At 39.4% G+C, this 57,671-nt stretch carries 50 protein-coding genes, 1 tRNA gene and 3 pseudogenes (2 of these 54 running past the window's edge); 35 read left to right on the top strand and 19 right to left on the bottom strand.

From position 1 onward, the window contains the following. From NMK36_RS12895 to NMK36_RS12885, 3 genes are all read left to right on the top strand, one after another. On the top strand, positions 1 to 756 hold the 3' portion of the coding sequence (locus NMK36_RS12895) for a heme o synthase (protein ID WP_072721310.1). 210 nt of this gene lie to the left of the window's left edge; only the last 756 of its 966 coding nucleotides appear in the window; its start codon lies off the left edge, out of view; the stop codon is at positions 754 to 756. 221 nt (positions 757 to 977) lie between these two features. Beyond that, positions 978 to 1,823, top strand: coding sequence for a M48 family metallopeptidase (locus NMK36_RS12890; protein WP_254173899.1), 846 nt, complete (start codon positions 978 to 980; stop codon positions 1,821 to 1,823). 31 nt (positions 1,824 to 1,854) lie between these two features. Beyond that, entirely contained in the window at positions 1,855 to 2,400 is a 546-nt protein-coding gene (locus NMK36_RS12885) for a DUF456 domain-containing protein (protein WP_254173898.1), read from the top strand. Between the two features lie 71 nt (positions 2,401 to 2,471). Here NMK36_RS12885 and NMK36_RS12880 read toward each other — a convergent pair whose 3' ends face one another. Further along, on the bottom strand, positions 2,472 to 3,242 hold the full coding sequence (locus tag NMK36_RS12880; RefSeq protein WP_083580151.1) for an LmeA family phospholipid-binding protein: 771 nt from the start codon (positions 3,240 to 3,242) through the stop codon (positions 2,472 to 2,474). Positions 3,243 to 3,393: 151 nt separating this feature from the next. Between NMK36_RS12880 and NMK36_RS12875 the strand changes: the two genes are divergently transcribed. Both NMK36_RS12875 and NMK36_RS12870 read left to right on the top strand, forming a co-directional pair. After that, positions 3,394 to 4,188 carry a pseudouridine synthase gene (locus tag NMK36_RS12875; RefSeq protein ID WP_072721313.1) on the top strand — a complete coding sequence of 265 codons (795 nt, stop codon included), beginning with the start codon at positions 3,394 to 3,396 and terminating at the stop codon, positions 4,186 to 4,188. Positions 4,189 to 4,194: 6 nt separating this feature from the next. Continuing rightward, the gene (locus tag NMK36_RS12870) at positions 4,195 to 5,097 is read left to right on the top strand and encodes a helix-turn-helix domain-containing protein (RefSeq protein WP_072722304.1); all 903 of its coding nucleotides are present in this window, start codon (positions 4,195 to 4,197) and stop codon (positions 5,095 to 5,097) included. A 37-nt stretch (positions 5,098 to 5,134) separates the two neighbouring features. Here the strand turns inward: NMK36_RS12870 and malQ are convergent, their stop codons facing one another. Continuing rightward, a complete protein-coding gene (gene malQ / locus NMK36_RS12865; RefSeq protein ID WP_072721314.1) occupies positions 5,135 to 6,646 on the bottom strand; it encodes a 4-alpha-glucanotransferase in 1,512 nt (503 codons plus the stop codon). Positions 6,647 to 7,175: 529 nt separating this feature from the next. Here malQ and NMK36_RS12860 point away from each other — a divergent pair. From NMK36_RS12860 to NMK36_RS12840, 5 genes are all read left to right on the top strand, one after another. Next, the gene (locus NMK36_RS12860; protein ID WP_072721318.1) at positions 7,176 to 7,811 is read left to right on the top strand and encodes a TMEM165/GDT1 family protein; all 636 of its coding nucleotides are present in this window, start codon (positions 7,176 to 7,178) and stop codon (positions 7,809 to 7,811) included. Between the two features lie 72 nt (positions 7,812 to 7,883). Next, positions 7,884 to 9,350: a 9,9'-di-cis-zeta-carotene desaturase gene (gene zds / locus NMK36_RS12855; protein WP_072721320.1), complete on the top strand. Its 1,467-nt coding sequence runs from the start codon at positions 7,884 to 7,886 to the stop codon at positions 9,348 to 9,350. 122 nt (positions 9,351 to 9,472) lie between these two features. Then, the gene (locus NMK36_RS12850) at positions 9,473 to 9,925 is read left to right on the top strand and encodes an SRPBCC family protein (protein WP_072721321.1); all 453 of its coding nucleotides are present in this window, start codon (positions 9,473 to 9,475) and stop codon (positions 9,923 to 9,925) included. 283 nt (positions 9,926 to 10,208) lie between these two features. Next, positions 10,209 to 10,646 carry a DUF4079 domain-containing protein gene (locus NMK36_RS12845; RefSeq protein ID WP_072721323.1) on the top strand — a complete coding sequence of 146 codons (438 nt, stop codon included), beginning with the start codon at positions 10,209 to 10,211 and terminating at the stop codon, positions 10,644 to 10,646. A 337-nt stretch (positions 10,647 to 10,983) separates the two neighbouring features. Further along, the gene (locus NMK36_RS12840; protein WP_254173897.1) at positions 10,984 to 15,252 is read left to right on the top strand and encodes a response regulator; all 4,269 of its coding nucleotides are present in this window, start codon (positions 10,984 to 10,986) and stop codon (positions 15,250 to 15,252) included. 84 nt (positions 15,253 to 15,336) lie between these two features. Here NMK36_RS12840 and cysE read toward each other — a convergent pair whose 3' ends face one another. Beyond that, a complete protein-coding gene (cysE, locus tag NMK36_RS12835) occupies positions 15,337 to 16,152 on the bottom strand; it encodes a serine O-acetyltransferase (protein ID WP_254173896.1) in 816 nt (271 codons plus the stop codon). Between the two features lie 611 nt (positions 16,153 to 16,763). On the opposite strand from cysE, the gene mrdA reads away from it, so the two are divergent. Then, a complete protein-coding gene (gene mrdA / locus NMK36_RS12830) occupies positions 16,764 to 18,605 on the top strand; it encodes a penicillin-binding protein 2 (RefSeq protein WP_254175185.1) in 1,842 nt (613 codons plus the stop codon). Between the two features lie 116 nt (positions 18,606 to 18,721). Here mrdA and gcvT read toward each other — a convergent pair whose 3' ends face one another. Next, positions 18,722 to 19,843, bottom strand: a complete 1,122-nt coding sequence (gene gcvT / locus NMK36_RS12825; protein ID WP_254173895.1) for a glycine cleavage system aminomethyltransferase GcvT — start codon at positions 19,841 to 19,843, stop codon at positions 18,722 to 18,724. A gap of 229 nt (positions 19,844 to 20,072) precedes the next feature. Between gcvT and rseP the strand changes: the two genes are divergently transcribed. The 3 genes from rseP to rpsN are packed head-to-tail and all read left to right on the top strand — an operon-like array spanning position 20,073 to position 22,209. Further along, positions 20,073 to 21,176: an RIP metalloprotease RseP gene (gene rseP, locus NMK36_RS12820; RefSeq protein ID WP_072721331.1), complete on the top strand. Its 1,104-nt coding sequence runs from the start codon at positions 20,073 to 20,075 to the stop codon at positions 21,174 to 21,176. Between the two features lie 9 nt (positions 21,177 to 21,185). Continuing rightward, complete coding sequence (gene nth / locus NMK36_RS12815) at positions 21,186 to 21,869, top strand: endonuclease III (RefSeq protein ID WP_072721333.1); 684 nt, start codon at positions 21,186 to 21,188, stop codon at positions 21,867 to 21,869. A gap of 37 nt (positions 21,870 to 21,906) precedes the next feature. Further along, a complete protein-coding gene (rpsN, locus tag NMK36_RS12810; RefSeq protein ID WP_072721335.1) occupies positions 21,907 to 22,209 on the top strand; it encodes a 30S ribosomal protein S14 in 303 nt (100 codons plus the stop codon). Positions 22,210 to 22,279: 70 nt separating this feature from the next. On the opposite strand, the pseudogene NMK36_RS12805 reads toward rpsN, so the two are convergent. Further along, positions 22,280 to 22,606 (bottom strand): annotated as a pseudogene (locus NMK36_RS12805) (hypothetical protein); the annotation flags it as partial. Between the two features lie 49 nt (positions 22,607 to 22,655). After that, a complete protein-coding gene (locus NMK36_RS12800; RefSeq protein WP_254173894.1) occupies positions 22,656 to 23,075 on the bottom strand; it encodes a hypothetical protein in 420 nt (139 codons plus the stop codon). Positions 23,076 to 23,130: 55 nt separating this feature from the next. On the opposite strand from NMK36_RS12800, the gene aat reads away from it, so the two are divergent. From aat to NMK36_RS12785, 3 genes are all read left to right on the top strand, one after another. After that, positions 23,131 to 23,706: a leucyl/phenylalanyl-tRNA--protein transferase gene (gene aat, locus NMK36_RS12795; protein ID WP_190524925.1), complete on the top strand. Its 576-nt coding sequence runs from the start codon at positions 23,131 to 23,133 to the stop codon at positions 23,704 to 23,706. 303 nt (positions 23,707 to 24,009) lie between these two features. Further along, complete coding sequence (locus NMK36_RS12790) at positions 24,010 to 24,477, top strand: NUDIX domain-containing protein (RefSeq protein WP_190524927.1); 468 nt, start codon at positions 24,010 to 24,012, stop codon at positions 24,475 to 24,477. Positions 24,478 to 24,504: 27 nt separating this feature from the next. Continuing rightward, complete coding sequence (locus NMK36_RS12785; protein WP_190524929.1) at positions 24,505 to 25,404, top strand: alpha/beta fold hydrolase; 900 nt, start codon at positions 24,505 to 24,507, stop codon at positions 25,402 to 25,404. On the opposite strand, the gene NMK36_RS12780 is transcribed toward NMK36_RS12785, so the two are convergent. Further along, positions 25,307 to 26,053 carry a pantothenate kinase gene (locus NMK36_RS12780; protein ID WP_254173893.1) on the bottom strand — a complete coding sequence of 249 codons (747 nt, stop codon included), beginning with the start codon at positions 26,051 to 26,053 and terminating at the stop codon, positions 25,307 to 25,309. The two genes, NMK36_RS12785 and NMK36_RS12780, sit on opposite strands and share 98 nt — an antisense overlap. A gap of 231 nt (positions 26,054 to 26,284) precedes the next feature. On the opposite strand from NMK36_RS12780, the gene NMK36_RS12775 reads away from it, so the two are divergent. From NMK36_RS12775 to NMK36_RS12765, 3 genes are read left to right on the top strand one after another with little or no spacing between them, the layout of a single operon-like run. Continuing rightward, a complete protein-coding gene (locus tag NMK36_RS12775) occupies positions 26,285 to 28,318 on the top strand; it encodes a GAF domain-containing protein (protein ID WP_254173892.1) in 2,034 nt (677 codons plus the stop codon). Positions 28,319 to 28,356: 38 nt separating this feature from the next. Then, positions 28,357 to 31,119, top strand: coding sequence for a hybrid sensor histidine kinase/response regulator (locus NMK36_RS12770; RefSeq protein WP_254173891.1), 2,763 nt, complete (start codon positions 28,357 to 28,359; stop codon positions 31,117 to 31,119). Positions 31,120 to 31,133: 14 nt separating this feature from the next. After that, on the top strand, positions 31,134 to 32,312 hold the full coding sequence (locus NMK36_RS12765; RefSeq protein WP_254173890.1) for a hybrid sensor histidine kinase/response regulator: 1,179 nt from the start codon (positions 31,134 to 31,136) through the stop codon (positions 32,310 to 32,312). 85 nt (positions 32,313 to 32,397) lie between these two features. Here NMK36_RS12765 and NMK36_RS12760 read toward each other — a convergent pair whose 3' ends face one another. Beyond that, positions 32,398 to 33,993: a DUF2079 domain-containing protein gene (locus tag NMK36_RS12760; protein WP_245824343.1), complete on the bottom strand. Its 1,596-nt coding sequence runs from the start codon at positions 33,991 to 33,993 to the stop codon at positions 32,398 to 32,400. Positions 33,994 to 34,166: 173 nt separating this feature from the next. Here NMK36_RS12760 and NMK36_RS12755 point away from each other — a divergent pair, with 173 nt between their 5' ends. Then, positions 34,167 to 35,351 (top strand): 1-deoxy-D-xylulose-5-phosphate reductoisomerase, encoded by a 1,185-nt coding sequence (locus NMK36_RS12755; RefSeq protein WP_254173889.1) that lies wholly within the window; start codon positions 34,167 to 34,169, stop codon positions 35,349 to 35,351. A 139-nt stretch (positions 35,352 to 35,490) separates the two neighbouring features. Here the strand turns inward: NMK36_RS12755 and NMK36_RS12750 are convergent, their stop codons facing one another. The 3 genes from NMK36_RS12750 to NMK36_RS12740 form a co-directional block, all read right to left on the bottom strand. After that, positions 35,491 to 36,072 (bottom strand): Uma2 family endonuclease, encoded by a 582-nt coding sequence (locus NMK36_RS12750; protein ID WP_254173888.1) that lies wholly within the window; start codon positions 36,070 to 36,072, stop codon positions 35,491 to 35,493. A 155-nt stretch (positions 36,073 to 36,227) separates the two neighbouring features. Continuing rightward, entirely contained in the window at positions 36,228 to 36,812 is a 585-nt protein-coding gene (locus tag NMK36_RS12745; protein WP_254173887.1) for a Uma2 family endonuclease, read from the bottom strand. Positions 36,813 to 36,923: 111 nt separating this feature from the next. After that, positions 36,924 to 37,094, bottom strand: coding sequence for a hypothetical protein (locus NMK36_RS12740; RefSeq protein ID WP_186440443.1), 171 nt, complete (start codon positions 37,092 to 37,094; stop codon positions 36,924 to 36,926). A gap of 275 nt (positions 37,095 to 37,369) precedes the next feature. Between NMK36_RS12740 and NMK36_RS12735 the strand changes: the two genes are divergently transcribed. The 5 genes from NMK36_RS12735 (at position 37,370) to NMK36_RS12715 (ending at position 41,353) form a co-directional block, all read left to right on the top strand. After that, on the top strand, positions 37,370 to 38,230 hold the full coding sequence (locus NMK36_RS12735; protein ID WP_072721355.1) for an SDR family oxidoreductase: 861 nt from the start codon (positions 37,370 to 37,372) through the stop codon (positions 38,228 to 38,230). A 350-nt stretch (positions 38,231 to 38,580) separates the two neighbouring features. Next, a complete protein-coding gene (locus NMK36_RS12730) occupies positions 38,581 to 39,075 on the top strand; it encodes a hypothetical protein (RefSeq protein WP_072721356.1) in 495 nt (164 codons plus the stop codon). Between the two features lie 63 nt (positions 39,076 to 39,138). Further along, positions 39,139 to 39,423 (top strand): translation initiation factor, encoded by a 285-nt coding sequence (locus NMK36_RS12725; RefSeq protein WP_072721358.1) that lies wholly within the window; start codon positions 39,139 to 39,141, stop codon positions 39,421 to 39,423. A gap of 254 nt (positions 39,424 to 39,677) precedes the next feature. Further along, positions 39,678 to 40,340, top strand: a complete 663-nt coding sequence (gene pnuC, locus NMK36_RS12720) for a nicotinamide riboside transporter PnuC (RefSeq protein ID WP_254173886.1) — start codon at positions 39,678 to 39,680, stop codon at positions 40,338 to 40,340. A 26-nt stretch (positions 40,341 to 40,366) separates the two neighbouring features. After that, positions 40,367 to 41,353 (top strand): AAA family ATPase, encoded by a 987-nt coding sequence (locus NMK36_RS12715; protein WP_254173885.1) that lies wholly within the window; start codon positions 40,367 to 40,369, stop codon positions 41,351 to 41,353. Between the two features lie 426 nt (positions 41,354 to 41,779). On the opposite strand, the gene NMK36_RS12710 is transcribed toward NMK36_RS12715, so the two are convergent. Genes NMK36_RS12710 through NMK36_RS12700 form a run of 3 tightly spaced genes read right to left on the bottom strand, consistent with a single transcriptional unit; the run spans position 41,780 to position 43,675 of the window. Next, positions 41,780 to 42,601, bottom strand: a complete 822-nt coding sequence (locus NMK36_RS12710; protein WP_254173884.1) for an inositol monophosphatase family protein — start codon at positions 42,599 to 42,601, stop codon at positions 41,780 to 41,782. 32 nt (positions 42,602 to 42,633) lie between these two features. Continuing rightward, positions 42,634 to 43,377 (bottom strand): thermonuclease family protein, encoded by a 744-nt coding sequence (locus NMK36_RS12705; protein ID WP_254173883.1) that lies wholly within the window; start codon positions 43,375 to 43,377, stop codon positions 42,634 to 42,636. Next, positions 43,307 to 43,675 carry a 2Fe-2S iron-sulfur cluster-binding protein gene (locus tag NMK36_RS12700; protein WP_072721363.1) on the bottom strand — a complete coding sequence of 123 codons (369 nt, stop codon included), beginning with the start codon at positions 43,673 to 43,675 and terminating at the stop codon, positions 43,307 to 43,309. The genes NMK36_RS12705 and NMK36_RS12700 overlap by 71 nt, the downstream gene beginning before the upstream one ends. Before the next feature lie 85 nt (positions 43,676 to 43,760). On the opposite strand from NMK36_RS12700, the gene NMK36_RS12695 reads away from it, so the two are divergent. Further along, positions 43,761 to 43,847 (top strand) — tRNA-Ser (locus tag NMK36_RS12695). 73 nt (positions 43,848 to 43,920) lie between these two features. Here NMK36_RS12695 and NMK36_RS12690 read toward each other — a convergent pair. Beyond that, entirely contained in the window at positions 43,921 to 44,661 is a 741-nt protein-coding gene (locus NMK36_RS12690) for a peptidylprolyl isomerase (protein WP_367997182.1), read from the bottom strand. Between the two features lie 653 nt (positions 44,662 to 45,314). Here NMK36_RS12690 and NMK36_RS12685 point away from each other — a divergent pair. From NMK36_RS12685 to NMK36_RS12655, 7 genes and pseudogenes are all read left to right on the top strand, one after another. Next, positions 45,315 to 45,602 (top strand): hypothetical protein, encoded by a 288-nt coding sequence (locus tag NMK36_RS12685; protein WP_254173882.1) that lies wholly within the window; start codon positions 45,315 to 45,317, stop codon positions 45,600 to 45,602. 476 nt (positions 45,603 to 46,078) lie between these two features. Then, positions 46,079 to 46,405 carry a TonB-dependent receptor gene (locus tag NMK36_RS12680; RefSeq protein WP_254173881.1) on the top strand — a complete coding sequence of 109 codons (327 nt, stop codon included), beginning with the start codon at positions 46,079 to 46,081 and terminating at the stop codon, positions 46,403 to 46,405. 38 nt (positions 46,406 to 46,443) lie between these two features. Then, positions 46,444 to 47,700, top strand: coding sequence for a GNAT family N-acetyltransferase (locus tag NMK36_RS12675; protein ID WP_254173880.1), 1,257 nt, complete (start codon positions 46,444 to 46,446; stop codon positions 47,698 to 47,700). 44 nt (positions 47,701 to 47,744) lie between these two features. Continuing rightward, complete coding sequence (locus tag NMK36_RS12670) at positions 47,745 to 48,857, top strand: IS630 family transposase (RefSeq protein ID WP_254172743.1); 1,113 nt, start codon at positions 47,745 to 47,747, stop codon at positions 48,855 to 48,857. A gap of 80 nt (positions 48,858 to 48,937) precedes the next feature. Next, positions 48,938 to 49,075, top strand: a complete 138-nt coding sequence (locus NMK36_RS12665; RefSeq protein WP_254173879.1) for a tetratricopeptide repeat protein — start codon at positions 48,938 to 48,940, stop codon at positions 49,073 to 49,075. Positions 49,076 to 49,215: 140 nt separating this feature from the next. Then, entirely contained in the window at positions 49,216 to 49,539 is a 324-nt protein-coding gene (locus NMK36_RS12660) for a hypothetical protein (RefSeq protein ID WP_254173878.1), read from the top strand. A 209-nt stretch (positions 49,540 to 49,748) separates the two neighbouring features. Next, positions 49,749 to 50,492, top strand: a pseudogene (locus tag NMK36_RS12655) (transposase); the annotation flags it as partial. A 41-nt stretch (positions 50,493 to 50,533) separates the two neighbouring features. Here the strand turns inward: NMK36_RS12655 and NMK36_RS12650 are convergent. After that, positions 50,534 to 51,591 (bottom strand): IS630 family transposase gene (locus NMK36_RS12650; protein ID WP_254172945.1). Its coding sequence is split into 2 segments (ribosomal slippage): positions 50,534 to 51,196 and positions 51,199 to 51,591, totalling 1,056 coding nucleotides; the frame shifts between segments, so codons are not numbered across the junction. A 78-nt stretch (positions 51,592 to 51,669) separates the two neighbouring features. On the opposite strand from NMK36_RS12650, the pseudogene NMK36_RS12645 reads away from it, so the two are divergent. Then, positions 51,670 to 52,419 (top strand): annotated as a pseudogene (locus NMK36_RS12645) (transposase); the annotation flags it as partial. A 312-nt stretch (positions 52,420 to 52,731) separates the two neighbouring features. Here NMK36_RS12645 and NMK36_RS12640 read toward each other — a convergent pair. The 3 genes from NMK36_RS12640 to NMK36_RS12630 form a co-directional block, all read right to left on the bottom strand. After that, positions 52,732 to 53,121 (bottom strand): HetP family heterocyst commitment protein, encoded by a 390-nt coding sequence (locus NMK36_RS12640; protein ID WP_254173877.1) that lies wholly within the window; start codon positions 53,119 to 53,121, stop codon positions 52,732 to 52,734. A 30-nt stretch (positions 53,122 to 53,151) separates the two neighbouring features. Further along, positions 53,152 to 54,831, bottom strand: coding sequence for an HlyD family efflux transporter periplasmic adaptor subunit (locus NMK36_RS12635; protein WP_072721373.1), 1,680 nt, complete (start codon positions 54,829 to 54,831; stop codon positions 53,152 to 53,154). Between the two features lie 362 nt (positions 54,832 to 55,193). Continuing rightward, a protein-coding gene (locus NMK36_RS12630) for an ABC transporter transmembrane domain-containing protein (RefSeq protein ID WP_254173876.1) crosses the window boundary here: on the bottom strand, positions 55,194 to 57,671 show its 3' portion. 612 nt of this gene lie beyond the right edge of the window; only the last 2,478 of its 3,090 coding nucleotides appear in the window; its start codon lies off the right edge, out of view; it ends in the stop codon at positions 55,194 to 55,196.

Below are 57,671 nucleotides of genomic sequence, written 5' to 3'. Positions count from 1 at the left end.
AATACCATTAACTGTTTGTATGACCGAGATATTGATTACATTATGGAACGGACTCGTTGGCGTCCGCTTCCATCGGGTCGGGTTAAACCCGTAGATGCTTTGATTTTTGCCATCGCTCTTGCTATTGCTTCCTTTACGTTACTCACCGTTTTTGCGAATTTGTTAACGGCGTTATTAGCGTTATCAGGAATTGTTTTTTATGTCCTGATCTACACCCATTGGTTAAAACGTCATAGCGTTCAAAATATTGTGATTGGAGGGGCGGCTGGAGCAATTCCTCCATTAGTGGGATGGGCTGCTGTTACGGGAGATTTAAGTTGGTCTGCTTGGCTTTTATTTGCCATTATTTTTCTATGGACACCGCCTCATTTTTGGGCGTTAGCCATGATGATTCGAGATGAATATAAGGAAGTCGGAGTTCCGATGTTACCTGTGATTGAAGGGGATGAAATTACTGCTCAACAAATCTGGATTTATAGCTTAATTTTGGTTCCTTCTACCTTATTGTTGGTTTATCCCTTGCATACGAGTGGTTTTGTTTATGCTGCGATCGCCTTAATTTTAGGCGGTATTTTCTTACAAAAAGCATGGCAATTATTACAATCTCCCTCGGAACGAAATACGGCTCGTTCATTGTTTAAATATTCCATTCTCTATTTAATGCTGTTGTGTGCCGGAATGGTGGTTGATAGTTTACCCGTGACCCAAAATATGGTGATGGCGGTCAGTGAATCTTTGCCTTTAGGATTCCTGTAAAATTCCCTAACCCCTAAAACTAGAAATTGCCCGCACCCTGCGGGCTTTCAATTTTTTAAATCAAATTTTTATTAACCTAAATTTTTCAAATATGTATCTATCTTTTGATATATTTTTAATAAAAAATCATCCAAATTATCTCTATTATTCAAAATAATAATTATGCAGCCAAATTCCTTAAAAATGTGCTATTATCCCAGATAAGTGTTGAGATATTTTCCGTGCAAAGACTTTTATTGCGTCTGTTTATCGGAATTTTATTTGCTCTATTTGGGTTAGTTAGTTATTGCACCAATGTTGAGAAAAACCCCATCACGGGGGAAGTTCAACGAGTTAGTCTTTCTCCGAGGCAAGAAGTTGTTTTAGGACTCAAATCCAGAGGACAACTGGCGCAGCAATATGGGGGTTTATATCCCGATCCCAGGTTACAAAATTATGTTGATGAAGTGGGATTACGGGTGGTAAAACAATCAGCCGCATCCCAAGCATCCTATCCCTTTGATTTTCATCTATTGCGTGATCCCAAAACCATTAATGCTTTTGCGTTACCAGGGGGACAAATCTTTATAACTCTGGCTTTGTTTAATCGTCTGAACTCAGAAGCCCAACTCGCAGGAGTCTTTGGCCATGAAGTGGGCCATGTCATTGCCCGACATGGTTCAGAACATCTGGCCCGACAACAGTTAGGGGTCGCGTTAGTCAATGCGGTGGGAATTACAGCCAGTGATAACCCCCAGGATGCTCAACAAGCCGCGATTTTAGCGCAGGCGGTGAATCAATTAGTCAATCTGCGCTATGGTCGAGAAGATGAATTAGAAAGCGATCGCTTAGGATTTCAATTCATGACCCAAGCGGGTTACAACCCCAAGGGATTAGTCGAATTAATGCAGATTTTAGCATCGGCTCGTTCCGGGGGAAACCCTCCAGAATTTCTCAGCACCCATCCTAACCCCGGTAATCGGGTCGAACGACTCCAAGCTATAATTGCTGAAACTTATCCTAATGGGATTCCGGCTAATTTAGATGAAGGACAAGAACGCTTTGCTCAAATTGTGGGTTCTCGCTGATGTCCTTTAAATTTTGATCAGGTGAAGAGATATGAATTATTGGATTCTTTACTGGGTTGTAATTGCAGTAATGGTGGTTGGGGTAATTGGAACCGTTGTGCCTTTATTACCCGGAACCAGTTTAATTTTAGGGGCAATTTTAGTGTGGGGAATTGCTACCAAATTCACGGGCATTGTTTGGCCGATGGTGGCGATATTTGTTATTTTAATTTTAAGTACAATTATTGAATATTTAGCCACTTATTGGGGTGTTCAGCAGTCCGGGGCGAGTAAATGGGCACAGTTTGGGGCAATTATTGGATTAGTCTTGGGAGTATTAGGACTATTACCTGCTTTACCTGTGGGAGGGCCAATTTTGGGGCTTTTATTGGGGCCAATTTTAGGGGCTTTTATTGGGGAATTTCTCTATCAACGGGATCTCAAATTCAGTGAACGAATTAAGCCATCTTTCAAAGCGAGTATTGGGGTTTTCATTGGTTCAATTTTAGGCAATGTTATTGAACTGGTGTTATCAATTATTGCAGTAATTATTTTTGTGGTGACAACTTGGCCGTTAGTTTCGACATTGCAACCGTAAATAGGCAATGGGGAATGGGCAATGGGCAATAATAATGAGTAGAGCCTATGCGGAAATTTCAGCTATGGTAATTAGGGATTAACTTTGAGCGTTGCGTTTATCTCAAGCTTGCCAGGGGATAAAACTAAGTCTTGAATTGTAATATCTGATCCCAAATCAATGGTATGATGACTAAATTGAAACTCCGTATTCAGGGTGTGAATTTTAACTTGAGGTTGGACAAACCTGAGTTCATGGGAACTGGCAAGTTCTAATCCGGTTTTTAATTGAAACGGTAATAATTCACCGGAGTCGAAAAGCAGCTTGGCTGTTAAAACTAAATGATCGGTTTCTAGTGCCATTTGGGTATCTTGAATCTGTAGAACCGAGTTAACCCAAGAGTGAGCTTGTTCTGATTGGAGAGCACAGGAATCCATCACTGGGTTTCCCGTCATGGATCTTAACAAAGACAAAACAAACTCGTTTAATGCCTCTGTCAACATCGGGGACTTTAGAGAGGCATTGAGATCAGATTCATTTAATTGAAGATTTCCGGTGACAAAAAAAGCCTCTAAGAGGTGGAGAGATTGACCTTTTAACACTTGAGCTAAGTTAAACCGAATTTCTGAACCCTGTAACTGTACCTGAGTTAGATGTAGCCCTTGGTAAATGGCCTTCTCAGCCGAGACAGAGACTTGAGGAATATGGCCTGATAGTAAAGAACGATTACTCCCCTTGATACTCAATTCTAAGCGATCAATGGTGTCAACTTGCGATCGCAACCAAAGCTGAACTGCCGTTGACAGTAGAGTTCCAATCAACGGTTTACGCGACGCTTGCATCAATCCCATAGCGATTCCCATTCTTGCATCCCCATTATTTCACAGCGAATTCAGATTAATAGTAGGATTAATTGCGGATTACTGTAATATTTGTACATAGTCTTTAGACTTGTGGCACAATTGAGCGTGGTTTTATCACCTTTAGAGCAGTCTACGACGTTCACAAATCAGCATGGATGAAAGGCTACAAAAAATTATGGCTCAATGGGGTATTGCCTCGCGGCGTCATGCGGAAGAAATGATCCAAGCAGGACGGGTGCGAGTCAATGGCAATATTGCTCATCTGGGACAAAAAGCCAATCCAAACCATGATGATATTGAGGTAGATGGGAAACCCATTTACCCTTCCTATCGACCTGTGCCCATCTATTTACTGCTCAATAAACCTTTAGGAGTTGTATCTACTTGTTTAGACCCGAACGGACGACCTTCCGTTTTGGATCTACTTCCCCGTAAAATGCGGGTGGGTGAAGGCATTCATCCGGTTGGGCGGTTGGATATAGATTCTACAGGAGCATTATTGCTGACCAACGATGGAGAATTAACATTTCGTTTAACTCATCCTCGTCATTTTATTCCTAAAACTTATCAAGTCTGGGTTGCTGGAAATCCACCGGATTCAGCATTACAGGCTTGGCGTCAGGGTGTCATGTTAGCAGGAAGAAAAACCCTCCCTGCTCAAGTCCGGTGTATCCAACAAATTCCAGGCCATAAGGCGTTATTAGAAGTGATTTTATACGAAGGTAGAAATCGGCAAATTCGCCGAGTGGCGGAGCAATTGGGCTATCCCGTTGTCAAACTACACCGGACTGCTATTGGTTCAATTCAACTCCACCCCCCTGAACAGCCTGCATTGCCTGAAGGTCAGTATCGTGCTCTGAGTGCATCTGAAATTGAGTTTTTACGAAATCCCACTTCCTCACCATTGGTTAGTGTGCCCATTCACCCTGTAGACAACAAGGAGTAAATGATTATGAAAACTGATTTATTTGTCTTACCGTTTAAAGTCACTAAAAATCCTCGCCAAACGTTTAATTCCTATGACTCTGAATTGGTTCAGAGATTATTAGAAATCGGAGAACAACTACGCGACACTCGTTTGGCTCATTCTTTATCTTTAGATATGGTGGCGGCTTACACCCGAATTCGTTCTCATTTATTACAATCTTTAGAAGAAGGTAGGATAGAGCAGCTACCCGAACCGGTTTATACTCAAGGTTTAATTCGTCGCTATGCTGATGCTTTGGGTTTGAATGGAGAAGAACTCGCGAACTTTTTCCTTCCTGAACCTCCGCAAATGGGAGTAAAATCTAAACTTAGTTTCTTAAGCCTGCCTCAATTAAGACCCACCCATCTTTACCTAACTTATATCCTCTTAATTATTTGTGCCATTAATGGGGTTTCCTATCTCAATAAAACCGCTAATTTTGCAGGTGTATCGGGTGAACAGACTGGCAAAAATCCAACGGAAACTAATCCTCAACTTCGTCAGGCAATGGTTCAAACTCCGACTCAACCCACCAGTCGTTTAGTATCTGCTTCTCCTTCTACAACAACCTCGACGGTAAAACCTGTTGAGAAAGTATCCGAAACAAAACCCTCTGTTACAGCGACAGATGAAAAGGCTGTAGAAGTCGGAATTGTTGTCAAAGATCAATCTTGGGTTTTGATTGAAGTTGATGGCAAAACGGAATTTGAAGGGATGTTAGAGGGGGGAACTCAACGGAGTTGGAAAGCCAAAGATAAAGTTGTTGTTGTAGCTGGAAACGCCGGAGGTGTTCTAGTTACGGTCAATAATGGAGAAGCTAAACGTCTCGGCGAACCCGGTCGTGTAGAAGAAGCCGTTTTCAAAGTCGAAGATTTATCTAAATCTTAAATCAGTAGAGACGCGCCATGGCGCGTCTCTACGCTAATTACTGATTCCGGGGTTGACGACCGTAGGTTTCCGTGAAAAATTTGAGGCGTTCTGCGATTTCTTCGGTTAACATTCCCGGTTGAAAACGCCACGCCCAGTTGCCTTCAGCTTCTCCTGGCATATTCATTTTAGCTTCACTACCTAAGCCTAGAATATCCTGAAGGGGGAAAATGGCTTGATTTGCCACACAGGACATGGCTAACCGAATTAAATCCCAATGAATGCCATAGTCGGAGGTACAGCCTAAATAGCGGGTAACTCTGGCTTGTTCCTGTAAGGTACGACGGTTAAACCAACCAACGGTTGTATCGTTATCATGGGTTCCGGTATAAACGACCCAATTCGCCGAACTGTAATTATAGGGTAAATAGGGATTATCTGGCCCGGAATCAAAGGCAAAATGTAGGATTTTCATTCCAGGGAAACCATATTTATCGCGCAATGCTTCGACTTCTGGGGTAATGATTCCTAAATCTTCCGCAATAATGGGTAATGTGCCTAATTTCTCATTTAATAAGCTGAAAAAGGCATCTCCAGGTGCCTCTATCCAGCGACCATTAATAGCAGTTGTTTCTCCTTGAGCTACCCCCCAATAGGATTCTAAACCGCGAAAATGATCAATCCGAATTAAATCTAAATAGCCTAATAAAGATTCAACTCGTTGTATCCACCAATGGAATCCTTCTTGTTGTAAACGTTCCCAATTATAAACGGGATTTCCCCACAATTGACCCGTCGCACTAAAATAATCCGGGGGTACACCTGCCATTAATGAGGCTTCTCCAGTTTCTCCATCTAAGGAAAAGATTTCAGGATGTGACCAAACATCGGCGCTATCATGGGCGACATAAATCGCTAAATCTCCAAATAGTTGTATGCCTTGTTCGTTCGCATACTGTTTGAGTTTTCCCCATTGTTTAAAGAATTGAAACTGGAGGAATTTATGATAATAAATGGGTTCAGCTAATTTTTCTCCCCATTTGTGTAAAGCTTCCTGTTTTCGTCGGGCAATATCTTCATCCCATTGATTCCAACTTTCCCCATTCAAGGCTTCTTTGAGAGCAATGAAAATTGCATAATCATCTAACCAATAGTTGCTGCGGGAACAAAAATGATTAAATTCTTTTTCTTGTTCAGAGGTGGCATTTTCTTTAAAAACTTTACAGGCTTTTTGAAACAGTTTATCTTTAAAGGGTTTAACCGCATCAAAATTAACAATATGGTGGGGAAATTTAGGGAGATTGGCTAAATCTTCGTCGGTTAATAATTCATCCTCTTTTAAGAGTTCTAAACTAATTAATAAGGGATTTCCAGCAAAAGCCGAATAGGATAAATAAGGAGAATTGCCAAATCCAGTGGGGCCAAGGGGTAACACTTGCCACAATTGTTGGGCACTATTTTTGAGAAAATCAATAAATTGATAGGCGACGGGGCCAATGTCTCCCACGCCAAAAGGGCTCGGTAAGGATGTTGGATGCAGCAAGATACCGCTAGAACGGGGAAATGCCATAAGAATTAAGGATAAAAGGTAATCGCAATGGGTAAGGGATCAAGTGAAGTTGCAGATGGAAAGCAAATCAACATCTGATATCCATCTTTTGATCTTACGACTAAGAGGAAGATCCTGTTCCATAAATTTTATCAAGGGGACGGAAAATTAACGAAAGGTGAGATTTTTTCTGACTTTAGGTAGAAATCTCCTCATTTTTATCTTTTTTGAAGATTTAATTCCGTTTACAGGGATTAATCCCCTCTACCGGATTCAAGATTTATCAGTGAATGACCTGAATCCGAGATTTCTGATTCAGTTGGGATTGTCCCAGCTTAATCCTAGAATAGGCTGTTTAAAAATCAGATTTTAAAGATATTTTTGTAATGATATGAAAATGAAAATATTATGAATTTATTATGATTCATTTATGAAAAAACAAAATTTCAATCGATAAAAATGCTTAAAAATCAATCCGTTTTATGGTAAAATAAAAAAATGGAAGTTTAATGCTCTGCTTTCATTAATTTTGTTTCATTCGATTGAAATCATGCTAACTGCTTTTACTGCCACTCTGTTACTGATTACTATTTCAGAACTTGGAGATAAAACATTTTTTATTGCGGTTATTTTATCATCAAAATATGATAGAAAAATCGTGTTTGCCGGGGTAGTCGCTGCATTAGCAACCATGACCGTTCTTTCCGTTGCTGTGGGACGAATCTTTTCGTTCTTACCGCCAATTTATATTCACTACGCCGAAATTATTTTGTTTGCCTTGTTCGGATTTAAACTTTTATATGATGCCAGTAAAATGGCTCCAGAAGCGGGTAGTAATGATGAACAAGAAGAAGCCTTAGAAGTCGTCAAAAAAGCGGATCAGAAGTTTGTTATTGGAAAAACTAAATGGGGAACTTTATTAGAATCTTTTATATTAACCTTTGCAGCCGAATGGGGCGATCGCACTCAAATTGCGACCATCGCCTTAGCCACTTTTCATAATCCCTATGGAGTGATCCTCGGCGGAATTGTTGGACATACAATTTGTGCGGCAATTGCAGTATTAGGGGGGAAATTAATCGCCGGAAGATTATCAGAACGCACCATTACAGCCATTGGCGGTTGTCTATTTCTGGTTTTCAGTGCGATCGCATTATTTGAAGGCGTCCGAAGCACTCCTGCTTAAGGAATGATTGAATGTACCCGCTTTTTGTTACAATCTGTAAACAAATGGTTAAGGAAAAGGGCAGTCTAACAGATGCGGGTTGCGATCGCAGGAGCAGGTTTAGCAGGCATGGCTACGGCAATAGACCTCGTAGATGCCGGACACGACGTTGAAATTTTTGAATCTCGTCCCTTTGTGGGGGGGAAAGTGAGCAGTTGGATAGACCCCGATGGCAACCATATTGAAATGGGGTTGCACGTCTTTTTCGGCTGCTACTATAACTTATTTGAACTGATGCGAAAGGTGGGGGCCATTGACAACCTCCGGTTAAAAGACCATACCCACATTTTTATTAACCGAGGGGGACAGACCGGAAGTTTAGACTTTCGCTTCATTACCGGGGCGCCCTTTAACGGGTTAAAAGCCTTTTTTACCACCTCCCAACTCTCAGTAATTGATAAACTGCAAAATGCTATTGCGTTAGGAACTAGCCCCATTGTTCGCGGGTTGGTAGACTTTGAAGGAGCGATGAAAATTATCCGCGAATTAGATCGGGTGAGTTTTGCCGACTGGTTTCGCAGTCATGGGGGTTCTGAAGGTAGTTTAAAACGGATGTGGAACCCCATTGCTTATGCGTTAGGATTTATCGATACCGAGAATATTTCTGCTCGGTGTATGTTAACAATTTTTCAATTTTTTGCCGCAAAAACAGAAGCCTCTGTGCTGCGAATGTTGGAAGGATCTCCGGCAGAATATTTGCATAAACCTATTGTCAATTATTTAGAACAACGGGGAGCAAAAATTCATACTCGCCGTCGAGTTCGAGAACTCCAATTTGAGGAAATTGACGGGAAAACCTATGTCACCGGAATGATAGTGGCAAAAGGGGAAACAGAAGAAACCATTATTGCAGATGCTTATGTTTGTGCCGGGGATGTTCCCGGTGTACAAAAAATGATTCCTCCTGCTTGGCGAAAATGGTCAGAATTTGACAAGATTTATAAATTAGAAGCCGTTCCTGTTGCCACTGTTCAACTGCGTTTTGATGGCTGGGTAACGGAATTAAATGATCCTGAAAAACGTCAACAACTGAAAGAAGCAGCAGGGATCGATAATTTATTATATACAGCCGATGCTGATTTCTCCTGTTTTTCCGATTTAGCTTTATCGAGTCCGGCGGATTATTATCGAGAAGGACAGGGATCTTTATTGCAGTTAGTATTAACTCCAGGTGATCCCTTTATTAAACAAAATAATGAAGAAATTGCCCAGCACGTTTTGAAACAAGTTCAGGATTTATTTCCCAGTTCCCGTGAACTAAATATGACTTGGTATAGTGTCGTTAAATTAGCTCAATCTCTCTATCGAGAAGGGCCGGGAATGGATGCCTATCGTCCGAGTCAAAAAACTCCCGTTGCTAATTTCTTTTTAGCGGGAAGTTACACACAACAGGATTATATTGATAGTATGGAAGGGGCAACGATTTCGGGACGACAAGCGGCTAAAGCGATATTAGAAAGTAGCTTTCCTCCTCTTAAACGTTCTCCTGCCGTTGTTTAAAAATTGATCAAGTTAAAGAAACCGGGTTTCTCATCGTTATCTCAGGTAAACTTAAGATTTCTGATTCAGAAACTTGGTTTCTATATTAAGTCTAAAGATAATTTTTACACCGATTCAATATTATGGCTGATTGGTTAGAACATAGTGTTCAAGTTGAAGTTCCTGTCCCCATTGATATCTCTTGGAATTTATGGTCAGATTTGGAACAAATGCCACGTTGGATGAAATGGATTGATTCAGTTACGATTTTAGAGGATAATCCTGATTTATCTCGCTGGAAATTAGCAACGGGTAATTTTGAATTTAGTTGGTTATCTCGAATTTTAAAACAAATTCCCAATCAAATTATTCAATGGGAATCAGTAGATGGTTTACCCAATCGAGGTGCAATTCGATTTTATGATCGACATGGGAGTAGTATTGTTAAATTGACGATTTCTTATGCGATACCCGGAATTTTGGGCCAACTCATGGATAATTTATTTTTGGGGGGTGTGGTAGAGTCTACCATTCAAAAGGATTTAGAACGGTTTCGAGATTATGCTATAGAATCCTATAGTGGTACTTTGAATTAATGTTGAAAGGAGGGAACAGGGAACAGGGAACAGGGAACAGGGAACAGGGAACAGATTTTAATTTTCTAGTTTTTTAATAAGATTAATAATCATTTTACTTTATAACTGTTAATAAAAGGTGTGTGTACTGTGATAGATCACCCTACGGGGGCAATATAGCAATCCCACATCGATTGTAATAATTTAAAACTGATATGAAACAGCCAGAAGTATTATCCCGGTTCCCGGTTCCCGGTTCCTTTTTGAACCCAAATTTTGGATACAAATCAAATAGGATTGCTATATGAATTTACCGTCGTTTTTGTGGCTGTGGAAAATAGCAGCTTGGTCAATGGGATGTTCGGTCTTCGCTTACTTCGTCTTAGCGATGACGGGGGGATGGATGCTGTATTCACGCCACAGTAAACAACCTCGACCCAAGGGACTGAGAACCCTCCATTATTTTGTGGGTGGGGGGATGGTGTGTTTAGTTTTGGCTTTACTGGCCATTGGTTTAGTCGGAACCCTAGGATATTATGGAAGTTTGGGCCATTCGATTCATTTAGCCGCTGGATTAATCGTAGTCAGTTTAGTGTTAGGATCAGCGTGGAGTGCCACCCAAATTAATCCTAAAAATCCTTGGGCGCGATCGCTTCATATTAGTTTGAATATCGGTTTATTTTTTGCCTTTACTGCGGTCTCTTTATCCGGGTGGGTGATTGTCCAGAAATATTTACCTTAATTTGATTCAGCTATTGTGTAACCTCATTGGATCTGGCTTCATTCCCTACACTCGATCTTAACTGTCAGTTTTGAGGTTAACGGTTTTACTCCTGACTGCTGTACAGAACCGGAACAGAGACAGTGATCCGACAGGTTTTAAGAGCATTTCTATCGACTCTAAAAGCCAAGATACAATAAAAGATAGAAATTCTATCCGTGGAACTCCCGTTAAACCCTTTAAACCGGTGTAACTGTTGATGTCCACATCTCCCTAGATCCAAAATCACTGTTTTTAGAGGATGGGTGCAAATACAACCTCGTTAATTGCTCAATAGCACGTCTAAGGTCACACCGCCATGAAATTGCGAAAGAAAACACTGCTCATTATAGGTGCAGCCCTGATTGGGTTAATCGTGGCTATGTATCTTACCGCATCGATGTTGCTGGTGCATGATTTCCGCCATCTGGAAAGTCGGTATGTCCGTCAAGATGTAGTGCGAGCTTTAAATGCGATTAATGATGACTTAGATAGTTTAGATATTATCGCCCAGGATCAAGCCAAATGGGATGATACCTATCGCTTTATTGATGCTCATAACGATCAATATGTGGTTTCTAACTTAGTGGATACCACCTTTACAGATCTGCGACTGAATTTATTTATTTTAATCAATCCTCAAGGAAAAATTGTTTTTAGTAAAGGATTTGATTTGCAACGCCACCAGGAAATACCGATTCCCCCTAGTCTATTTTCCTATCTTACCTTAAATAGCCCCCTTTTAGCTAGTCTCAAACCCTCAAATTTATCACCGATTGCGATTCAAGGCATTATTGTTTTACCCGAAATTCCCTTATTAGTAGTCGCCCGACCGATTTTAACCAGTACCGCATCGGGGCCAAGCCGAGGAGTATTAATTTTAGGTCGGTATTTAACCGGAACAGAAATTGAACGATTAGCTGATATTACTCAACTCTCCTTAACCGTTGAACCCATTACTCAGGGAATAGAAAATCATAATTTTTTATTGTTTCCTCAAACCCAACCTTATACGGAAGACATTATTGCGACCCAAGGCATTCACCTGGAATCTCTGAATACAGAAATAGCGATCGCATCGGTTCCCATTGCGGATTTATCGGGTCAACCGAAATTATTTTTACGGGTTAAAGTTCATCGTCCGATTTATCAACAAGGTCAAACAACCTTAGCTTATTTCACCTTGTTTTTATTTGTAGTTGGGTTAGTTTTTGGAGGGATCACCCTATTATTAATCGAAAAATTAGTGTTATCTCGACTAACTGATTTGAATACTGCGGTTAATGAAATTGGGGAAAGTGGGAATTTAGCCTTAAGAATTGATGTTAATGGACAGGATGAATTATCCAGTTTGGCGGAGGCGATTAATGGAATGTTACAAGCTTTAGCAGATGCTCAATCTCAAGGGCAGGAAAGTGAACAGCGCTATCGTCTCATGGCGGAAAACTCTACAGATATGATTACCCGCCATTCTCCAGAAGGAGTCTTTTTATATGCGTCTCCTGCTTGTCGCACGTTATTAGGATATGAACCGGAAGAATTAGTAGGAAAAGCCTTACCCTATTTCATCCATCCTGATGATTTAGATGTGATTATTAAAGCCTATCGAATTATTTTACAACAGAATGTTATCTACACGATAGAATATCGAATTTGTCATAAAAACGGCGATTATATTTGGTTTGAAACCACCAGTAGTGCCATTCGCAATTCCACCACAGGAAGCGTTCAGGAAATTATTGGGGTATCCCGCGATATTAGCGAACGTAAACAACGAGAACAACAACTTCAAGACAGTGAAGCCTCGATTCGATCCCTGTATCAAATTACGTCCTGTCAAGACTTAAATTTTGAAACACGACTGCAACAAATTTTAGAATTAGGCTGTACTAAATTTGGTTTAGAATATGGTATTTTATCCCAGGTAACACTTGACCCTTCTTCCTTCTCAGAACTGCCGGAAGCAAGAAACTATTTTTATCATATTATTGCCGTTGTTGCTCCCAATGAATCCATTCAAAAGGGACAGATTTATCAATTAGAAGATACCTTTTGTAAAATTACAATTCAATCGAAACAACCCCTTTATTTTGAATCCATTAAATTTTCCGGTTTATCTTTTTGTCCAGCTTATAAAAATTTCCCCATTGAAGCATATATGGGAACTCCGGTGATTGTTGAAGGAGAGGTTTATGGAACCCTCTGTTTTTGGAGTTCTCAACCTTTATCTGACCCTTTTCAAGCGGTGGATCGAGATTTATTAAAATTAATGGCTCAATGGATAGGGGGTGAAATTGAACGTCAAGAAACAGCAACGGCTTTAGCAAAAGCACGGGATCAAGCTTTAGCCGCAACCCGAGCAAAAAGTGAATTTTTAGCCACTATGAGTCATGAAATTCGGACTCCGATGAATGCTGTAATTGGGATGACCGGATTACTTTTGGATACCCCCTTAACCCCCATACAGCAAGATTTTGTAGAAACAATTCGCAGTAGTAGTGATGCGTTATTATGTTTAATTAATGATATTTTAGATTTTTCTAAAATTGAATCAGGAAAGTTAGATTTAGAAAATCATCCCTTTAATTTAAGAACTTGTATTGAAGAATCCCTAGATTTATTAGTAACCAAGGCGGCGAGTAAAAATCTCGATTTAGTTTATTTAATTGATCCGTGTACCCCTAATCAAATTATTGGGGATATGGCAAGATTACGCCAAATTTTAGTCAATCTTTTAAGTAATGCGGTGAAATTTACGGAGTCGGGAGAAGTAGTTGTGTCTGTCACCGCAGAAAAACTGGATGACTCCATCTCGGAAAAAGAAATTAACGCAGAACAATACCCCCATCAAGACAGTTCAATTCGTTATCCCCTTCCTTGTTCTTATTATGAAATTAAAGTGGCTGTTCAGGATACGGGAATTGGCATTTCTCCGACCGGAATGGAACGTCTATTTCAGTCCTTTAGTCAAGTAGATTCTTCAATTAATCGTCAATATGGGGGTACCGGTTTAGGATTAGCGATTAGTAAACGATTAGCTGAACTCATGGGGGGGCAAATGTGGGTCGAAAGTCAAGGCGCAACAGCCGGAGATCCCCCGGCTAATTTTAAACTGGAACAATCTTTAGATTCCTTTTGTTTATTAGAGGGAGAAGGTGGAGATGAGGAGGAAAATAAAACGGAAAAAATCAAAAAAACTCGTAAAGGTTCAACGTTCTATTTTACAGTTTTGGCTCAGTCCTGTTCTAATTTATCTTCTGAATGGTCAACGCTGCATGAATTAGCCGGAAAACGATTATTAATTGTAGATGATAACAGCAGTAGTCGCCAAATGTTAAAGTTACAAACCCAAGCTTGGGGAATGTCAAGCCAAACTGTTAAAAATGGAGCCAGAGCGTTGGAGTTTTTACAGCGCAAACAGTTTGATGTTGCCATTATTGAAATGCAAATGGCGGCTATGGATGGATTAACCTTAGCAAAACAAATTCGTCAATTACCCTCCTGTCAAAATTTACCCTTAATTTTATTAACATCTGTGGGAGGGAAAAACTTAGGGAAATCTAAATCCATTGAAATTGCGGCTTGTTTAAATAAACCGATTAAACAATCCCAACTTTACAACGTTTTAATTAATATTTTAGGAGGCGAACCTTTAGAGGTTCATGTCCAAAGTCAAACTTATTTACATAGTCGAAATCGAGGAACTTTGCGAGCATCCCAGGATATTCCGTTATTAGCCGAGAAGTTACCTTTACGAATTTTATTAGCTGAAGATCATCTGGTTAATCAAAAAGTTGCCTTACAAATTTTACAACGGATGGGATATCGGGCGGATGTCGCTGGAAACGGTTTTGAAGTCTTAGAGGCGTTACGTCGTCAACCTTATGATGTAATTTTGATGGATATGCAAATGCCGGAAATGGATGGGTTAGAAGCGTCCCGTCAGATTCAAAAATTATATGGAAATCCCCAAAAATCTCAAGTGATGCGACCTCGAATTATTGCGGTAACGGCAAATGCTATGGAAAGCGATCGCAATGAATGTATTAATGCAGGTATGGATGATTATATTAGTAAGCCAATTCGCATGGAACAGTTGATCCAAGTTTTAAGTAAATGTCAACCGCTTCAAGAACTTGCCGTTACCTTAGACTCAGAAATAACCAACTATAAAACATCAAATGGAGTTTTAAATTCCCCCTATCCTTTAACGCTCATCAGTCCCACCCCCCCCATTTTAGATAATAAAGTGTTACAGGGTTTAAGGGAAGTAGAAGCTTTAGAAGAAGTGATTGAGATTTACTTTGATACGGCCCCGGAATTGTTAGAAGCGATCGCCGTTGCAATTGCTAATCTGGATGCTCAGGAATTACAACCAGCGGCTCATTCTTTAAAATCGATTAGTGGGACTCTCGGTGCTTTCAACTTATCAGAACAATGTCAAAAATTAGAACTCCTCGCTCGTCACTGTAATCAAGCTCAAAATCTCTTACCCCAAAGTGAAAGTGAAACAATTTATGCCCAAATTGGAATCGAGTTTGAGAAAGTCAAAATTGCCTTACAAGAGCAATTAAGCCGGAATCTATAAACGACCCACACTTGTGTTTGAGCAAAAGTGCAGGTTTCAGTACGTTAGCCTAGAGTGCTATAACAAGCCCATTGGGAAAAGGCTTTAAATTCCAGCACCATCTAAAAACTCTTGAATAGTTCGATTTTTAAGGCGACAATGGGTTGCAGCCAAAACCGAATATTCTCCATCAATATCAGTTGTCTGTTCTCCAAACATGAACCGATTTGAATCAGGGGAGTATTCTAATTTGAGAGCCGCTTCTAGTTGATTAGGATCAGCAGAAGATTGTTGTTGCAGTGTTTGTACTTGCTGTTCTAATAGTTCAATCCGATCTACTAACATCCGAATCACCTGCGCTTCTGAGTCAGGAAGACTGCCATGTTCAAGCGGTTCGATCCGAACCCCAGAGCGATAGACAACGCGACCGGGAACACCCACAACGGTACAATTAGAAGGAACATCCCGCAGTACCACCGATCCCGCCCCAATCCGAACATTGTTACCCAGTTGGATATTGCCTAAAACTTTGGCTCCGGCTCCAACGACAACATTTTCTCCCAGGGTAGGATGACGTTTCCCACTTTCCTTTCCGGTTCCCCCTAAAGTTACTCCTTGATAAATTAGGCAGAAATCTCCTAAAATAGCCGTCTCACCAATTACAACCCCCATGCCATGATCAATGAAGACCCCTTTACCAATCACAGCACCGGGATGAATTTCAATTCCCGTCAAAAACCGAGCGATGTGGGAAATCAGACGAGGAATAAAGGGCAGTCCCAAAACATAAAACCCATGGGCGAGACGGTGGAATACCAAAGCCTGAAGACCTGGATAGCAAAATAGGACTTCTAACCAATTCCGAGCGGCAGGATCACGCTCAAAGATAATACGAAAGTCATCTTGAAGGGTCTTGAGCATCGATTAATAACCCATTTTTATTATACAAACCACTTTTCCCCTTGTGAACTCCCCAAACTTCCGCTATACGGTTGCTGATGGGCTTCCCCCTTCAGTCGGAAATACCTTAAAAACTCCGTAGTTTTTTTGGACTTACATTCCCTCCCAGGGCAGGAACCCCGGTTCCCAAGATCCAAAAACTTTATCTTTCAACCTCTACCGATTAGCTTGGATGATCGCTTATGGTATTGAAGTTCAAGACATCAAACCTAATTATATCAGATTTTGTATCGACTCACGGGCAATTCCCGGTTTTGAAATTCGGCTTTCCGGGTTGAGTTCACTGATTATTCCTTTTTTCCCTGACCATTATGCTGTTATTCTTCATGAGTGTGATCATCTGGGCAGTGCTATCGATCACTCAGGGGGTTGTTTTATTTCCCCTTGATGTAATCGGTAGTCTACACTTGCCCCATTGGATAAGTTTAGTCGTAATATTAGTCGTACTATCTTGGTGCTTGGGTAACTAATCCGGTGGGGTTTGAAGGGGGTATGGGGTGCGTAAGCTCCGCGCAGCAACCCTTCGTCAACAGCCAACAGCCAACAGTCTATACCATAGTAAATTTGGGGATATGGAGAGCAATTATTCTTGGGGTACGGATGTTCATCAAACCGCAATTCCTTTGCGAAATCATCAAAGACGACAGATTCGTCCTTTATATCGTGCAGTGTTATTGATGGTATTAGCAACCCTGGCAATGGGTGTGCATTCTTTTCGTCTGGTGCAATTGCAACTCATAGATGGCCAGAAAAACCGAGAACGAGCCGAAGAAAACCGGATTCGGTTAATACCCATTCCTTCTAATCGGGGTTATATCTTAGATCGCAACAATAAACCCTTAGCGGCGAATCATTTAACTCGTGCCTTATACGTTTGGCCAAAGGAACAAACCCCTGAGCAATGGTCACAAATTGCCACAATGCTCAGTCCCGTCCTGAACATGACCCCGGAAAATATTTTAGCCTCCATTCAAAAAGTCGGGTATCAGTCCCCTACGGCCGTCAGAATTACTCAGTTTCTAACGCCAGAGGCCTTTGTTTGGTTAGGAGAAAAATCGGCCGAGTTACCCGGATTGGAAGTCCGAACGGAATCTAACCGTTATTATCCTCAAGGAAGTTTAGCTTCACAGGTCTTGGGCTATATTGGTGAAGCCACGGCGGAGGAGTTGAAAAAACACCCACAATGGCCGATGGGGATGATTGTCGGACAGTTGGGGATTGAAGCCAGAGCCAATGAAGCCCTCTCTGGGGTCTGGGGTTCTCGCTTAATTGAAGTGAATAGTTTGAACCAAGAATTGCGAGAATTAGGTCAACGTCCCTCTAAAGGGGGAAAAAATGTTAAATTAACCCTCGATTTAGACTTACAAAAAACAGCAGAAGCAGCCCTCGGAGATCAACGGGGGGCCGCCGTTGCCTTAAATGCCAAAACGGGAGAAATTTTGGTGATGGCTAGTAGCCCCCGATTTGATCCCAATATATTTACAAAACCCATTAGCCAAAAACAATGGGAAGAACTACAAAACCAGGATGATCCCTTTTTAAATCGAGCGCTACAAGGCTATCCACCGGGGAGTACCTTTAAAATTGTGTCCTCGGCGGCAGGGATGGGTTCGGGTAAATTTAGTCCTGATTCGATGCAGGAGACCTATGGTTCGATTACGGTTGGGGGGATTACCTTTAACGAACATAGTGGAGGTTATGGGGTGATTGGATTTCGAGATGCCCTAGCCTTCAGTAGTAACACCTTCTATTATCAACTGGGGATGGCTGTTGGCCCGGAAGCCATTGCCGAATGGGGTAAACGGTTGGGCATTGGAAATACCAGTTTAGACCTTTTAGGATTACAAGAAGGGTCAGAAGGATTTATTCCCACCCCGGAGAATAAGGAAAAAACCTATGGCGAACCTTGGTATTTAGGGGATACCGTTACGATGTCCATTGGTCAAGGTGCTGTGTTAGCAACACCATTAGAGTTAGCCGTCATGGTGGCTTCCATTGCCAATGGGGGATATCGGGTGAAACCCCATTTGTTACAGGATTTAACCCATACGGCACAAACAAAACCGGAGCCTACTGGGATGAAGCCAGAAGCCGTTCAGGTGATCAAAGAAGGCTTGATTTCTGTAGTTGAGTATGGGACAGCCACAGTGATGAATGATGGGTCTATTCCTTTAACGGGGGGTAAAACTGGAACTTCAGAAGTGTTAGGACAAACCTCTCACTCTCTGTATGTGGGTTTTGGGCCAGCCAGCAAACCAGAAATTGCGATCGCAGTTGTGGTTGAAAATGGAGGTTATGGGTCTAAATCCGCTGCCCCTGTTGCTAAAGCTATTTTCCAAACTTATTTTAATAAAAGCAAACCCGTTTCAGAAGCCGTTAACGCCCAAAATACCGAGGAACCCCCAACTCCATAACAAAGCATTGACCGTTGGCTGTTAACGATTGACCCAGGAACACCGAATCAGAAGTCAATGATTTTCCCTCCCCCGTCTCCTTATCCCCCCGTCCCCCTGTCCCCCGTCCCCTGCTCCTATTTCTTCATCCGATGAGGAGAACGATAGAAGGGACGTTTGACAACAACGGCGGGGTAGGTTTTACCCCGAATTTCCACGTCTAAGGATTGACCGATTTTGGATAATGGGGTAGGAACATAAGCCATTGAAATGGCTTTTCCCAAAGTTGGGGATAAGGTTCCACTGGTAATTTCTCCGACTTTTTCTCCATTGAATAAAACTGGATATCCGTGACGGGCAATATGTCGTCCTTGCATTTCTAACCCGACTAATTTTTGCTTGACTCCGGCTGTTTTTTGTTGTTCTAATGCTCGACGACCAATAAATTTTCCTTTTGTTTCCCAATGAATAATCCAGCCTAAACCTGCTTCTAATGGGGTTGTAGTTAAATCAATATCTTGCCCATATAAAGCCATTGCAGCTTCTAAACGCAGGGTATCTCTTGCTCCTAAACCGCAAGGCATTACACCTGCTGTGGCTAAATTTTGCCATAATTCCACACCAATAGCCGGATCAACCATAATTTCAAATCCATCTTCTCCGGTGTATCCTGTGCGGGCAATAAAAGCAGGTTGTCCTAAGATTGTTGTACTAATATGACCAAAAAATTTAACGTCAGAAAGATTATGGTTAACGAAGGGTTGTAATACTGCTTCTGCTTGTGGCCCCTGAATTGCTAATAAAACTTGATCTCTGGATAAATCCTCTAATGTTACCCCGTGATCCTCAATATGAGCACTAATCCAAGCTTTATCCCGTGAGCGAGTTGCTGCATTCACAATCATTAACCCTTGAGGGACATTGGTGATCGGATCGATGCCTTGGTTATAAAAAATAATATCGTCTAATATTCCTCCCTGAACATTTAACAAAGCGCTATATTGGGCTTCACCCGGTTGTAAACGGCTTAAATCTGATGGCACAAGGGACTGTAAGGCTTCAATCAAATGTTCTCCTCGCAGAATAAATTTACCCATGTGGGAAATATCGAACATTCCTACAGTTTGTCGGACGGCTTCATGTTCTCGGTTAATTCCTGTAAACTGAACCGCCATTTCCCAACCGGCGAAAGGCACCATACGGCCATTGAGTTCAACTGAGACGTTATACAGGGGAGTACGAGAAAGGGTCATTGTCATATAGGGTATTGACTGTTAGCTGTTGAGTGTTGACTGAAGATGGGGTTTGAGGTCAATCGTTGAATTACTCCTGTCTGATCATAATACGGTTAAAACCGATTGTTGAATAACCGGATGTCAACGGTCAACACTTCGATACTTCAGCAAGCTCAGTGCAAAGCGGTCAACCTTCAGCAACTGATATTAGAATAGTTAGAACCGCTCTTATGTCGTTTTACGGGACTTATTCATGTCAGTATTGGCAGCGATCGCAGTTCTTGCAGTGTTAATTGTCGTTCATGAATTGGGGCATTTTTTAGCCGCTCGTTTCCAAAATATTCATGTTAATCGGTTTTCCATTGGTTTTGGCCCGATATTGTGGAAATATCAAGGCCCCGAAACCGAGTACGCTATTCGAGGTCTTCCCTTAGGAGGATATGTAGGATTTCCTGATGAAGATCCTGAGAGTACCATTCCTAAAGATGACCCCAATTTATTGAGTAATCGTCCCGTTTTAGATCGGGCAATTGTGATTAGTGCGGGGGTGATTGCTAATTTAATTTTTGCTTATTTTCTATTAGTGACTCAAATTGGGATTATTGGGGTTCCGAGTTTTAATTATGAACCGGGTGTGAAAGTTGCCGAAGTCGCTCAAGATGTCAACTCTGCGGCTAACCGAGCCGGAATTGAATCAAAAGATATTATTTTGGCTGTAGACGGTCAGGATTTAGGGGCTTCGGAAACTTCCATTAAAACCTTAATTAATGTGATTCAAAATAATCCGAATCAACCCTTATCTATGGAGATTAAACGACAGGATCAAATTGTATCTGTCAAAGTCGTTCCTGAACCGGGAAATGATGGGAAAGGTCGCATTGGAGTCCAGTTAACGTCTAATGGAACTGTCGTTCGTCATCGGGCTGCAAACCCTATTCAAGCGTTTATCGAAGGAGCAACGGAATTTCAACGGATTATTAATTTAACCGTATCCGGTTTTGGTCAACTGATTAGTAACTTTAGTGAAACCGCAGAACAGTTATCTGGCCCTGTAGGAATTGTGGCAATTGGGGCGGATATTGCCCGTTCAGATGCGGGAAATTTGTTTCAATTTGCAGCGTTAATTAGTATTAACTTAGCGTTCATTAATATTCTCCCCCTTCCGGCTTTAGATGGGGGTCAATTAGCCTTTTTATTAATTGAAGCGTTGCGCGGGAAACCCTTACCCGATAAAGTCCAAGAAAGTGTGATGCAAACGGGGTTAATGCTGTTGTTGGGATTAGGGGTTTTCTTGATTATTCGAGATACCGTTAATTTAGCCGATTTAAGTTGGGTGCGATCGCTCTTTCCCCAGTAAACAATCAACATGGTAACTCAGAAAAAGCGGGGAACAAAACAACGGGCTTTAGAAATTTTATTGCGACTCAAACGCCTCTATCCTGATGCAACTTGTAGTTTAAATTATCAAACTCCAGTGCAATTATTAGTGGCAACAATTCTATCAGCCCAATGTACAGATGAACGAGTCAATCAAGTGACTCCAGCTTTATTTGCTCGATTTCCTGACGCCGAAAGTTTAGGGAAAGCCGACCTGACAGAACTGGAAACCTTAGTCCGGTCAACGGGGTTCTATCGCAATAAAGCTCGCCATATTAAAGCAGCCTGTCAACTGATAGCCGAAAAATACGGGGGACAACCTCCAAAACTGATGGAACAGTTGTTAGAACTCCCTGGAGTGGCTCGAAAAACGGCTAATGTGGTGTTAGCCCATGGCTATGGGATTAATATGGGGGTCACGGTGGATACCCATGTCAAACGCCTAAGTCAACGGTTAGGACTGACAACCCATACTGACCCCATTCGGATAGAACGGGATTTGATGGAGTTGATTTCCCAAGAAGACTGGGAAAATTGGTCAATTCGCTTAATTTATCACGGTCGCGCTATCTGTACAGCGAGGAGTCCAGCGTGTTATAATTGTAAATTGTCTGATTTATGCCCATCTGTTCAAGGGGCAACCGTCCCCAACGCAGAAAAACGTCTAGGCTAAAGCATAAATAATCATTTAGGAGGAAGACAGCCTTAATATGGCTAAGAAAAGCATGATTGAGCGCGATAAAAAGCGCAAAAAATTAGTAGAGAAATATGCTGAAAAACGCGCTGAACTAAAAGAACAGTTTGAGCAAGCAGAATCTCAACTGGAAAAAATGGAAATTCACCGCAAAATTCAACAATTACCTCGCAATAGTTCTAAAACCCGGGTGCGTAACCGTTGCTGGTTAACCGGACGTCCTAGAGGCTATTATCGGGATTTTGGATTATCTCGCAACGTCATCCGCGAAATGGCGCACCAAGGGTTATTACCGGGCGTTGTCAAGTCCAGTTGGTAACAGACTATTCCTCATCCGTTTTTGGGGCGGGGTCTTCTCGCCCTGATAACGGTTGGTGTACGAATCGTTCCCGTCCACAGCAGCGCTCAATTCCTAAACTATCTAATAACAAATCACTAACGGCATTAGCAATCGCAAATTCCCCAAAAAAGCTTTTTGAAAAATCAAAGGATTCCATTTCGGTAACAATCGCAATGACTAAAGAACCGACATCATTTTCCCCTTCCATGCGTTGACGCATATAAATTTTAGCGGCGCGTTCTGCTATGGTTTCATTGACAGCTTCGGGGATAAATTGTTCATCTAACCAAGTGTGTAAGGTTTGTTTTAACCATTCTCCTTCCTGTTGCAGATTTTCACTAGGGGGTAAGGTAATGGGGGTAATCGGTTCATTCATATAGGCTTGAAAGTTGATAGTTGACAGTTGACGATAAAATTGAAGGATTCTAGTCTTGAACCAGGGTGATAATAGGAGAGTCTTTTCCGGTGTATTCTTCAGAAATTTTAGTTTTAACTAATTCAGCAAATAGTCGATTAATGGCAGACTCTATAGAATTCGCTTCTCGTTTAAAACAAACTTGAAAGCTTTTAGCTTTATCATAAGTTCTCGTTTCTTTTCTATAGGTTTTTTGAGTTTTGGCTTCGACAAAGACGGACGGATTCGGACGTTTATACCAATATAATTGATAAGAATAGGTGGAATCATTTCCTTTAAATTTAAGAATATCTTCCCCATGTCCGGGAATACTGAGATAGTAAAATTCCCCCCGTTGATAGACTTGCAGATAACCCCAAGTTTTCTCGGTTTTGTTGAGGAGTTTCGTTAAGGTACTTTCCAACATAAAGGATGAATTAAGATTTAGCATAGATGAGGTAATAGCCGTTAATATCGTATTCAAATCATAGCAAAGTTTGTCACCTATGCAATATGATGTTAGCGCCATTATCCAAGGGTATGCACAAGGATACTTTTTGATGGCAAATGACGGGGAAGATAGCCTGGGATGGTATTCTAGTCGAGAACGGGCGCTGATTCCCCTGAATGAACAATTTCGTTATCCGCGTTCTTTGCAACGGGTTTTGAATCAAAATCGGTTTACGGTTGCGATTAATCAAGATTTTAACGCTGTTGTGGAAGGGTGCGCTAATCGGGAAGAAACGTGGATATCCTCGGAATTAAAGCAAATTTATCACGCCTTAAATAAAGCCGGATTTGCCTATAGTTTTGAAACGTGGAAAGAAGGTGAGTTAGCCGGAGGAATATTAGGTATTGTGATTGGGGGAGCGTTTATTGGAGAATCGATGTTTTTTAATATTCCTGATGGTTCTAAGGTGGCAATGGTTAAATTAGTAGAACGATTAATTGAAAGAAAATTTATTCTCTTTGATGCTCAAATGAATAATCCCCATTTAGAACGATTTGGCTCTTATATTATTAAAAATCAAGATTATAAAAAACTTCTCAAAAAAGCCATTATTCAACCTTGTTCTTTTTAGGCTCAGTTGATATGCTAATCGTTTTAGCCGTTGTCCTAGCAATCTGTACTGAGGTCGTAATCATTTAAAACCTCTGCTGAAACTGGCAAAAGTATGAATCCGCTTCCTGGATAGGGAGAATGTTAAGGAAGATACCCAGGAAATAATATGATTATTTTAGATAATTCATGGGTGTGTGTCGTCATAGCGTCGTTTGAATCCAATTTTTTTACGGATAGGAGGCAAAGTCCCAAGAATGTAAAACTGTGAAGATCTAGCTATAAAGGGTTGAGAGTTGTCTAATCAGAGGAGAAGGAAGGCACTTTGGTTTTATCACGGGCGAAACAGTTTTGGAATTTTGGACAAACGGTATTAGGGATTATTTTTCGTCATCCCGTCCCTGGAACCAGTATTATTCCCATTCTGCCTAATGGCCAAATTGTATTGGTGCGACGTCGAGATAATGGCAAATGGGCTTTACCGGGAGGCATGGTAGACTGGGGCGAAGAAATCTCAACTACAATTCAACGGGAATTGGCTGAAGAAACTGGGTTAGAATTAGTGAAAATTCGACGTTTAGTGGGTGTATATTCGTCGCCAGATCGAGATCCTCGAATTCATTCTATCTGTGTGGTTGTGGAAGCGGATGTTCAAGGAAACTGTCAAGTTCAGGACATCCATGAAATTACGGAGGTTAAAGCCTTTGATGTCACATCCCTCCCCACGGATTTCAGTCATGACTGTGAACGTCATCTTCAGGACTATTTAAACGGTCTGACGACGTTAGCTTAAGGTTTGTCCACTGTATTAATAATTAGGATGTATCAATTATTCCATCATTTCCGGGTTCAAATTCCCCAAGGCCAGATTTTTTGGCGTGAAGCAGGCTATGGCCCTACGATTATTTTTCTGCATGGGTCTTGGGCTGATAGTAGTCAATGGATTCCGTTAATGCAGCATTTAAGTGTTGAATATCATTGTGTTGCACCGGATGTTTTGGGATGCGGAGAATCTCGATCTTTTACGAAAATTCACCCTTCTATTAGTTTGGAAGTGGAGTGTTTAGCCGAACAAATTAAATCCCTGAAACTGAAGGAATTTTGTTTAGTGGGTCACGGTTTGGGCGGATGGATTGCCACTCGTTATGCTTTAGAATATCCCGATGCTGTCAAAGGCTTAGTGGTGATTGCCCCGGAGGGAGTGGAATTTCCCAACTATAAAAAAGAATGGGGACGAATCCGACAATTAGCGGCTAATTTTTCCCCCTTGGTTTGGTTTTTAAAACTGATTTATCCCTTAGCGTGTCTATTTGGAAAAGGAAAAAAAATTAAGGCTGAGTTAAACCAACGCCAGATGATGTTGCAGTGGCCCGTTGCGAATAAATTGTTATATCAGCGTCGGTGGGCGGAAATTCACGGGGAAATGCTGAATCAACGTCTCCATGAGTTAAGGTTGCCGACTTTGGTTTTACAAGGAAATGAAGATACTGCCATTGCTGATCAACACAGTAAAACCTATTCCGAAATTACACCGATGGCTCAATGTCAAATTATTGAGGGCGGACAACCGAATTTACCCGTACAAATGCCAGAAGTGATTGCTCAATCGATTAGAACGTTTATTACCACCCATGTTCAGTTTTCAGAGCCGCCATCCCCCGAAATATTAGATGAGGATCAACCAAAAGATGAGTCTTCCTATCAGGAAACTGCTTGGTAAAGTAACGGTGTAATAGGGTGCGATCCCCTCCTGTGAGAATAACAACACTATTAGGATATTCTGTTTGCCATGCTTTGATAAAATCGTGCATTCCCGCCAATAGCGTATAAATAATTCCACTCTGAATGGCTTCTGGGGTGTCGGTTGCCCAGCGTTGGGGTAGATTTTGGGAAAATTCAATCGTTGGTAACGTGGCCGTTCTTTGGGCTAAGGAAGATTGTTGCAGACCTAAACCGGGCAAAATCGCGCCGCCGACTAACCGTTGCTGGGCATCTGCTCCGGTTAAAGTCAGGGCTGTTCCGGCATCAATCACTAAAATTGGCCATCCATAGCAGGTTCCGCCTCCGAAAACGGCTAAGGCTCGATCAATGCCTAAAGTTGAATACATCTCCTTCAGGGGAACGTCTGCCAAGGTTAACGCTCGCACCTGGGGGGATGTTGCCCCATATTCAGTTGGTTCGGAAACCACAGAGGCCACCAGTAAGGGCAGATTGTCTGTGAAGGTTGGGGGTTGCTCCGTATTTTCCTGATCCCAAGCTTCTAATACGGTTGTACCCGCTAGTTTAGCCCAATGTCGGCGGGAATTTCCCAGCATTAATCCAAACCAAGGCTGTTCACTGACTATCGAGGATGAAGAGAATTGACGCATCTATCTTAAGAAATAGTTTTTTTTTATGTAACAATATCTTAAGATATCTTTACAGAACCTTTGGGGTTGAGGGTGCATCTTCAAACCTGATCTGTTTCCGGTGAAGACGAAAATCTGATGATCGCCCGGATGATTAATCTCTTAATATCAACCCCTTTAACCTGATATTTTTTCTTCATTTTAACTTAAAAAATTGGAAATCAAAGTTTAATTTTTATGGGGTACATTCCTATGTCTATACTTCATTTAGATGCTCCTTACTGTTCATGGCCCAAAAACTCTATGTTCAGCTATTGTGAATCTGAAAAACTTGCTTCGATTGCCTTATCGCAAGACGATATAGATCAACATCAGATTCAATTTTATGATCTACTTAATCAGATTAATAAAGAAATTATTAGTACCTTAGATTTAGATAAAGTTTTAAGTTCTGCCTGTCAACAACTGGGTCAAATTATAAAATGTAGTCGGGTGAGTGTTTTAGTCAAAGAATCTAACTCTGAGCAGGAATTTATGACGCGAGGTGAATATAATTCGGGGGAATATTCGAGTCAACTGGGAATTAAACTCAGCGTCAATGATAATCGGCATTTACAGGTTTTATTGTCTCAATTGCAACCTTTGGCGGTGACAAAATTTCAAGACTTTCCGGGTTTAGGAGAAACAACAAAAGCTTTAATTGATCAGTTAGAAATTCAATCCATGTTAGCCATTGCTGTTCGTTATCAAGGGGAAGTTCAAGGGATTATTGGACTTCAGCAATGTGATCGAGAACGGGAATGGCAAGATTGGGAAATTCAACTGTTAGATGGAATTGCATCTCCTTTAGCGATCGCCATTCATCATGCTCAATTATATCAAGAAACTCGCTGTAAAGCGGAACAAGAAGCGTTATTACGGTTAGTGATTAATCAAATTCGCAGTAGTTTAGAATTAAATACCATTTTAAAAACGGCTGTTCAAGGGGTTCGGCAGGTTTTGAATACAGATCGAGTCGTAATTTATCAGTTTATAGACGGTTGGCAAGGAGAAATTAAAGTTGAGGATTATCGAGTGCCTTGGCCGTCAATTTTTGGGGATAAAATCACAGATAATTGTTTTCCTGAACAACATGGAAACCTCTATAAAAATGGACGAGTTCGGGCAATTAATGATATTCATCAATCGGATTTAGATCCCTGTCATGTAAATTTTTTAGCTGCGTTACAAGTCCGAGCGAATTTAGTTGTCCCGATATTAATGGGAGGAGAAACTGAACAAAATCAATCTAATAATCAACTTTGGGGATTATTAATTGCTCATGAATGTAGTCATCCTCGGTATTGGAAATCCTGGGAAATTGAAGGATTACAACAACTTGCAGATCAATTAGCAATTGCTATTAAACAAGCACAACTGTATACCAAAGTTCAAGAAACCGCTTGGCAATATAAACTTCAAACTCAACAGTTACAAGCGACCTTAGAAGAACTCAAAAATGCCCAGATGCAACTGATTCAAAGTGAAAAGCTATCAAGTTTAGGTCAAATGGTAGCGGGAGTTGCCCATGAAATTAATAATCCTAATAACTTTATTTATGCTAATATTTCCCATGCCAGAGGGTATGTTGATAATTTGGTAAATGCTTTAAATCAATGTCGAGAATTTAGTCCTGAAATGGCAGAGTTTTTCAGTCAAATTAGTGAAGAAATCGAATTAGATTTTATTCGAGAAGACTTTCCCCATTTAATTGATTCTATGGAACAAGGCAGTGTGCGAATTCGCTCCATTGTTAATCGTTTAAAAGATTTTGCCCATTTGGATGAATCGGAATGGAAATTTGTTGATTTAACAGAAGGGTTAGAAACCAGTCTAAGTTTATTAGAACATAAAATGAATCAAATTAGTGTCCAGAAACACTACGAAAAAATTCCTAAAATCAATTGTTTTGCGGGTCAAATTAATCAAGTGTTTTTTCAAATTTTAAATAATGCCATTTATGCCGTTAAAGAGCGAGGGAAAGATGGAAAAATTACGATTAAAATTGCTAATAAAAACTCCGATTTTATCCAAATTATTATTCAGGATAATGGCTTAGGAATTCCCGATGACATTAAATCTCGAATTTTTGATCCCTTTTTTACAACAAAACCTGTAGGTCAAGGGACAGGAATGGGACTCGCTATCTGCTATCAAGTGATTGTTAAAGGTCATGGCGGGAAGTTGGAATTTAAGAGTCAGGAAGGACAAGGAACAGAATTTATCATTGAGATTCCTTGCCAATAACATGATATTATCAGGGCAATTTCCCTTGAGGGCTAACCATGAACCCTTTTAATCATTCTATCAGGCATCTATCTGGGAACTTAAGATTACGAACAGTTTTAATTATTCCGTTTCTGCTTCAAATGATTGTTGCTGTTGGATTAACGGGGTATTTATCCTATCGGAATGGACAAAAAGCAATTAATGATTTAGTCACGCAGTTACAACAAGAAATTGCAAATCGGATTCAAGAACGTTTGGATAATTATTTAGCTAAACCTTATTTTTTAAATCAAATTAATGTAGAAGCGGTGCAACTGGGAATTTTAAATATAAACAACTCCCAACTTTTAGAGCAACGATTTTTTAAACAAATTCAATTATTAAAATCTATTCAAGGGATTTATTTTGCTAATCCTCAAGGAGAAATTGTTTTAGTTAATCACAATTCTTCTCAAGGATTTCTTGCCTTAATTAGTGAAAATTTTCCCAAACGAGCTATTTATCAATTAGATGAAAATGGAAATCGAACTCAACGGATTGCTACTGATCTTTATGATGCTAAAACTCGACCTTGGTATCAACAAGCGATGCAAGCGAACCAAACAAAATGGAGTGGTGTTTATACCTTTTCCAGAGGGGATGTAGGAATTACTTTGGCTACCCCTATTTATGATCAAACGGGTGATTTTAAAGGATTAATGGCGGTTGATTTACTATTAGAATTAATCAGCGATTTTTTACATAATATTAAAATTAGTCCTACTGCTCAGACTTTTATTGTAGATGATTCAGGACAATTAGTAGCCACTTCTACGGAAGAAAAACCCTATATTAAATCGGAAGAAAATCAAATCGCAAAACCCTTAAAAGCGATTGAAAGTTCTAATGGTTTAACTCAATCAACGGTGAAATATTTAATTCAAAATTTTCATCAATTTAACCAAATTCAAACATTACAACAATTAGAATTTACTTGGAATGGACAAAAACATTTTCTACAAGTTCTTCCCTACAAAGATCAGTATGGTTTAAACTGGTTCGTTGTTGTGGTGATTCCTGAATCGGATTTTATGGAACATATCCATGAGAATAACCGTATTACTATTTTATTATGTTTAGGAGCGTTAGGACTGGCTATTATTTTAGGAATTATTACCAGTCGTTGGGTGAGTCAACCTATTTTTGAACTCAGTCAAGCGGCGGATGGGTTATCTAAAGGAAATTGGGGAACACCTGTTCAGCATAAACCCATTTATGAATTAAGACGGTTAGCACAAGCGTTTAATCAAATGCGAATTCAGTTAAAACAATCTTATCATAAATTAGAAGAATATTCAAAAAGTTTAGAGCAGAAAGTTGCGGAACGAACCCATGAATTAGAAGAAGCGAAACAAGCCGCAGATGCAGCTAATCGTGCTAAAAGTACCTTTTTAGCGAATATGAGTCATGAGTTAAGAACGCCATTAAATGCTATTTTAGGGTTTAGTCAATTGATGTCGCGTAACCCCACTTTTTCCCAAGGTTCTCAAGAGTTAAAGATTATTAATCGCAGTGGTGAACATTTATTAGAACTGATTAACGATATTTTAGATTTATCCAAAATAGAAGCGGGAAAAACTATATTAACTGAACAAAGTTTTGATCTTTATCAATTCTTGGATACCTTAGAAGGAATGTTAAAAATTAGAGCGACTTCTCAGGGACTTCAGTTTATCGTTCAATATGGCGAGGAGGTTCCTCGATATATTATTAGTGATGAGAAGAAATTACGTCAAGTGTTAATTAATTTATTGGGGAATGCGATTAAATTTACAGAAAAAGGTCAAGTCATATTGCGGGTGAAACCTTTACCCTTTCAGGAACATTTACCTGGAGAAAACAGCAACAATAAACTGTATCTAAGTTTTGAAGTAGAAGATACTGGAATGGGAATTAAACCCGAAGAGCTTCAGGATTTATTTGATGCTTTTGTGCAAACGGAATCAGGCCAAAAATCCCAACAAGGCACAGGGTTAGGGTTGGCAATTAGTCGAAAGTTTGTGCAGATGATGGGAGGAGATATTACCGTTAGTAGTCAATTTGGGGTAGGGAGTATTTTTCAATTTACAATATTAACAACTCAGGCAGAATTTTCTGAAAGTTCACACCAGCACACTCTAGGGAAAGTTATCGGTTTATTACCGAATCAACCTGACTATAAAATATTAGTTGTTGATGAAGTTGTTGAAAATCGGTTATTAGTCAAACGGTTATTAAATTCCGTTGGATTTGAAGTTTTTGAAGCTGGAAATGGGTTAGAAGCGATTCAAGTTTGGGAACAATATCAACCACAGTTAATTTGGATGGATATGCGAATGCCTGTAATGGATGGATATACAGCAACTCGTCAGATTAAACAAAGACACCAAGGAAAAAATACGGTGATTATTGCTTTAACTGCGAGTGCGTTACAAGATGAAGAACATATTATTTTGGAAGCCGGATGTGATGATATTGTCAGAAAACCTTTTCAAGAGGCGGAATTGTTTGATAAAATGGCTCAATATTTGGGAATTCAATATATCTATGAAAACGAAAGTCCCCAGGATTCCCCATCACTCAACTCAATTCAATCCTTAACGCCAGAAATCTTTCAGAAAATGCCGTTAGCATGGGTTCAACAATTGCATCAGGCGGCGGTAAGTGGAGATGATAGCTGGGTTAGTGAGTTAATTCAACAAATTCCTGATTCTCAAGTAGAACTAGCAGAAATTCTGACATTATTAGTAGATGAATTTCGATTAGATACCATTAGTGATATCACAAAACTTGTAATTTAATTTTTTTTAAAGTTATGACTCATTCTTCTGATTCTTCTCATGCTCAACCTGTAGATATTTTAATCGTGGATGATACCCCCGATAATTTACGTTTGTTATCTTCCATGTTATTAGAACAAGGCTATAAAGTTCGCAAAGCCATGAATGGAAAACGCGCTATTCAAGCGGTAGAAGCGATTCTTCCTGATTTGATTTTATTAGATATTATGATGCCAGAAATGAATGGTTATGAAGTTGCAAAATTTCTGAAAGAGTCTGTTAATTATCAGGATATTCCCATTATATTTCTGAGTGCTTTAAATGATCCTTTAGATAAAGTGTTAGCGTTTGATGTGGGGGGAGTGGATTATATTAGTAAACCTTTTCATGTTCAGGAAGTGTTAGTTCGGGTGAAAACTCAATTGATGATTCGTCAACAACAAAAACAACTACAAGCACAAAATGAACAGTTAAAACAGGAAATTCAACACCGTCAAAATATAGAATCTAAATTAAGCTTGTTGATTCATGCCATATCCCAGGATTTAAAAAATCCGATGACAATAATCTTGAAAGGATTAAAAAGTTTACTGACCAAAAATTTAGTGTCAGATTCATCGGGTATTATTGTTCCTAGAGATATTATAGCACGGATGGTGAATAGTTGCGATCGCCAATTAACCTTGATTAATTCTTTAGTGGAAACAACGGATATCGAAATTCAAGGGATTTCTTTAGAGTGTAAACCGCTCTCTATCTATACTTTCATTCAGACTTTAGTAGGAGATTGGCAACCGATTATTAGTAAAAATCAAGCTTTATTAAAAAGTAATATTTCTCAAGATTTGCCTTTAGTTCAAGCAGATTCTCACCAACTTTTACGAATATTTGAACATTTATTTTCTAATGCAATTAAATATAACGCTCCAGGGATTACTTTAACGGTTGCAGCCGAAGTAATTTCAACAGAAAATCATTCGTCTTTCGTTCGGTGTACTGTTTCTGATAATGGAGTGGGAATTAATAGCGAAGATATTGAAACTCTGTTTGACCTCTATCAAAGAGAAAACCATCTCAGCAAAATTAAAGGGTTAGGATTAGGTTTATATCTGTGTCGGCAAATTATTACCGCTCATGGCGGTAAAATTGGGGTAATTTCTAGTCCTAACCAAGGGGCAACTTTTTGGTTTACAATTCCAGTTTGGGCTGAATAAATATAGCAGGAAATAAGTAAAATGGAGGACAAGACTTTAAGGTATTGTTCTCCAAAACCAGTTTTTTTTACCTCTTGTAATTCGATTAAATTCGCTTAAACACTAACACATCATCCTTTTCATAGGATAATTTAAAATTAGATTTTGCTTTCAATTGAGTGACAGATTTTTCCCCTAAATCTTTTGTATCCGGCCAAGGATGGCGTAAATTTAAAATCACATAATCAAATTCTTTTAAATCAAAGTCTGGTGACACTTGATTGAGTAATTTAATGGTTTTTCGATGGGTGAAATGGGGTGCAAGTCGGTTATCAGTTAAAACGCCTCCTTTAGTTTGGATTTGGGTAACGGCATTTCGGGTGGCTGACCAATTATCGATGCGAGTAAAATAGCCTAAAACTTGGGTATGATCTCCCCATAATAAGAAGATTATACTTGACCAAAGTACAATCCATTGGGGGAGTTTTTGATGGGGAATTGTGAATAAATTAGAATAAGGCTTTTTACCTTCCTCCTGTGCTATAGGGGGGTGAGAAGTTGGAGAATTTATATTCATTTCCTCTGAGGACAAGGGAGGTTGAGGGGGGGTATTCTTCTGAAATTTATTCCATAAACTCCATAAACTATTCCCCAGTCCCGGCTTTTCTGCGGCTAAGGTTCTAATCATTACTAAGAATAAAAAAGGTAAAGCCGGAAGGGAATATTGATAGATTAAACTGCGTTGCATGGGGTCAATAGATAATACATTCAGTAATAACGTGGGAATGGCTGGAATTAAAGCGATAAACTTTTGAGGGTTTAACCACCAAATTACTGCAATACTAAATTCCAAGAAATAAACCCAAGTCTCGATAGACAGTAATTTTCCTAAAACAAATTGAGGTTTGAAAAGGGTATTAAAAATAACCTCTAAAACTGAATTTCCTAAATAAGGATAGCGAGAGACTCCGGCGGCTTCTTGACCACTATAAAACGGAATCATAACTTGAGTCACCAGTAAAAACCAAGCAATTCCTAACGCAATGGCTATCATTCCAGAAAAACGACGTTGTTCAAAAAAGATTAACCAAAAGCCAATAGCAATCACGGTTAAACTAAACACCGCTTTACAAGCTAAAATCCAAAGAATTGCTAGAATAAACCAGATAAATTTTTTCTGTTTAGCCGCTAAAATTGCCCCAAAAATTGCCGGAACTGCTAAAACATCAGGGTGAAAATCAAATAAATTAATATTAAAAATTTCAGGATACAGTAAATAAGCAATGGCAACCGCTAACGCTAATTGTTGATTTAATCCCGATGAACGCGCTAATTTCCAAGTAATTCCAGCCCCGGAAGCCAAGCAAATTGCCTGAACTAAAAATAACCAATAAACCGTTGGATATAGCTTGTATAAAAAGACTAACGGATAAATGGCTAATGCCCCATGATCCCCTAAAAAATGGAACCCTAAAAAGGAAGAAATAGGTTGACTTCCTTGGCTCATTAAGTATATAATTTGATCATAAATTCCTAAATCATAAGCCGTCGATTGAAATAAAAAATGACGCAAACTGCTATACAAAAACAGAATAATTGTACCAATCGCCATAATTTTCCAGATCGAAAGGGAAAATAAGCCCTTTGTCTGAATTGACGTTGAAGGTTCGGGAAGGTCGGGGTAGGTTTGCATTTTATTCATGATTCACACCGAAATTTAGTCTACCTGAGTGTGAATCTTCTGAACAGTAGAATATTGATTACAACTTCAATCTTTTAACTCATCGACGGCGATTCAAACTTGATTTGAAGCGGAGTTCAGCAATGGGGATCAAGCATCGTACTATGGTTATATCAAATACTTCTTAAGAAAAGATGAAAGCAATTACACTTTTGGGTTCTACAGGTTCCATCGGGACTCAAACCTTAGACATTGTAGCAGAATCTCCCGAACAGTTTCGGATTGTCGGACTCGCCGCCGGACGCAATATCAACCTGTTAGCCCAACAAATTCGCACGTTTCACCCTCAAATTGTTGCGATTTCAGATCCTGACCAATTACCCGATTTAAAAGCGCGTATCGCCGATGTCAATCCTCAGCCGATTTTGCTGGCGGGAGAGGAGGGAATCATCGAAGTTGCTCGCTATGGAGACTCGGAAGCCGTTGTCACCGGAATTGTCGGTTGTGCGGGATTATTACCCACCATTGCCGCCATTGAAGCCGGAAAAGATATCGCCCTGGCTAATAAAGAAACTTTAATTGCTGGAGGGCCGGTTGTCAATCCTTTAATCGAAAAACATGGGGTTAAATTATTACCCGCCGACTCCGAACATTCAGCAATTTTTCAATGTTTACAAGGAGTACCTAAAGGAGGATTAAGGAAAATTATTTTAACCGCTTCTGGGGGTGCATTTCGAGATTGGCCTGTAGAGAAATTAAAAGACGTGAAAGTGGCGGATGCGATTACCCATCCTAACTGGTCAATGGGCAAAAAAATCACCGTTGATTCAGCAACAATGATGAATAAAGGCTTAGAAGTCATTGAAGCCCATTTCTTATTTGGATTGGATTATAATGATATTGAAATTGTGATTCATCCTCAAAGTATTATTCACTCATTAATTGAATTACAAGATACGTCTGTGTTAGCTCAATTGGGTTGGCCGGATATGCGTTTACCGATTTTATATGCGATGTCTTGGCCGGAACGAATTTATACAAATTGGGAACGTTTGGATTTAGTAAAAGCGGGAAGTTTAACCTTTAAAGCACCGGATGATAAAAAATATCCTTGTATGTCTTTAGCTTATGCGGCAGGAAGGTCTGGGGGTTCGATGCCTGCGGTTTTAAATGCAGCTAATGAACAGGCGGTTGCTTTATTTTTAGAAGAAAAAATTGAGTTTTTAGATATTCCTCGTGTGATTGAATTAACTTGCGATCGCCATCGGATTGATAATCGTCAAGATCCAACTTTAGAAAATATTATAGAGGCAGATCGTTGGGCAAGACAAGAAGTAATTGCCACTTCTGAAAAACTCGGTCAAAAAGTTGCGGTTTAAGTTTTAGGTAAATTTGTGGGGTGCTTGACTTAACATTTAATCACCCTACAAATAGATGAGTTTACATTGTTTATACTCTAATTTTAGCAATTTAAAGCAATTGTGAACTATCTTAAAAGATGGATTATTCCAATTTCTATTATTGGTTATTAAAATCGATATCTTCATAGAGATCGGCGATTAAAATTTGCGTTTCAAAGTTACTAAAAGATAGGGTAATATTGGGATCGTCGTATTCTGAAAAAATCCATTGATTGACAGCAGTTTTAACATAATGTTCGACATGAATTCGATATTGATCGATGAGCAGATATTCTTGGAAAATGGGAAGGGTGCGATAGGAAGCAAATTTTTCAATGCGATCATAGTTTTGGGTGGATTTAGATAGAACTTCCGCAATAAAGCAAGGATTTAATACCGTATCTTTGCGTCCAGTTTGCAGTTCTAAGGGCTTTTGAAGTACCATCACATCAGGATAAGTATAGAGGCTAACCTCTGGAATCCAAAGGCGTTGATCCGTGATAAAAATACGATAAGATTGACCTTTTAAGGCAAATTTGAGCAAAGTGTAAAAGTTTCCTGCAATTTCGTTATGGTCGGGTGTTCCACCAGTCATCGGGATAATTTCTCCATTACGATATTCATTGCGGGTTTCAGAGGCAATTTCAAGTTCTAAATATTCTTCGGGGGTGTAGTTTTTTGTCTCAGTTTGAGCAATCATAGCAGGTTGACTCCTAATCGTTTAAGTTGCTGATTGATCTAAATAGTTGCTGTCTCTTCATTTGTTTCAATTGCTTGTTATACTCCTATTTTATAAATTTTGAGGAGTTGTTATAGACATCCTCTTTACTGTCTGTCCCCTGTTGTTTAAATTCTCTAATATTGATTATTAAAGTCGATATCTTCATAGAGATCAGCGATTAAAATTTGCGTTTCAAAGTTACTCAAGGATAGGGTAACATTGGGATCGTCGTATTCTGAAAAAACCCATTGATTGACAGCAGTTTTAACATAGTGTTCGACATGAATTCGATATTGATCGATGAGCAGATATTCTTGGAAAGTGGGAATGGTACGATAAGAAGCAAATTTTTCACTGCGATCATAGTTTTGGGTGGATTTAGATAAAACTTCCGCAATAAAGCAAGGATTTAATACCGTATCTTTGCGTCCGATTTGCAGTTCTAGGGGCTTTTGAAGTACCATTACATCAGGATAGGTATAGAGGCTAACTGTTGGAATCCAAAGGCGTTGATCTACATGGAAAGTTTCATAGGGTTTACGTCTCAGAGCAAGAGTTAAAATAATGTAGAGGTTTCCGCTTATTTTGTTATGGTCGGGTGTTCCACCAGTCATCGGAATAATTTCTCCATTACGATATTCATTGCGGGTTTCTGAGGCAATTTCAAGTTCTAAATATTCTTCAGGGGTGTAGGTTTTTGTCTCAGTTTGAGCAATCATAGCAGGTTGACTCCTAATCGTTTAAGTTGTTGATTGATCCAAATAGTCGCTATCTCTTCATCGGTTTCAATTCCTTGTTCTACTCCTATTTTAGCAATTTATAGGAGTTGTTTAGACATCCTCTTTACTGTCTGTCGCCTGTTGAGATTTATCATTTAGATCTGTCTGTTCTGGAATTAGAACAATAACTTCTACACGACTATTTTTATCTGTTAGGAGAGGATGATCTAAGGTTAGTTGTCCTTGATCATTAATGATTGCCATGACTTTAACTGCTTTCATTGCTACTCTAAAATGGTTTAAGTGGTAGTTTTTAGATTGATTCCTAATTTTTCAAGTTGTTGATTTATCCAAATAGTCGCTGTCTCCTCATCGGTTTCAATTGCTTGTTCTACTCCTATTTTAGCAATTTCATCGTTAAAATCGTTATATTTTTATAATTTACATTAATTTATAACTTCTGACAGAGGAAGAAACACAGTTAAAATTCCTACTGTTTTTAACAGAGAAAAGAATTCTAATTTCTGGTGTAAACCTCATCTTTGAAGAATCTAATTATGCCAACTCAACAACAAGAAAGACCCCCCCAGCATCAAAATCAACAACCTGGATTGCAAACGGAAATGAATCCCGCTCCCTTAATAGTTGACCCCGACTATCAAGGAAGTAATAAACTCAAAGATAAAGCCGCTTTAATTACGGGTGGTGATAGTGGAATTGGGCGGTCTGTTGCCGTTCTCTACGCTAAAGAAGGTGCTGATGTTGCTATTATTTATTTAAACGAAACAGAAGACGCAGAAGAAACAAAAAAACTCGTCGAACAAGAAGGTCGGCGTTGTTTATTAATTCAGGGTGATATTGGGGATGAAGATTTCTGTCGGGAAGCCGTTAAACAAACCGCCGAAGAGTTCGGACACCTGGATATTTTAGTCAATAATGCAGCCGAACAACATCCTCAAGAAAACTTCCAAGATATTAGTGCAGAACAGTTAGAACGTACCTTCCGCACGAATATTTTTTCAATGTTCTACCTTTCAAAAGCTGCCATTAATCACCTGCATCCTGGTAGCGTTATTATCAATACGACCTCGGTTACTGCTTATCAAGGCAATCCAACTTTAGTCGATTATTCCTCAACAAAAGGAGCTATTGTTGCTTTTACTCGCGCCCTTTCTCAAAATTTAGTTGAGAAAAATATTCGGGTGAATGCCGTTGCTCCTGGCCCGATTTGGACTCCTTTAATTCCGGCAACTTTCCCTGAAGATAAAGTCGCCACCTTCGGTCAACAAGTCCCCATGCAACGGGTCGGTCAACCGGCGGAAGTTGCCCCCTGTTATGTATTTTTAGCTTCAAAAGATGCCTCTTATATGACCGGACAAGTGCTGCATCCCAACGGCGGTGAAGTGGTCAATGGATAAGCATTGATTTGTTTTCAATCTCTTCTAAGACAGTGAACATTAAAGACCCGGTTTCGTGAACGTTACCGGGTTTTTGTGATTGATCTAGCTGACAGGAGTACACACCGTTCTATATAGTCCTTCTGGTTCAATATTGTTTTTGCTTTTATTTCTATAGTCAGATGTTTAAGGGAATCATTTCATCCAAAATTAAAAAATAGAAACAGCGCGTAAACTCTGGGCTGTTTGGTTAGAGAAGGTTGTTTTTGTTTTAAATTTTTTAGCCTGAATTTTAAAACAGTTAACAACAGCACCAATCAAAAAACTGTTTTTATCCTTTATCCTGTTTCCCTTGAAAAATAGGAGGCGCAATGCAAACACTATCCCCCCCAAAACGTCACAAATTTTCACAACCTATGGCGTTATTAATGTCTGGGTTGTTGATGGTTCCCTTTTTAAATGCTTGTGGCGGTTCTCAAAGTTATAATAGTCCTCCGCCTCCGGTGGACGATACCAGGGGGGGAACTGTTGCGCCTCCACCTTCACGACAATCTCAAGCGAGACCGGGATTATCTAATGGTCAAAAAGTGGCTATTTTAGTCGGGGCGGCGGCTCTTTACTACATCTATAACCAACATAAAAATCGACCAGAAAACGGGCCACAAGGTAAACATTATTTATCTAAAAATGGTCGTGTTTATTATCGAGATGCAGAAGGTCGAGCCCATTGGGTTACTCCTCCGCCGGAAGGAATTCAGGTTCCTGAAGAAGAAGCCCGTGCCTATGAAGATTTTAAGGGATATAACGGCAGAACTTCAGGTTTAGATATCAATGATGTTGTCCAGAATCCTGCCTCTGCGCGTTAAAAAAGCGATCGCTTCATTAACAATTTTTTCGCCAATTCAATTCATAGAAAAAGGAACAAAATCATGGTTGATGGTTTTTTACGAAAAATGGCTGACTCTTTCTTAAATCCCGATGAGCAGCAATACAATGACGATGAAAATCGGCGAGTCTATCCCGCTAGTGAAGATCCCTATGGTGATCCGGCTGATCAGGGACAATTTGGACAATTTGGCAATGTTCGCCCAGCCAGCGAAGATCCCTACGGTGATCCCGCCGATTATGGGCAATATGGACAGTTTGGCAATGTTCGTCCCGCCAGCGAAGATCCCTATGGTGATCCCGCCGATGAGGAAAATCGTTGGGCTTAGTAAAGCTTGATCGGCGGTTTCTGTGAAGGGTAAATCTTTCTTCAAATAGAGGATTAAATTTACCCTCATTTGTTACCTTGAGTCAGGCTAGATTATCTCTACGAAGGTTTACAATCGTCCGTTTGATGAATAATCAGGACGATTTTTTTTATGGATGAAGAATTAATATTAATTCTGATAAAATTATCATGGTTTACAAATTAGATTCAAGAACTTGACTCAGTTTGTGAACTAATCCCGATCCCTAAAAAACCATGAATAAAAATGGAATAATGCTTGTTTTTGCTGTTATCGGAACAGTATTAATTTTAATCTTACCTTTACAGCCGATTTGGAGCGTGCAACTTAGTTTATTAGAAGCTGTTGCGGTTGTCACTTCCGCCTGGAGTGTGGGATTATTAGCACGAAATAATCCTTTAGGTTGGTGGATTGGGTTAGTTGGAGTTGTGACTTATGCGATAATATTTTATCAAGTTAAACTCTATGCAGATGTAGGAATTCAAATCTTTTATTTGATTACCAGTATTCAAGGAATTTTAATTTGGTTACAAGGAGGAGAACATCAAACGGAAAAACCCATTAGTCATCTGCCGAAATCCCAGTTTATTGTTAGTGCAATCGCATTTATTCCCAGTGTTTGGGGATTACGAAGTGTATTAATTGTAATTCAAGGAGCAGCACCATTTTGGGATGCGTTAACAACTGTTGGAAGTGCGATCGCTCAACTGTATTTAATGGAACGCTATGTGGAAAGTTGGTATTTATGGATTGCGGTTGATGTGATTTATGTTCCCTTATATGCTTCACGGGGATTATACTTAACCAGTGGATTATATGCGGTATTTTTAGGGATGGCAATTTCAGGATTATATCATTTTAAAGCGCTTTATAAACAGCAATCTCAATCCAAAATTTAACCCTTATTGTTCAAATCAAAACTATCATGACCCTAGGAATCACGGTTGGCAAGTTTTATCCATTTCATCTCGGACATGATTATTTAATTCAGAGTGCTAAAACCCAAGTTAATCATTTGGTTGTTTTAGTCGGTTATAAACCCAATGAAACAATTTCAGGCGCAATTAGAGCTAATTGGATTAGGCAAATGCACCCCGATGTTGAGGTCATAGAAGTATTAGATGATTTACCCGAAGCTCCTGAACCTTGGGCGTTAAAAGCGTTAGAATTGTTAGAAGGTCGTCAGCCAGATTTTGCCTTTACTTCAGAACTTTATGGTGAACCTTGGGCGAAAGCAATGGGGGCTATTCCGATCACAATTGATTTAGATCGTCAACAATTTCCGATTTCAGGAACTCAATTGCGGGAAGATTTAGCCCGCTATTGGTTAATGTTAACTCCCCCTGCAAAAGCTTATTTTGCTCAACGCATTTGTGTGTTAGGAGTAGAATCAAGTGGAACCACAACCCTTGCTCAAGCTTTAGCTGAATATTATCAAACCGTTTGGGTTCCTGAATATGGTCGCAACTATTGGGAAGGACGGCAATATATTTCCCAGTCTGAACAATGGCAAAGTCATGAATTTTTACACATTGCTCAAACTCAAATTCTGATGGAAGATGCCCTGGCTTTACAAGCTAATCAACGGATTATTTGTGATACTGATCCTTTAGCAACCCATATTTGGCATCGACGATATTTAGGGTTTTATAACCTGGAATTAGAAACAATAGCCCAGCACCGAAATTATGCGTTATATTTACTAACAGAACCGGATTTTGAGTTTGTTCAAGATGGCACGAGAGAAAGTGAACATTTGCGGCTGGAAATGCACCAATGGTTTAGGGAACAATTAACAAAACTGGGTAAATTTTGGATCAGTGTTGGAGGTTCTCCCCAGAAGCGTTTAGCGGATGCGATCGCTATTATTAATACATTACCAAACTTCCCCATTTTGAAGCTGGAGCAGTAGAAACCCGGTTTCGTTGCGAGGCACTTTTTGGGCTTTATGCACAAATTATGTATTTTGTCAAGACACCCCTTTTGAGATCCCAGTTTTTGTCCCAAAATTTAGTTCTCATCTAGCCCATATTTCGTCAGAAAACTCGGATATTTTACGACATAATAAGGGTTACAGCCCTAGTTTTTGGAAAAAGACACAATAACCCCTTGACCCGTGTTTCCTTAACTGTACCACAACCCCCATGATTCCGTCAACTATTTGAGAGGAATTTTCAATAAAATATCAAAATTTCCTGACAATCTTTTAAAAAATAAAACAATTCTCAAGGATTGATTAGAATACCTTAACTTAATTTCAGCAATTCTAAGACTGAAGCAAAAACTGAGTTTAAGCGGAGAGTCGGGGACAACTTTTAAGGGGTTAAGTTTTTAACCTTTATTTATCTTTCCAACTCGATAACGGTGGGGTTTCTACTAACGCTTGACTTAAACGTTCATGCAAATAACCATTAGTCGCTAAAATTCGACCCGAACGCATTTCAAAAGCACTGCTATCATAAGCCGTTACTTTCCCTCCGGCTTCTTCTACTAATACAATTCCAGCCGCCATATCCCAAGGAGATAAACCCCGTTCCCAATAGCCATCTAAGCGTCCACAGGCGGTATGAGCTAAATCAATTGAAGCCGCACCACTACGACGAACCCCTTGAGTTAAATGGGTTAAATAGGCAAATTCCGCATAATTATTATCCGCCGTTTCTCGACGGTCATAGGCAAAGCCAGTGACTAATAAACTGTTAGCTAAAGTATCACTTTTAGAAACATTGATTAAACGATTATTGCAAGTTGCGCCTAATCCTTTGGCGGCTTGAAATAATTCATCATGAAACGGATCATAGATTGCCCCCACTTGAGGAATACCCTCAATTAATAACCCAATGGAAACCGAAAAAAACGGATATTGATGGGCAAAATTTGTCGTTCCATCTAACGGATCAATAGCCCACAGGTAAGGACTGGTTAGATCTCCTAATTTTCCAGATTCTTCTGTTAAAATGCCATGGTCAGGGACATAACGTTCTAACACCGATAAAATTGCGGCTTCCGAAGCTTTATCCGCTTCCGTAACTAAATCCCCAGACCGTCCTTTTTCTTGAATATCTTCTAAATTCCCTAAATAAGTTTTTAAAACTGCACCCCCCGCCTGAGCCGCTAAAGTCGCTAGATCTAAAAAAAACTGTAATTCGTTTGTACTCATATTATTAAGGATTAGTTTGTAGGTTTCCGGTTTCAGTTAATATTCAGCAACTCAGGATTATTAGAATGACTCTGGGGTTGTTGTTGTCGAAATTCAGTTGGAGTTAAACGCATGGGTTTTTCCGGGTTCCAAATGCCATTTCCCATGAGTCGAGCATATTCTTGAGCATAGTTTAACCGTTGACGATACTGAGTCTGAAAATTTGAGGTAACAGAGCGATAAACGGATGAAATTTCTGCTAAGACAAATCCACTTTTCACTAATTCTTCATTCACCAACGTTTGATTTAACCAAATATAACCGGAGATGCGACCATAGCGATCTTTATTGTTTAAATCTGCTTCTAGGAGAATTTTTTTACCCTCACACAGTTGTTTTAAGTATTGTTTAGCATTAACCCCCCAAGGGTCTTGTTTCAAGTCAGGTGCAGTAATTCCTGCTAACCGAACTTGTTGCAACACCGGAATTTTACCCGTTTTATCGAGAATTTCCAGACTTTGACCACTAATCACTCGTTCAACTTTAGTAAAGATCCCTTTAGGAAGGTCAGGTTGAGAACAACTGGTTAAAAACAGCAAAATTCCCAATAATAGTCCACCATACCCTTTTACTGGAAACCTGAAATCAATTAACCTACCTTGACTTTCCCAGTTAAAAAAGCTGAGGAAGTTGAATTGATATTCAGATTTTCTCAATTTGAGTAAATTAATCTTCGTCCAAGGGTAATCCGGTTTTAACTTTGCCTTTACCAAAGTAACGGCCGAATTGAAGTTCATATACTTCATCCTCGTCTTGGGTTTCCACAACTAAATCTGAACGGGGATAACTGACGCACAATAACGCATACCCCTGTTTCTGTAACTCTGGGGTGAGTCCCAACGCTTCCGACTGGTGCAACTGGCCAGAAACCACCCGCACCGCACAGGTCGTACAGGCGCCATTGCGACAGGAAAAGGGCAAATCTACCCCCTGATTTTCGGCACTTTGCAGAATATAGCGATCTTCGGGAACATTGACATAATAGCGTTCACCCGTCTGGCGATAATGAATTTCTATTCGGTGGGAACGGGACATAAAAAAAATTTTTTGAGAGAGTGTTGACTTTCCAGAACTTATGATAATATATATTTTTGTGGGTAAAAACGAAATATTTCCCCCTGGAGAGGTGGCCGAGCGGTTGAAGGCGCGACACTGGAAATGTCGTTTAGGGGTGACTCTAACGAGGGTTCGAATCCCTCCCTCTCCGTTTTAAATTCTAAAGACGCAGCTTGTTGATCAACTGCGTCTCTGTTTGTATCAGAATTCAGGAGAGCTAAATTTTAAGCATTATAAAGCCGATAATTTAACTCACTCGCTAACCAATCTTTAAACAGTTTTTGAATAATCTCTTGAGTTCGTTCAATGGTCAGTTCAGCTTGAATAAACTCTTCAACTAAGATTAGATGATAACCTTGGTCAGTTTTGACAGGACTTAATATTTCTCCAGGGGTAGCAGCAAATACAATAGCGGCAAAATCCGCTTTTAATCCCCAACGATAGAGTTGACCTTCATATCCGCAGCGTTCACGACGTCCGGGTTCAATATCATATAAATGGGCGGCATGATAGAAACTAATTTCTTCTTCTTCTATTTGATAAAATAACTCTCTAGCCAAGCGTTCGTAGGGAACAATAATTTGATATAAGGAAACTTGCTCAAAATTTAAGCGATTTTGAATAAAGTATTTTTCAACGTCTTTAGTAAATAAAGATTCTGCTAATTTTTGGGCTAAAAGATGTTCTCGAATTCCCGCTTCCCAGTCATCGGAGGTGATCATTTGGTCAGCTAACCAAGCTAAGGTATCCGCCGCTTTTTCTAAGCGTTTGGCATAACGTTGTTGGTTAGCCTGATTTTGAATTTCTTCAGCCGTTACAATAATACCTCTTTCCTCAGCTACTTGATTAATAACTTTTTGAGACAATATTTTCTGATAAACTTCCTTGAATTCCAGATTGCGTTTCAGGAAGCTAATAATTTCTTCATTATCAAGTAAATCCTTGGAAAGTTGCACCATAATCATTTGTGGAAATCCCAACTCTTTTTAACTTAACATGAGCAGACTGCTATAAATTGCCGTGAAATTGGCTGACGTTAATTTTGTTTATCCATTGGGCGAGAATATCCTGAGAATTAAGGGTAATGTTTCTCATTGCCTTTAAAGGAAATAAGTTGATGTGGTAAAAATCTGAAAATTCAATAACTTTCAGATTAGGTGTTATTACTAATTGTTAAAGCTGAGTCAATCAAATCAGATTGTAACTCAGTGATATATGTTGTTGTTGCCAAAATGGCAGTTTGTTTGAGAGATAAAATTCTCATTATTTTTGGGGGAAAGTAAAAAAGCATGATTTTTTTGATTCTATATAATATGGGATTAGGCTAGTTTCTAGGTTTTCGCCCCCGTCAAAATTAATCTGCCAAAATGGCAACATAGGTGGGAAAAGCCCGACTATATTAAGAACATCGAAGGAAGCAAACTTGTTCAGCCAAACAGAAAAAGATTCTGCCAAAATGGCAAGGCAAGCATTGTTACTTTTGATAAATTAATCACAGATAAACAAAATTGTTACCCAATAAAGATTCTGCCAAAGTGGCAACATAAACACCATCAAGCAAGCTAAATTAGGTAACAGAAAAACCAAAAAACCACTCATTCTAAAAAGGACAAAAGCCATGATTATTTCTGATCTGAACTACTTAGAAACTGCTCAAGAAGACATTCAAGGTGGCTATTCTTTTGGCGGTAGCAGCTACACTTCTACAAAACAAAAATTGAACATCAAGCTGAATTTAATCTCTACCGTTAATGTTAAAGGAAACTTCGCTGGTGCTGAAGCAGGTGCACTTGCTGAGGGTAATAATACGTCTTCTCAGGCAATCACTAATACCTTTACTGACAATTATACCTCGGCATCTAGTGCCACTTCTACTTCTGCCACTGGTAAGAGCTACGGGTACTAATAAATCTGTTTTCTTGAACTGATATAGCAATATATTGACTTATCAAAATAAACCAACGTCGGAATCTAAAATCCTGTTTCTGGCGTTGGATTTTATCGTTAATAACTAATATATTGCCAAGGAAAGACCTAGATATTACCTCTATTATTAGAATGACAATAGTACCAGGCTTTTTCCTGAAATTTTGCGTAAATCATCAAATATATTCAGGTTAAAAATGATTCACCGTCAAGTTATTATCAAACGGATAGTCTCACCGGATGGTAAAGTTATTGCAGAGGCTAAAAGCGTAGTCTCAACATCTGGTGATGGAGAAGATGAAATTAGTCAAAGTGTTTCTGTAAACGTTTCGTCTGATAGTAGTTCTAGCAGTTACGCCAAATCTAGCTCTAGCAGCAGTTCATCAACATCCAGTTGGTCTAGCAGTTCTTCAATGTAATAAATTTAGTTTGCTTAAAACTTTTTGTGAGGTAGATGTGAGCAGTTTCTTAATCATCTCTGACTTAAGTTATTTACAACCCATTACTGAAAGCAATATTGTATTAGGTGGTGGCAGCGTTTACGCTAGTACAAATACAATAACAGCAACTGGGTCTGGATATGCCGTAGCTGGTGCTGGTGCTGGTGCCATCGGTGAGATAACTTATACGAATACTAATACCAAAACAAGGGTTAAAACAGTGGGTAGTCTCAACTATAGTAAATCCGATGCAACAGCCATTGCTTATGCAAAAACAGGAAATGAGACTGCTTCATCTTCAAGTTTTGACACTTCAATTTTACTGAATTTAACCTCTGTTTAGTTATCTGAAATTAGCGAAATTTTTGTTAATTTAAGAATATGAAAATTGATATTATTGATGATTTACAAACCTTTAATCAAGTCCGAGAAAATTGGGATTTTGTATATGAAGGAGATCCTCATGCTAACTTTTTCTTATCCTGGGTTTGGCTAGTGGGATGGTTAAAGATGATACCAGAATCATGGTTAATATTATCGGCAAAAGTGCCAGATAAAGATTCATCCTATGTTGCATTTTTCCCTCTGAAACTTATCCTAGAGCAAGAGAATGGCGGTGGCTTTTATACTCAACTCTACATGGCAGGAAATAGCATAGCAGATTACACAGGACTTCTGATCTTACCCGGTTATGAAGAAGAAGTAATTCCCGCTTTTGCCCATTCCGATGAGTTTTTGATTACCCACGTTAACGCAGATAATGTGAATTTTCATATTGAAATCCTACTCAAGCTCTGGGAATCAAAATGGAGACAGAAAAAAGGTGATCAATGTGATCTAATTATGGATTATGTTCGTAAGATTTTACATCATTGTTTTGAAAATAACTGTCTTTATCTTCCGATTCTTTGGAGAGGGGACAAACCTTTATGTGGGATCGCAAATTTTATTGATGTTCATCAGAAGACGATGCTATTTGTGATTACAGGTCGTGATGAAACCTTTAAAAATCTCCCCACTGGATTAATTCTCCACGCGAATGCAATACGATATGCTATTCAAAACGGATTTAAAGTTTACGACTTTTTAAGAGGAAATGAAGAATATAAGTATTCCTTTGGAGCTAAAGAGCGTCGAATTCAACATATTGTTGCTCAATATAAAACTAGCCAGAATCGAAAACTGGATATCAGAATTCTTCCTTCAGCCATTAAGCTAACAATTCAGTATCATCGAGAAAACAAACTTACCGAAGCGCAACAGGGATATAGTCAGATTTTGGAAACTCAGTCAAATCACCCAGAGGCACTTTTTGGACTGGGGGTTTTGATGCGTCAAAAAGGCGAGTACCAAAGTGCTGAAAATCTCCTCAAAGATCTGCTTCAGATTCAGCCTAATTCTATCAAAGGTTTATTTAGTTTAGGGAATTTGTATCAAGCTCAAGATCGGTTCTCTGAGGCAATAGAAACTTATCATCAAATCTTAGTTTTACAGCCTGATGTTGTCGCTGCCTACAATAACATGGGTTACGCTTTGCAACAACAAGGCAAGTCAGAGGAAGCGATCATCTGCTATCAAAAAGCTCTGGAATTACAGCCTGACTGCGTTGAAGCGGAGGTTAAGCTGTTAAGCATCTAAATAGGGTATAATGAAAAACCAAGTTTAGAAAAATCAATCAAAAGATGCCTGCTAAAAATCATTTAAATGAAAAGCAAGTAGAGAAACTACAGAAAAGATTGAAAGAGGAAGAAAATGGACAAATCCGAGAAAGAATCTTGATTTTATTATTGCTAAATGATGGTAAAAAGCAAAGTGAAATTGCCAAGTTTTTGGGCTGCTCATTAAACAAAGTATGTTATTGGTGTGTACATGGAGACCCTGACAAATTAGAAAGCCTAAAAGATGAAAGAATGAAAGGAAATTATAGAAAAGCCACAGACAAATATATAGAGATATTATTAGAAACAGTAGAAAAAGAACCGGAAGAATTAGGATATGAATTTGGGAGATGGACAGGAGAAAGATTGGCAACTTATTTAGAACAAATCACAGGAATCAAATTAAGTAGTTCACAAGTGAGAAAGATATTAAAGGAAAAAAAGTATGTTTATTTGTGGGCAAAGTATAGCTTAGAAGAGAAAAGAGATCCAGAAAAAAGAAAATTATTTAAAGATAAAATAGAAGAATATTTGAAAATAGCAAAAGAAAGTCCAGAACAATTACAGGTATGGTTTTGGGATGAAAGTGGATTTAATTTAAGAGTGATAAAAAGAAAGAATTGGTGTAAAAAAGGGAAGAGGAAACAGATTAGAGGAGACAGGAGGAAAGGAAGAGTTAATGTGATGGGAGGATTGAGGTACTCGGATAAAAAAAGATTTGTAGAATTTCTGGATAAAGGAAATGCAGATAATTTTTATCAAGTGTTAAAAAGTTTTTATCAAGAGCTAATTTATGAATGGGTATTAGCGGGAAATCAAGCAGAAGAATTTGTAGAAAAAGGAGCTAAGATCCTGATTATTCTTGACAATGCAAGTTTTCACAAAAAAGAAGAGTACCTAGAAAAAATTAAAGCAGAAATGCCGAATGTCTATTTAGAATTTCTTCCAGCATATAGTCCAGATTATAATTTAATTGAATTAGTCTGGCATTCAGCTAAAGAATATATAGCTCATCGACTCTTTAAATCAGTTGATGAGCTAGAGTGTTTATTACATCAGCTTTTAAATGAAGGACAGTTATCTATTAAATGGGGACGTAAACTTAAAAACAAAGGTAATGCTATAATCACAGTTTAAATACACAACAGCTTAACTTAGCTAATATCCTTCACGTTCAAGGAAAACTTTCCCCAGAAAAACAAGTCCATTATGCAGCAATGAATAACGATTTAGGCTCCAAATGTAAACAGCTTGGGGATTTAAAAACCGCGATCGCTTACTATCAGCAGTCTATTTTAATGAATCCCAACTTGGCGGAAGCTCACAATAATTTAGAACAGGTAATAAAACGATGATTCACTGGCTTTTATTTCATGTTTTAGGGCTGTTTATTCAGATTAAAAATAATTAAAAATTTTGAATAATATCCAGTTTAAACATTGACTATTTAAACTGAATATTGTATGATAAAAATACAATTAATTCAAGTGAAATTATGATGATTTCGGATTTATCCTACTTTGAAAAGATTTCTGAAAATGAGTTGATTTTAGGAGGGGCTTTATTAACAGTCAATGCCTCTGCATTGGTCGAGAATGGAAGCACGTTAGCGATTACAGATGTTGAGGTTACAAATAAAGGTAAAGTGACAAAAGCAACAGGAACGGGAACAGCCCTTGCTGTGGGCACAAATCCTCTAGCTGATGTTGATGTTTACTACCTAGGCTTTGATAAAGTGAAGGTGAAAGTTCGTTCTGGAGTAGGAGAAAACTATGCTTTTGAAACTCTGAAGATAAAAGCAATAGACTTACCCAATTAATTTTGTGACCCAATTCAAATACTTCCTTTACTCTTCAGGGAAAGGGAGTATTTAATATTTTTAAATCTTTTTGATAAATATGAAATACTTAGGGCTTGCTGAAAAAAGGCGAAAAGCCAGAACAGGCGGGAGGAGAAGACAAGAAAAAATGAATCAGGTGCAAGGGATGGGTGTAAAATAGCGCAAAAACCTGGCAGGAGTTGGGGAAAATGTACCGTAAAGACGAACAACAGAAAACACCACCCGAAGAGTTCAAACTGCCATTTGAGGGAAAACTCTCAGAAGAGAATCGCTGGGTAATCATGGCTCAATGGATACCGTGGGAAGAATTTGAAGTGGAATATGCAGAATTATTCTCATCTGTGATGGGAGCACCCGCCAAAACATTTAGAATGGCATTAGGAGCCTTAATCATTAAAGAAAAATTAGGGATAAGCGACCGAGAAACAGTAGAACAAATCAAAGAAAATCCCTACTTGCAGTATTTTATCGGGTTGTCAGAATACAGGAACGAAGCTCCATTTGATGCCTCAATGTTAGTGCACTTTCGGACGAGAATCAATGTAAATTTAGTGAATAAAGTTAATCGGTTAATGGTCAAAAGAATGCGAGAGGCGAGTTCCGAGCCAGCCTCAGAAAATCAATCAGAAGCTGAAGAGGGAAGTGAGAGGAAAAACCGAGGAAAATTAATAGCTGATGCGACTTGTGCACCTGCGGATATCACATATCCAACAGACTTAAAAATTTTAAATAAAGCCAGAGAACAGACAGAAAAAATCATTGATAGTTTGCATAAAAGTCGTCAGGATAAATCAGAAAAGAAACCAAGAACTTATCGAAAAACAGCCAGAAAAGACTACCTAGAAGTAGCCAAACAACGCCGACCTTCCCGACAAAAAAGACGAAAAGCAGTTAAAAAACAACTGCAATATATTAAACGAAACTTAGGACATAAGTAGGTAGGCGAGAAAATCGACAAGTATGTAACGAAAAGTTAACTGGGTTGTTGCTGCGAGTGAAATTTCATCCGTTGTGTGCTGTAGTTTCCTCTTTCTCCCCTAGCTTGAATACCATTCATTACCGCATAGGCCAGGTCTAATTCATCCTCAAATGTTTGTCCTGATAGTTCATCTTTTTTGAGATGTTGCCACTCTAATTCAATCGGATTCATTTCCGAACAATATTTAGGCAAATAGAAAATATACAAACCCATACTTTCCCATTTTGGCCAGAGTTTTTTGACTTCATGGCATTGATGTATGGGGCTATTATCTTGGACAATGACTCTCATCCGTCCGGCTTTTTCAGCCTCTGCTGCTTCTTGTTCCATCATTTGGATATAACACTGGCGATTGACACCTCCAATCACCAAGCCGTAAACAAAACTGATTTGCTGTTGCAAAAACCCAATAATGCTTAATCTTCGACCCCGACGACGAGTTTGTTCTAAACGTTTTTGTTCCCCTCTAAAATAATAGGTATACCCCGGTTCACTCCACAGACAAAAACCCGATTCATCTAAATACTTTAAGTCAATTTCTCCGGTGGCGGCTGATAATTCCAACATTTCTAAATCCGCCTGTTTCTGCGCGCGGACTATCGGGTCTTGCTTTCCTTTGTGGCTGTTTCTGGCTCGCTTCCAATTCACCCCCTTTTTTTGAGCACCCGTCTTAATCTATCGGGACTCAATTTAACTGACCGTTCTTGTTCTAATTTTTGGGCTAATTGCTCAGAGTTGTATGTCCGGGGTTCTCTTCTGAGACATTCTTCTAAAAATACTAAGTCCTCTTCTTTCCACTTGGCTTTTCCCCCGCGACCGGGTTTTTCCCATAACCCTTCTAGTCCTAACTTTTCCCATTTGTGCAACACTTCTCTAACTGTCTGTGCTGTCCAATTAAAATAAGCTGCTATTTTTTCCACGTACCAACCTTGTGAGTTTAATCGAATCACTTCGGCTCGGTCTTTAACTTTCTGTGGCACATCTGCTGTTCTGAGCTTGAACAGGGTTTTGTCTTGCTCACGAGTTAGAAATACCCTTAAACGAGCACCCATATTTTCATGACCTCGGTAGATTTCTTCTCTCTCTTCATTTATCTTTACATACTTTCGTTTCTTCCTGCCTACCTACTTATAGACCAACTCATCGACAATGGAGCAACGCTAGATTGCTTAAATAACAAGCAATATAAGAGTTTATTAGTAATATCAGAAGTTTACCGTCAACAGCAATGGATGTATGAGAATAACAAACAGAGCATTTCCGATAGAATCGTCAGTTTGAGCCAACCTCATATTCGTCCGATTGTGCGAGGTAAAGCCGGAACGTCAGTAGAATTTGGTGCTAAATTGTCTGCGAGTTGTCTGGATGAATATGTATTTCTTGACCGGATTAGTTGGGATAATTTTAACGAATCCTGTGATTTAAAAACACAAATAGAGGCTTTTAAAGAATACACGGGGCATTATCCTGAATCAGTCCATGTAGATAAAATTTACCGGACTAGAGACAACCGAGCTTGGTGTAAAGACAGAGGAATTAGAATCAGTGGCCTCCCATTAGGGAGACCGTCAGCAAATCTTAGTAAAGCTACTAAGAAACAGGCGTTAGAGGATGAAAAAATTCGGAATTCCATTGAGGGGAAATTTGGCCAAGGGAAAAGAAGATTTAGCCTGAATCGGATTATGAATAAACTAGCTCATACTTCCGAAACAGCAATTGCTATTACTTTTTTAGTCATGAATCTCTCTGTGATTCTTAGACGGATTTTTAGGTCAATTTTTTTGTTCAATTACTTTTTTCGAGTTATTGATTACCAGAATTTATCTGTTAACTCCTTATCTCAAAAAAAACTTATTTATCCTTCTGACTCCATTTGCTAGTTAATCATTCTTTTGCTTTTCTGTTACTTTTTCAGCAAGCCCTACTTATAAGTAAGCTCTGAAAATTAAAAATAACTTTCAGAGGGGTCATTTTATTCAAGGTCATCAAATAGTATTGTAATTAAGTTGCAGGATGCTTGTTGCCAGAATGGCAATTTTTTAAAGAAGGTTAAAAAAAAACCTGCTTGAATACAGGTGATTGTATAAGATGGAAAGATGTAGAAAAGCGGTTTTTTAAAGAATTTTGAAAAGGAGACTCAAAAAAATTATTTTAAACTCAGCCAAACAGAAAATTAAAATTGGATGGGGGGTTTAGTTAAATGTCCAATGGGTAGACAAACCTTCGTGAACCTGTAAATTCCGATATCCCCCCGAAACCCCATGACCCACTTCGGGAATTGGTTCTAAATAAGTTAAGTCCCGAATTTGGGTAACATTAACAGAGGTCGCTTTAGTTTGAAGGCTGGACTGAACCGGAACCGTTTTACTGGGAGACTGACGATTAGAATTATTATCCTTAGTCAGTCGGTTGTAAGTACGATACGGAATATAGTGCAGTGGATTATACCCAGCAAAACGAAGAATTAAAACACAAGCCCAAGAATATTTTCCTGATAGAATTGCATCTAGGATTTGTTCAAATTGTTCCTCACTCATCGTTTTAGCGACTTTCGAGTTATTGTAGGAATATTGAGCCGACATTTCCTTTACTCCTAATCTGTAAGTAGTGTTTTACAAATCAATCCCATTTTTCTGCAATTGCAGAATCGGATTAAGCAGAATATCCAGAATCCGACGACGACGAATGATAATATCCGCACTAGCCGTTTGTCCGGGTTTTAACTGAATTTTCTGATTTTGTTGCAAAACATAGTCCTTTTTTAACACAATTTTTAATTTATAAACAGGGCCAACTCCTTGATCGATTTTAGTATCGGGTGAAATTGAGTTAACCGTCCCTTCAAACACCCCATAATTTTGATAAGGATAAGCATCAAATTTGACTTTAACCGACATTCCGGTTTTCACAAATCCGGCTTTGTCGTTTGGGAGACTCGCGGTTAAAATCAAAGGTGCATTTTTGGGTGTAATTTCAGCAACGGTTTGTCCGGGTTGAATCACTTCTCCCGAATTAAACACATTCAACGTAGAAACAATACCATCAACGGGGGAATAGAGGTATCGTTCTTGAAGTTTTGCTTCAGCCATTGCGATCAAATTTTGAGTGTCTTTAATTTGGGCTTGTAACTGTGTCACTTCTAACTCAGTTTGTTGAATTTTTTGCTGGGTTTCGACTTGAATTGTTTTCGCCTCCGCTTGTCTTTGGGCTAATTCCGCATTCAATTGTTCAATTTCAACTTGAGATTGTTGTAATTCTCCTTGAGATTGGGTGATTAATCGTTGCCGATCTCGGAAACTTTGTTCCGCTTGAAAAATCTGTTCTTGGGTACTATTTTTTTCTGATAATTGTGCTTGAACAATACCTCGTTCTTGATCCCGTAGATTTTGTTCAGCTTGAAACACTAAGTCTTTAGAAATAGCACCACTCTGTAACAGAGGTTTTAACCGTTCTAGTCGTTCTTGTGCCGCTAATTCTCCCTCCTGCAATTTTTCAATTAAGGTTTGAGTTTCTGCTGTTAAGGGTTGTAAAGATTTAACTCGTTCTTGAGTAGCTTTGGCTTCAAAATTGAGTTGATCCAGTAACCGTTGATTCGAGGCAATTTGGCTTTTTACTCGTTCAATACTTGCCTGTTGAGCTTGAATTTGAGCCCTGGCAATTGCCGATTGAGTTTGTGCTTCTAAATGAATCCGTTCAATTAAGCCTTGTTTTTGAGTTAGTTCAGCTTTCAAGGCGGTGAGTTGTTGTTGTAATCTCGTTAATTCTGTCGTAGCAATCTGTCGATCCAGTTCGGCTAAAACCTCACCTTTTTTAACAGTTTGTCCTTCTTTAATCGGAATTTGAGAAACTTTTCCTAACTCAACGGCATGAATTTTATAAACTTCCCCTTGGGGTGCTAATTGACCTCTGGCTTGACCCACTTCATCAACGGTTCCAAAATATCCCCAGGCGACAAACGCCACACAAAAAATAAATCCTCCTAACATTAATTGCAGAGGAAAAGACGCTGGCGGTTGATCGAGTAAAGATTGTAAAGCACTTGACCAGTCTTCTTTTGGAGTCGGAACACTGGGTAGAGGGGGAGATTTTTTGGGGACGGTTTGGGGGGGAGCCAATTGGGGGAAGGGGACAGAACCCGTTATCCCGCCATAAATCTGCTCGGTTTGTTCTCGCTCTTCCCGACTGAATTGTAGATCCTGTAAGTATTCCTCCTCTGCGGTTATCGATAATTGGGGGTCTGGGTCATGATCAATATTGGTCTTGAAAGAGGAAAACAGTTTGTACGGTTTCATAAGCTGATGTAGAAACTAGCCGACAAAAGTTAATTATTTCAATGGTTTTTTATGAAATTAGGTTGAATTGGAAAACAGGGATTTAAAATTGACGGTTGACAAAAAAAGAACGGCACAGATTACACGGTGACTGAAACTTACAACCGCATATAAACGCGCTGTAGCCCGACACCCAGGGTTTCAGTAATCTTACGTTTAGGCTAGTGTTTTGGCATTGATCAGAATCCTCTGTATTTATACTAGGGTAACTTCTAATTTGAGACTGCCAATTTGGCAACTTTGTTTAAGAAGTTTTGTAAACAGAGCCGATAGGCGAAACCCCACATCTCGATTGGATGTTTCTATTTCAGGTTTGTTAATGTTTATAAATCGAGTTGTTGCTGGGCTAAATGGTAGTAGAGCCCTTGAGCCGCCATGAGGTGTTCGTGGGTTCCTTTTTCAACTAAAATCCCCCGGTCTAAAACCAGAATACAATCGGCACTTCTGACGGTGGAAAGACGATGGGCAATAATAATCGTGGTGCGCTCTCGTTGCATCTGTTCTAAATTCCGTTGAAAACGGTGTTCACTTTCAGTATCTAAAGAACTGGTTGCCTCATCTAAAATTAAAATTCTAGGATGACCTAATAAGGCTCTCGCGATCGCAATTCGTTGCCGTTGTCCTCCTGATAAACTTGAACCTCGTTCTCCAACTTTGGTATAATATCCTAATGGTAAACCCTGAATAAATCCATGCACTTCTGCTAATTTAGCAGCTTCAATCACCTGATCTAAATGATATTCATCTCGATACAGAGTAATATTCTCTAAAATCGTTCCTGAAAATAAATAACACTCCTGGGGAACAACACCCATTTGTGTGCGTAAAGACGGGGGAGAAACATGACGAATTTCATGTCCATCAACATAAATCTGTCCGGTTGTGGGATGATATAACCCTTGTAGTAATTTAACTAAGGTACTTTTTCCCGAACCACTGCGCCCCACAATTGCAATGGTTTGACCGGGAGAAAATTGAAACGAAATATTTTGCAAAGTATTCGTTTCTGCATCTTCTTGATACCGAAAAGTAACGTTATCAAACCGGATTTCTCCTTGAAGTCTCGGTAATACAATTAACGGTTTTTGGGGGCTTTCTTCCGGTTCCTGCTCAAACACATCATTTAACCGTTCTACGGAAATTAAGACTTCTTGCAATTCATCCCATAATCCCACTAAAGCCAGAATCGGACTAATTACATAACCCTGCATCATATTAAAGGCGACAAACTGACCAATTGTTAATTGATCTTGGATTACCAAATTGACACCAAACCACAGCAAAAATGTACTCCCAATAGAATTAATTAACCCACTCATAAATCCCAAATTAATTCCTAATTTCTGGGCTTTAAACTGAACATTTATCTGTTGGGTTAATTTTTCTTCCCAACGCCACCGTAATTCCGGTTCCGCCGCTACTGCTTTCACCGTATTAATTCCCGTCATCATTTCTACTAAAGTTGAATTTTGATCAGCAGCAGCATTAAAAACTTGACGGGAAATATGCCGTAACATTGGCGTTGCTGCTAAGGTTAGAATAACAATTAAAGGCACAATTCCTAAAATTAAGATTGTCAGCTTCCAGTTATAATAAAGCATCAATCCCAGATACACAAACCCCGTCATAACATTCAACGCAGACAACAAAATTTGACCGACGAGAAACCGTTGAATTTTCTGATTCTCTTGAACGCGAGTAATGATATCCCCGACACGACGGGACTCAAAGAACTTTAAAGGAAGTTGTAGCGCGTGATAAATAAAACCCCCAATTAAGGTTAAATCCAAACGATTTGATAAATAACTTAATAAATATTGTCGAATCGAAGATAACCCTAAACTCCACACCCCAAATAATAACAATCCCAAGGCGAATACATTCAAACCTGTGACGCTTTTATTCACCACAACCCGATCTAAAATAATCTGGGTTAATAACGGAGTGACAATCCCAAAGACCTGAATTAAGAGGGATAACAGAATAATTTGTAATCCCAAAAATCGATGGGGCCAAATTACCCCCACAAACCGACCGAGAGAGCGTTTTTGCTCTTTGAGTTCATAAAATTGCTCCGTCGGTTCTAACAGTAAAGCATAGCCCGTCCATCCTGTTAAAAACGCCTGACGAGAGAGGGTTTTTTTGCCCTCCGCCGGATCAGCAATCACGACTTGATGACGACGGACTTTATAAACCACAATATAATGATCCCCCTGCCAATGAGCAATCCAAGGGTTTTTTTCAGGTTCTAAACGATTCAAACTTGCCCGTACAGGTCGCGTTTGATACCCTAAGCGTTCGGAGGTAAGGGTAAGGTTTTTTAAGGAGACCCCTGAGCGTCCTACATCCGCAATATTACGCAGGCTATTAATACTCAAATATTTCCCCCAATACTGACTAATCATCGCCAAACAAGCCACCCCACAGTCAGAGGAACTTTGCTGTTCAATAAACGGATAGCGTTGCCAAAATCCTCGCCAGACTCGTTGACGTTTAGGTTGGGGAAAACTAAGGATTTGCGCGGTTTTGGGAACAATAACCGCAGGGGGGTTCACCGTTGCAGGTTGAGGGGATACGGTTATCTGTTGTTTCCGCATCTGGGATTTTCGCTCTTGTACAGATGTGGTCTGTAAGGTTTCGGGGGGAAGTTGATACACAACTAACTCTGTTGATGCTATCCATTCTGAGGGGACAGGATCGGGTTCTCCCCAACTGTCACCCACTTGGGGAACGGTATCGGCCCCTGTAATTTGTCCTTGGTACAGCCAAAATCGTCCTTGTTCCGTTGGGATCGCCTTCTG

The sequence above is a fragment of the Planktothrix pseudagardhii genome (genome assembly GCF_904830925.1).
GTDB lineage: Bacteria > Cyanobacteriota > Cyanobacteriia > Cyanobacteriales > Microcoleaceae > Planktothrix > Planktothrix tepida.
The sequence above is the reverse complement of the archived record's forward strand: the minus strand, read 5'-3'. Positions and strand labels throughout refer to the sequence as shown.

Excerpts from the sequence above, each read along its gene's own strand:
- NMK36_RS12885 (WP_254173898.1), top strand. The coding sequence starts at position 1,855 with ATGAATTATTGGATTCTTTACTGGGTTGTAATTGCAGTAATGGTGGTT.
- NMK36_RS12880 (WP_083580151.1), bottom strand. The coding sequence starts at position 3,242 with ATGGGAATCGCTATGGGATTGATGCAAGCGTCGCGTAAACCGTTGATT.
- NMK36_RS12875 (WP_072721313.1), top strand. The coding sequence starts at position 3,394 with ATGGATGAAAGGCTACAAAAAATTATGGCTCAATGGGGTATTGCCTCG.
- NMK36_RS12870 (WP_072722304.1), top strand. The coding sequence starts at position 4,195 with ATGAAAACTGATTTATTTGTCTTACCGTTTAAAGTCACTAAAAATCCT.
- malQ (WP_072721314.1), bottom strand. The coding sequence starts at position 6,646 with ATGGCATTTCCCCGTTCTAGCGGTATCTTGCTGCATCCAACATCCTTA.
- NMK36_RS12860 (WP_072721318.1), top strand. The coding sequence starts at position 7,176 with ATGCTAACTGCTTTTACTGCCACTCTGTTACTGATTACTATTTCAGAA.
- zds (WP_072721320.1), top strand. The coding sequence starts at position 7,884 with ATGCGGGTTGCGATCGCAGGAGCAGGTTTAGCAGGCATGGCTACGGCA.
- NMK36_RS12850 (WP_072721321.1), top strand. The coding sequence starts at position 9,473 with ATGGCTGATTGGTTAGAACATAGTGTTCAAGTTGAAGTTCCTGTCCCC.
- NMK36_RS12845 (WP_072721323.1), top strand. The coding sequence starts at position 10,209 with ATGAATTTACCGTCGTTTTTGTGGCTGTGGAAAATAGCAGCTTGGTCA.
- NMK36_RS12840 (WP_254173897.1), top strand. The coding sequence starts at position 10,984 with ATGAAATTGCGAAAGAAAACACTGCTCATTATAGGTGCAGCCCTGATT.
- cysE (WP_254173896.1), bottom strand. The coding sequence starts at position 16,152 with ATGCTCAAGACCCTTCAAGATGACTTTCGTATTATCTTTGAGCGTGAT.
- mrdA (WP_254175185.1), top strand. The coding sequence starts at position 16,764 with ATGGAGAGCAATTATTCTTGGGGTACGGATGTTCATCAAACCGCAATT.
- gcvT (WP_254173895.1), bottom strand. The coding sequence starts at position 19,843 with ATGACAATGACCCTTTCTCGTACTCCCCTGTATAACGTCTCAGTTGAA.
- rseP (WP_072721331.1), top strand. The coding sequence starts at position 20,073 with ATGTCAGTATTGGCAGCGATCGCAGTTCTTGCAGTGTTAATTGTCGTT.
- nth (WP_072721333.1), top strand. The coding sequence starts at position 21,186 with ATGGTAACTCAGAAAAAGCGGGGAACAAAACAACGGGCTTTAGAAATT.
- rpsN (WP_072721335.1), top strand. The coding sequence starts at position 21,907 with ATGGCTAAGAAAAGCATGATTGAGCGCGATAAAAAGCGCAAAAAATTA.
- NMK36_RS12800 (WP_254173894.1), bottom strand. The coding sequence starts at position 23,075 with ATGCTAAATCTTAATTCATCCTTTATGTTGGAAAGTACCTTAACGAAA.
- aat (WP_190524925.1), top strand. The coding sequence starts at position 23,131 with ATGCAATATGATGTTAGCGCCATTATCCAAGGGTATGCACAAGGATAC.
- NMK36_RS12785 (WP_190524929.1), top strand. The coding sequence starts at position 24,505 with ATGTATCAATTATTCCATCATTTCCGGGTTCAAATTCCCCAAGGCCAG.
- NMK36_RS12780 (WP_254173893.1), bottom strand. The coding sequence starts at position 26,053 with ATGCGTCAATTCTCTTCATCCTCGATAGTCAGTGAACAGCCTTGGTTT.
- NMK36_RS12775 (WP_254173892.1), top strand. The coding sequence starts at position 26,285 with ATGTCTATACTTCATTTAGATGCTCCTTACTGTTCATGGCCCAAAAAC.
- NMK36_RS12770 (WP_254173891.1), top strand. The coding sequence starts at position 28,357 with ATGAACCCTTTTAATCATTCTATCAGGCATCTATCTGGGAACTTAAGA.
- NMK36_RS12765 (WP_254173890.1), top strand. The coding sequence starts at position 31,134 with ATGACTCATTCTTCTGATTCTTCTCATGCTCAACCTGTAGATATTTTA.
- NMK36_RS12760 (WP_245824343.1), bottom strand. The coding sequence starts at position 33,993 with ATGAATAAAATGCAAACCTACCCCGACCTTCCCGAACCTTCAACGTCA.
- NMK36_RS12755 (WP_254173889.1), top strand. The coding sequence starts at position 34,167 with ATGAAAGCAATTACACTTTTGGGTTCTACAGGTTCCATCGGGACTCAA.
- NMK36_RS12750 (WP_254173888.1), bottom strand. The coding sequence starts at position 36,072 with ATGATTGCTCAAACTGAGACAAAAAACTACACCCCCGAAGAATATTTA.
- NMK36_RS12745 (WP_254173887.1), bottom strand. The coding sequence starts at position 36,812 with ATGATTGCTCAAACTGAGACAAAAACCTACACCCCTGAAGAATATTTA.
- NMK36_RS12740 (WP_186440443.1), bottom strand. The coding sequence starts at position 37,094 with ATGAAAGCAGTTAAAGTCATGGCAATCATTAATGATCAAGGACAACTA.
- NMK36_RS12735 (WP_072721355.1), top strand. The coding sequence starts at position 37,370 with ATGCCAACTCAACAACAAGAAAGACCCCCCCAGCATCAAAATCAACAA.
- NMK36_RS12730 (WP_072721356.1), top strand. The coding sequence starts at position 38,581 with ATGCAAACACTATCCCCCCCAAAACGTCACAAATTTTCACAACCTATG.
- NMK36_RS12725 (WP_072721358.1), top strand. The coding sequence starts at position 39,139 with ATGGTTGATGGTTTTTTACGAAAAATGGCTGACTCTTTCTTAAATCCC.
- pnuC (WP_254173886.1), top strand. The coding sequence starts at position 39,678 with ATGAATAAAAATGGAATAATGCTTGTTTTTGCTGTTATCGGAACAGTA.
- NMK36_RS12715 (WP_254173885.1), top strand. The coding sequence starts at position 40,367 with ATGACCCTAGGAATCACGGTTGGCAAGTTTTATCCATTTCATCTCGGA.
- NMK36_RS12710 (WP_254173884.1), bottom strand. The coding sequence starts at position 42,601 with ATGAGTACAAACGAATTACAGTTTTTTTTAGATCTAGCGACTTTAGCG.
- NMK36_RS12705 (WP_254173883.1), bottom strand. The coding sequence starts at position 43,377 with ATGAACTTCAATTCGGCCGTTACTTTGGTAAAGGCAAAGTTAAAACCG.
- NMK36_RS12700 (WP_072721363.1), bottom strand. The coding sequence starts at position 43,675 with ATGTCCCGTTCCCACCGAATAGAAATTCATTATCGCCAGACGGGTGAA.
- NMK36_RS12690 (WP_367997182.1), bottom strand. The coding sequence starts at position 44,661 with ATGATTATGGTGCAACTTTCCAAGGATTTACTTGATAATGAAGAAATT.
- NMK36_RS12685 (WP_254173882.1), top strand. The coding sequence starts at position 45,315 with ATGATTATTTCTGATCTGAACTACTTAGAAACTGCTCAAGAAGACATT.
- NMK36_RS12675 (WP_254173880.1), top strand. The coding sequence starts at position 46,444 with ATGAAAATTGATATTATTGATGATTTACAAACCTTTAATCAAGTCCGA.
- NMK36_RS12670 (WP_254172743.1), top strand. The coding sequence starts at position 47,745 with ATGCCTGCTAAAAATCATTTAAATGAAAAGCAAGTAGAGAAACTACAG.
- NMK36_RS12665 (WP_254173879.1), top strand. The coding sequence starts at position 48,938 with ATGAATAACGATTTAGGCTCCAAATGTAAACAGCTTGGGGATTTAAAA.
- NMK36_RS12660 (WP_254173878.1), top strand. The coding sequence starts at position 49,216 with ATGATGATTTCGGATTTATCCTACTTTGAAAAGATTTCTGAAAATGAG.
- NMK36_RS12640 (WP_254173877.1), bottom strand. The coding sequence starts at position 53,121 with ATGTCGGCTCAATATTCCTACAATAACTCGAAAGTCGCTAAAACGATG.
- NMK36_RS12635 (WP_072721373.1), bottom strand. The coding sequence starts at position 54,831 with ATGAAACCGTACAAACTGTTTTCCTCTTTCAAGACCAATATTGATCAT.